General features: G+C 62.4%; 48 protein-coding genes and 3 pseudogenes. 28 read left to right on the forward strand and 23 right to left on the reverse strand.

Annotated features, from left to right (window positions below):
• Nucleotides 1–94: 94 nt before the first annotated feature.
• Entirely contained in the window at nt 95–841 is a 747-nt protein-coding gene (locus tag P0D80_RS17745; protein ID WP_408180203.1) for an SDR family NAD(P)-dependent oxidoreductase, read from the reverse strand.
• Nucleotides 842–1,228: 387 nt separating this feature from the next.
• On the opposite strand from P0D80_RS17745, the gene P0D80_RS17750 reads away from it, so the two are divergent.
• The 5 genes from P0D80_RS17750 (at nt 1,229) to P0D80_RS17770 (ending at nt 5,134) form a co-directional block, all read left to right on the forward strand.
• Nucleotides 1,229–2,173: a metallophosphoesterase family protein gene (locus P0D80_RS17750; RefSeq protein ID WP_408180202.1), complete on the forward strand. Its 945-nt coding sequence runs from the start codon at nt 1,229–1,231 to the stop codon at nt 2,171–2,173.
• A gap of 32 nt (nt 2,174–2,205) precedes the next feature.
• Nucleotides 2,206–2,550 carry a cupredoxin domain-containing protein gene (locus tag P0D80_RS17755; RefSeq protein ID WP_408180201.1) on the forward strand — a complete coding sequence of 115 codons (345 nt, stop codon included), beginning with the start codon at nt 2,206–2,208 and terminating at the stop codon, nt 2,548–2,550.
• A gap of 16 nt (nt 2,551–2,566) precedes the next feature.
• Nucleotides 2,567–2,728: a hypothetical protein gene (locus P0D80_RS17760; RefSeq protein ID WP_408285727.1), complete on the forward strand. Its 162-nt coding sequence runs from the start codon at nt 2,567–2,569 to the stop codon at nt 2,726–2,728.
• Nucleotides 2,729–3,300: 572 nt separating this feature from the next.
• Nucleotides 3,301–4,029, forward strand: a complete 729-nt coding sequence (locus P0D80_RS17765; RefSeq protein WP_408180200.1) for a hypothetical protein — start codon at nt 3,301–3,303, stop codon at nt 4,027–4,029.
• A 40-nt stretch (nt 4,030–4,069) separates the two neighbouring features.
• The gene (locus tag P0D80_RS17770; protein WP_408180199.1) at nt 4,070–5,134 is read left to right on the forward strand and encodes a GGDEF domain-containing protein; all 1,065 of its coding nucleotides are present in this window, start codon (nt 4,070–4,072) and stop codon (nt 5,132–5,134) included.
• Nucleotides 5,135–5,143: 9 nt separating this feature from the next.
• On the opposite strand, the gene P0D80_RS17775 is transcribed toward P0D80_RS17770, so the two are convergent.
• Nucleotides 5,144–5,365 carry a DUF1289 domain-containing protein gene (locus P0D80_RS17775; RefSeq protein WP_408180198.1) on the reverse strand — a complete coding sequence of 74 codons (222 nt, stop codon included), beginning with the start codon at nt 5,363–5,365 and terminating at the stop codon, nt 5,144–5,146.
• 229 nt (nt 5,366–5,594) lie between these two features.
• On the opposite strand from P0D80_RS17775, the gene P0D80_RS17780 reads away from it, so the two are divergent.
• A complete protein-coding gene (locus P0D80_RS17780) occupies nt 5,595–6,449 on the forward strand; it encodes a phytochelatin synthase family protein (protein ID WP_408285730.1) in 855 nt (284 codons plus the stop codon).
• Nucleotides 6,450–6,488: 39 nt separating this feature from the next.
• Here P0D80_RS17780 and P0D80_RS17785 read toward each other — a convergent pair whose 3' ends face one another.
• The gene (locus tag P0D80_RS17785; RefSeq protein WP_408285732.1) at nt 6,489–7,151 is read right to left on the reverse strand and encodes a glutathione S-transferase family protein; all 663 of its coding nucleotides are present in this window, start codon (nt 7,149–7,151) and stop codon (nt 6,489–6,491) included.
• Nucleotides 7,152–7,616: 465 nt separating this feature from the next.
• Between P0D80_RS17785 and P0D80_RS17790 the strand changes: the two genes are divergently transcribed.
• Nucleotides 7,617–9,263, forward strand: coding sequence for an FAD-binding oxidoreductase (locus P0D80_RS17790; protein ID WP_408285734.1), 1,647 nt, complete (start codon nt 7,617–7,619; stop codon nt 9,261–9,263).
• A gap of 71 nt (nt 9,264–9,334) precedes the next feature.
• Here P0D80_RS17790 and P0D80_RS17795 read toward each other — a convergent pair whose 3' ends face one another.
• Both P0D80_RS17795 and P0D80_RS17800 read right to left on the reverse strand, forming a co-directional pair.
• The gene (locus P0D80_RS17795) at nt 9,335–10,066 is read right to left on the reverse strand and encodes a DUF1254 domain-containing protein (RefSeq protein WP_408285736.1); all 732 of its coding nucleotides are present in this window, start codon (nt 10,064–10,066) and stop codon (nt 9,335–9,337) included.
• Between the two features lie 113 nt (nt 10,067–10,179).
• A pseudogene (locus P0D80_RS17800) lies at nt 10,180–10,506 on the reverse strand (DUF1254 domain-containing protein); the annotation flags it as partial.
• Here P0D80_RS17800 and P0D80_RS17805 point away from each other — a divergent pair.
• Complete coding sequence (locus P0D80_RS17805; protein ID WP_408180209.1) at nt 10,457–10,597, forward strand: hypothetical protein; 141 nt, start codon at nt 10,457–10,459, stop codon at nt 10,595–10,597. The pseudogene P0D80_RS17800 and the gene P0D80_RS17805 overlap by 50 nt on opposite strands.
• 52 nt (nt 10,598–10,649) lie before the next feature.
• Here the strand turns inward: P0D80_RS17805 and glgA are convergent, their stop codons facing one another.
• Nucleotides 10,650–12,239 (reverse strand): glycogen synthase GlgA, encoded by a 1,590-nt coding sequence (gene glgA / locus P0D80_RS17810; RefSeq protein WP_408285738.1) that lies wholly within the window; start codon nt 12,237–12,239, stop codon nt 10,650–10,652.
• Nucleotides 12,240–12,829: 590 nt separating this feature from the next.
• Between glgA and tssF the strand changes: the two genes are divergently transcribed.
• From tssF to P0D80_RS17830, 4 genes and pseudogenes are all read left to right on the forward strand, one after another.
• Complete coding sequence (tssF, locus tag P0D80_RS17815) at nt 12,830–14,719, forward strand: type VI secretion system baseplate subunit TssF (protein WP_408285740.1); 1,890 nt, start codon at nt 12,830–12,832, stop codon at nt 14,717–14,719.
• Between the two features lie 175 nt (nt 14,720–14,894).
• Nucleotides 14,895–16,712 (forward strand): annotated as a pseudogene (locus tag P0D80_RS17820) (type VI secretion system Vgr family protein); the annotation flags it as partial.
• Between the two features lie 170 nt (nt 16,713–16,882).
• Nucleotides 16,883–17,314, forward strand: coding sequence for a DcrB-related protein (locus P0D80_RS17825; RefSeq protein ID WP_408180191.1), 432 nt, complete (start codon nt 16,883–16,885; stop codon nt 17,312–17,314).
• Between the two features lie 87 nt (nt 17,315–17,401).
• Nucleotides 17,402–21,550, forward strand: coding sequence for a glycohydrolase toxin TNT-related protein (locus tag P0D80_RS17830; RefSeq protein ID WP_408285743.1), 4,149 nt, complete (start codon nt 17,402–17,404; stop codon nt 21,548–21,550).
• A gap of 296 nt (nt 21,551–21,846) precedes the next feature.
• Here P0D80_RS17830 and P0D80_RS17835 read toward each other — a convergent pair whose 3' ends face one another.
• Nucleotides 21,847–22,068: a SymE family type I addiction module toxin gene (locus P0D80_RS17835; RefSeq protein ID WP_408285745.1), complete on the reverse strand. Its 222-nt coding sequence runs from the start codon at nt 22,066–22,068 to the stop codon at nt 21,847–21,849.
• Here P0D80_RS17835 and P0D80_RS17840 point away from each other — a divergent pair.
• The 3 genes and pseudogenes from P0D80_RS17840 (at nt 22,052) to P0D80_RS17850 (ending at nt 23,483) form a co-directional block, all read left to right on the forward strand.
• Complete coding sequence (locus P0D80_RS17840; RefSeq protein WP_408285923.1) at nt 22,052–22,201, forward strand: tyrosine-type recombinase/integrase; 150 nt, start codon at nt 22,052–22,054, stop codon at nt 22,199–22,201. The two genes, P0D80_RS17835 and P0D80_RS17840, sit on opposite strands and share 17 nt — an antisense overlap.
• A gap of 252 nt (nt 22,202–22,453) precedes the next feature.
• Nucleotides 22,454–22,528: pseudogene (locus P0D80_RS17845) on the forward strand (RHS repeat-associated core domain-containing protein); the annotation flags it as partial.
• Between the two features lie 316 nt (nt 22,529–22,844).
• Nucleotides 22,845–23,483 carry an immunity 26/phosphotriesterase HocA family protein gene (locus tag P0D80_RS17850; protein ID WP_408285747.1) on the forward strand — a complete coding sequence of 213 codons (639 nt, stop codon included), beginning with the start codon at nt 22,845–22,847 and terminating at the stop codon, nt 23,481–23,483.
• Between the two features lie 59 nt (nt 23,484–23,542).
• Here the strand turns inward: P0D80_RS17850 and P0D80_RS17855 are convergent, their stop codons facing one another.
• From P0D80_RS17855 to P0D80_RS17865, 3 genes are all read right to left on the reverse strand, one after another.
• Nucleotides 23,543–23,761 (reverse strand): SymE family type I addiction module toxin, encoded by a 219-nt coding sequence (locus P0D80_RS17855; RefSeq protein WP_408180186.1) that lies wholly within the window; start codon nt 23,759–23,761, stop codon nt 23,543–23,545.
• Nucleotides 23,762–23,867: 106 nt separating this feature from the next.
• On the reverse strand, nt 23,868–25,340 hold the full coding sequence (locus P0D80_RS17860) for a sodium:solute symporter family protein (RefSeq protein WP_408285750.1): 1,473 nt from the start codon (nt 25,338–25,340) through the stop codon (nt 23,868–23,870).
• Nucleotides 25,337–25,552, reverse strand: coding sequence for a DUF3311 domain-containing protein (locus P0D80_RS17865; protein WP_132377278.1), 216 nt, complete (start codon nt 25,550–25,552; stop codon nt 25,337–25,339). The genes P0D80_RS17860 and P0D80_RS17865 overlap by 4 nt, the downstream gene beginning before the upstream one ends.
• 361 nt (nt 25,553–25,913) lie before the next feature.
• Here P0D80_RS17865 and P0D80_RS17870 point away from each other — a divergent pair, with 361 nt between their 5' ends.
• Both P0D80_RS17870 and P0D80_RS17875 read left to right on the forward strand, forming a co-directional pair.
• Nucleotides 25,914–26,591, forward strand: a complete 678-nt coding sequence (locus tag P0D80_RS17870) for a MarC family protein (RefSeq protein WP_408285751.1) — start codon at nt 25,914–25,916, stop codon at nt 26,589–26,591.
• Between the two features lie 122 nt (nt 26,592–26,713).
• Nucleotides 26,714–27,547, forward strand: coding sequence for a class II glutamine amidotransferase (locus P0D80_RS17875; RefSeq protein ID WP_408180184.1), 834 nt, complete (start codon nt 26,714–26,716; stop codon nt 27,545–27,547).
• Between the two features lie 27 nt (nt 27,548–27,574).
• Here the strand turns inward: P0D80_RS17875 and P0D80_RS17880 are convergent, their stop codons facing one another.
• The gene (locus P0D80_RS17880) at nt 27,575–29,320 is read right to left on the reverse strand and encodes a cobaltochelatase CobT-related protein (protein WP_408285924.1); all 1,746 of its coding nucleotides are present in this window, start codon (nt 29,318–29,320) and stop codon (nt 27,575–27,577) included.
• A gap of 5 nt (nt 29,321–29,325) precedes the next feature.
• Complete coding sequence (locus P0D80_RS17885) at nt 29,326–30,555, reverse strand: AAA family ATPase (protein ID WP_408285754.1); 1,230 nt, start codon at nt 30,553–30,555, stop codon at nt 29,326–29,328.
• A 296-nt stretch (nt 30,556–30,851) separates the two neighbouring features.
• Here P0D80_RS17885 and P0D80_RS17890 point away from each other — a divergent pair, with 296 nt between their 5' ends.
• Complete coding sequence (locus P0D80_RS17890) at nt 30,852–31,958, forward strand: porin (RefSeq protein ID WP_494471457.1); 1,107 nt, start codon at nt 30,852–30,854, stop codon at nt 31,956–31,958.
• Nucleotides 31,959–32,034: 76 nt separating this feature from the next.
• Here the strand turns inward: P0D80_RS17890 and P0D80_RS17895 are convergent, their stop codons facing one another.
• Nucleotides 32,035–34,404: an FdhF/YdeP family oxidoreductase gene (locus P0D80_RS17895; RefSeq protein WP_408285756.1), complete on the reverse strand. Its 2,370-nt coding sequence runs from the start codon at nt 34,402–34,404 to the stop codon at nt 32,035–32,037.
• A 73-nt stretch (nt 34,405–34,477) separates the two neighbouring features.
• Complete coding sequence (locus P0D80_RS17900) at nt 34,478–34,735, reverse strand: hypothetical protein (RefSeq protein ID WP_408285757.1); 258 nt, start codon at nt 34,733–34,735, stop codon at nt 34,478–34,480.
• Between the two features lie 195 nt (nt 34,736–34,930).
• Between P0D80_RS17900 and P0D80_RS17905 the strand changes: the two genes are divergently transcribed.
• Nucleotides 34,931–35,176, forward strand: coding sequence for a DUF6723 family protein (locus P0D80_RS17905; RefSeq protein ID WP_132377273.1), 246 nt, complete (start codon nt 34,931–34,933; stop codon nt 35,174–35,176).
• A 41-nt stretch (nt 35,177–35,217) separates the two neighbouring features.
• On the opposite strand, the gene P0D80_RS17910 is transcribed toward P0D80_RS17905, so the two are convergent.
• The gene (locus P0D80_RS17910) at nt 35,218–35,454 is read right to left on the reverse strand and encodes a hypothetical protein (protein WP_132377272.1); all 237 of its coding nucleotides are present in this window, start codon (nt 35,452–35,454) and stop codon (nt 35,218–35,220) included.
• 156 nt (nt 35,455–35,610) lie between these two features.
• Here P0D80_RS17910 and P0D80_RS17915 point away from each other — a divergent pair, with 156 nt between their 5' ends.
• From P0D80_RS17915 to tkt, 3 genes are all read left to right on the forward strand, one after another.
• Nucleotides 35,611–35,883, forward strand: a complete 273-nt coding sequence (locus tag P0D80_RS17915; protein WP_408285760.1) for a hypothetical protein — start codon at nt 35,611–35,613, stop codon at nt 35,881–35,883.
• A 395-nt stretch (nt 35,884–36,278) separates the two neighbouring features.
• Nucleotides 36,279–36,824, forward strand: coding sequence for a cupin domain-containing protein (locus P0D80_RS17920; RefSeq protein WP_408180178.1), 546 nt, complete (start codon nt 36,279–36,281; stop codon nt 36,822–36,824).
• 260 nt (nt 36,825–37,084) lie between these two features.
• Nucleotides 37,085–39,169 carry a transketolase gene (gene tkt / locus P0D80_RS17925; protein ID WP_408285762.1) on the forward strand — a complete coding sequence of 695 codons (2,085 nt, stop codon included), beginning with the start codon at nt 37,085–37,087 and terminating at the stop codon, nt 39,167–39,169.
• A 105-nt stretch (nt 39,170–39,274) separates the two neighbouring features.
• On the opposite strand, the gene P0D80_RS17930 is transcribed toward tkt, so the two are convergent.
• The 5 genes from P0D80_RS17930 to P0D80_RS17950 all read right to left on the reverse strand — a co-directional run bounded on the left by P0D80_RS17930 (nt 39,275) and on the right by P0D80_RS17950 (nt 45,975).
• Nucleotides 39,275–40,360, reverse strand: coding sequence for a hypothetical protein (locus P0D80_RS17930; protein ID WP_408285764.1), 1,086 nt, complete (start codon nt 40,358–40,360; stop codon nt 39,275–39,277).
• Between the two features lie 217 nt (nt 40,361–40,577).
• A complete protein-coding gene (gene zapE / locus P0D80_RS17935) occupies nt 40,578–41,681 on the reverse strand; it encodes a cell division protein ZapE (RefSeq protein WP_408285765.1) in 1,104 nt (367 codons plus the stop codon).
• Nucleotides 41,682–41,801: 120 nt separating this feature from the next.
• Entirely contained in the window at nt 41,802–44,132 is a 2,331-nt protein-coding gene (locus tag P0D80_RS17940) for a hybrid sensor histidine kinase/response regulator (protein ID WP_408180174.1), read from the reverse strand.
• A 4-nt stretch (nt 44,133–44,136) separates the two neighbouring features.
• On the reverse strand, nt 44,137–44,940 hold the full coding sequence (locus P0D80_RS17945) for an alpha/beta fold hydrolase (protein ID WP_132377265.1): 804 nt from the start codon (nt 44,938–44,940) through the stop codon (nt 44,137–44,139).
• A gap of 132 nt (nt 44,941–45,072) precedes the next feature.
• Entirely contained in the window at nt 45,073–45,975 is a 903-nt protein-coding gene (locus P0D80_RS17950) for a YihY/virulence factor BrkB family protein (RefSeq protein WP_132377264.1), read from the reverse strand.
• A gap of 277 nt (nt 45,976–46,252) precedes the next feature.
• On the opposite strand from P0D80_RS17950, the gene P0D80_RS17955 reads away from it, so the two are divergent.
• The 3 genes from P0D80_RS17955 (at nt 46,253) to P0D80_RS17965 (ending at nt 49,905) form a co-directional block, all read left to right on the forward strand.
• Nucleotides 46,253–47,404, forward strand: a complete 1,152-nt coding sequence (locus P0D80_RS17955; protein WP_408285770.1) for a ligase-associated DNA damage response exonuclease — start codon at nt 46,253–46,255, stop codon at nt 47,402–47,404.
• Nucleotides 47,401–49,077: an ATP-dependent DNA ligase gene (locus P0D80_RS17960; RefSeq protein ID WP_408285772.1), complete on the forward strand. Its 1,677-nt coding sequence runs from the start codon at nt 47,401–47,403 to the stop codon at nt 49,075–49,077. Before P0D80_RS17955 ends, P0D80_RS17960 begins: the two co-directional genes overlap by 4 nt.
• A gap of 369 nt (nt 49,078–49,446) precedes the next feature.
• A complete protein-coding gene (locus tag P0D80_RS17965; RefSeq protein ID WP_408180206.1) occupies nt 49,447–49,905 on the forward strand; it encodes a response regulator in 459 nt (152 codons plus the stop codon).
• Between the two features lie 215 nt (nt 49,906–50,120).
• Here the strand turns inward: P0D80_RS17965 and P0D80_RS17970 are convergent, their stop codons facing one another.
• Nucleotides 50,121–50,525: a PRC-barrel domain-containing protein gene (locus P0D80_RS17970; protein ID WP_408180171.1), complete on the reverse strand. Its 405-nt coding sequence runs from the start codon at nt 50,523–50,525 to the stop codon at nt 50,121–50,123.
• A 269-nt stretch (nt 50,526–50,794) separates the two neighbouring features.
• On the opposite strand from P0D80_RS17970, the gene glgX reads away from it, so the two are divergent.
• The 3 genes from glgX (at nt 50,795) to P0D80_RS17985 (ending at nt 55,499) form a co-directional block, all read left to right on the forward strand.
• Nucleotides 50,795–53,005: a glycogen debranching protein GlgX gene (gene glgX, locus P0D80_RS17975; RefSeq protein ID WP_408285774.1), complete on the forward strand. Its 2,211-nt coding sequence runs from the start codon at nt 50,795–50,797 to the stop codon at nt 53,003–53,005.
• 155 nt (nt 53,006–53,160) lie between these two features.
• Nucleotides 53,161–53,340: a DUF2934 domain-containing protein gene (locus P0D80_RS17980; protein WP_408285776.1), complete on the forward strand. Its 180-nt coding sequence runs from the start codon at nt 53,161–53,163 to the stop codon at nt 53,338–53,340.
• 122 nt (nt 53,341–53,462) lie between these two features.
• Nucleotides 53,463–55,499, forward strand: coding sequence for an AI-2E family transporter (locus P0D80_RS17985; protein WP_408285777.1), 2,037 nt, complete (start codon nt 53,463–53,465; stop codon nt 55,497–55,499).
• Nucleotides 55,500–55,654: 155 nt separating this feature from the next.
• On the opposite strand, the gene P0D80_RS17990 is transcribed toward P0D80_RS17985, so the two are convergent.
• Nucleotides 55,655–55,837: a hypothetical protein gene (locus P0D80_RS17990; protein ID WP_132377257.1), complete on the reverse strand. Its 183-nt coding sequence runs from the start codon at nt 55,835–55,837 to the stop codon at nt 55,655–55,657.
• 27 nt (nt 55,838–55,864) lie between these two features.
• Nucleotides 55,865–57,430, reverse strand: a complete 1,566-nt coding sequence (locus P0D80_RS17995) for an FAD-dependent oxidoreductase (protein WP_408285781.1) — start codon at nt 57,428–57,430, stop codon at nt 55,865–55,867.
• Between the last annotated feature and the right edge of the window lie 241 nt (nt 57,431–57,671).

The following is a 57,671-nucleotide window of genomic DNA, read 5'->3' on the forward strand; positions in this document are numbered from 1 at the left end:
TTGGGGGTCTCCCCCCCCCCCCCGGCCCCGCCCCGGGGGGGGGCCCGCTGTTTCAATGGCACTTCACGTGCCGCAGTGGAGCGAGGCGCCGCAATCAGCCGGCGGTCTTGCCGCCGTCGACGGTCACGATCTGCCCCGTGACGAACGACGCCGCATCCGATGCCAGGAACACGATGGCGCGCGCCACGTCGTCCGGCTTGCCGATGCGGCCGAGCGGCACCTTCGCGGCGAGCGCGGCCTTGTTCTCCGGCGTGCCGGTGAAGCGGTCGAGCATGCCGGTGTCGGTCGGCCCCGGCGCAACGGCGTTGACCCGCACGCCGGTGGACGCCACTTCGAGCGCCGCCGACTTGGTCATGCCTTCCACCGCATGCTTGCTGCCCGCGTACACGGAAGCGAAGGCCGCGCCTTCATGGCCGTAAGTCGACGAAACGTTCACCACGCTGCCGCTCTTTTGCGCCGACATCACGCGCAGTTCGTGCTTCATGCTGAGCAGCGTGCCCAGCACGTTGGTGTCGAACGTCGCGGTGTAGCTCTCGACGGTCTGGCTGGTGATGGCACCAGGCTGGCCTTCGGTGCCGGCGTTGTTCACGGCGGCGTCGATGCGGCCGAAGCGCGCGACGGTCTGGTCGACGAGGCTCGCGACTTCCTCGTCGCGGCGCACGTCGGCCGGGATGAAGTGTGCGTCCGCGCCGAGTTCGCGCAGTTCTTTTTCGAGCGCCTTGCCTTCGGCCTCGCGACGGCCGGAGACGACGAGACGGGCGCCCGTTTCGGCGAAAGCAAGGGCCGTGGCGCGGCCGATCCCGGTGAGTGCGCCGGTGATCAGAATGACGGGGTGGCTCATATTTAACTCCTGGAGGGTATGTCTTTGCGGTATGAGAGCGAAGCAGGCGGCGTCCGGTTAAACGGGTTGCGATCTGCTTAAAATCATTGCCTTGAGTGCAATTTAGTGGTTTCCCGGTCGGAGTAAAAAGACTTTATAAGCTGGCTGGCATGCCTGACGGGCATGGAGAAGGCATTTGCGCAATGCAGGCGCTCGACGCAGGCCGGCCGTTCGGCGGCAGCGACCTGAGTCCCTCTGCCGATCCGCCAACGTCCCAAGACGATTCATCTGCCGATTGATCGAAGCTGGAATAAAACCGGCGCCGGCTCAGTCATGCCTGACGAACCGACTCGCGAGGGCCGCCGGATGATCCACGGCTCGGCTGCGACTCTTTATCGTGAGGTCAACATGTCGTCACATCAATCATTCGACGCGTCGCGGCGCGGCGCACTGAAGTGTCTTGCATTCGGTGGCTTGGGCACCGTGTTCGTTCTCGCCGGCGGCATTCTCACGCCGGTGGAACTGGCACTCGCCGCCGACCCGAAATCATCCGCCGCTACGGGCGGTGTGCCGCTTTTCCTGCAAATCAGCGACTCGCATATCGGCTTTAACAAGGAAGCCAATCCGGACGTGGCGGGCACGCTGAAGCAGACCATCGAGTACGTCAATGCGATGCCGGTCAAGCCCGCGCTGACCATCCATACCGGCGATATCACGCATCTGTCCAAGCCCGCGGAGTTCGATCTCGCGGCCCAGTTGATGTCTGGCCTGAACATCACGGAACTGCACACGGTGCCCGGCGAGCACGACGTGACAGACGGTCCCGGAACCGAATACTTCAGCCGCTTCGGCAAGGCCTCGGACAACAAGGGCTATTACAGCTTCGACCATCAGGGCGTGCATTTCGTCGGCCTGGTCAACGTGATGCATTTCAAGCCGAACGGCCTGGGCGGCCTCGGCGACGAACAACTCGAGTGGCTCGAAAACGATTTGAAAGGGCGCTCGTCCAGCACGCCGATCGTCGTGTTCGCGCACATGCCGATGTGGACGATCTACGAGCCGTGGGGCTGGGGCACCGGCGACGCGGGCCAGGCGATGAGCTACCTGAAACGCTTCGGCTCGGTAACGGTACTGAACGGCCATATTCATCAGATCGTGTCGAAAGTGGAGGGCAACATCACCTTCCACACGGCGCGCTCGACGGCTTATCCGCAGCCGACCGCCGGCAACGGCACGGGCCCCGGACCGTTGACGGTGGCGAGCGACCAGCTGCCGAAAATGCTCGGCGTGACCAGCATCAAGATTGCGCGGCATCCGCTGAAAGCCACACTCAACGACACGACGCTGGTCTGATAGCCAGCACTTTTTATCGCAGGAGATCAGTTATGCAAACTAAAAATATTCGCCGCGTATGGTTGGCATTGGCCGCAAGTTCGGCGTTGCTCGCGGCATCGTCCGGGTTTTCCTTGGCGCGGGCGGAGACGCCGAACGCGGTCGTCATCAAGAACTTCATGTTCTCGCCGATGGAACTCACGGTCAAAGCCGGCTCGACCGTGACCTGGAAGAATCTGGACGGCGAACCGCACACCGTCGTGAACGACGCGGGCATGTTTCGCTCCGCGGCACTCGATCAGAACGACACGTACCAGTTCAAGTTCGACAAGCCGGGCGTGTACAAGGTGTTTTGCGGCATCCACCCGAATATGAAGGAGACCATTACCGTGCAGTGAGCGTCGTAGGAGACCAATGTATAGACTGCGGCCAGGGCGCTCACGCATTGCATGCAGCTTCGCTGCGGGTCTTGCCTGTGACGCCTTCGGCGCACGCAACACGGAGCTGATGCCGGGACGCTTGATCGGCAGCGCCCCCGGCGGCATGGCGGCGACGCTCGACGCCATGCGTTTATAGGCGTCGCTGCGTGCCGCCAAAATCGACGGGTAGAGCGCAAGCCGGAGCATGGCCGATCCGGCCAGTGAAACGGCGGTTCTGGACAGCCGCTCGGGGCGATAAAGTAACCCACACGTATGCTGCTATGCGCTGCGCGATTCGCCCGGCGCACAGCGCCCTTTCAGGGCAACGGCTACCGCCGCCAGGCCGGTGACCAGGAACGCCACTTGCGTTTAAAACGCAGCCCCGAAGCACAAAAAAACCTGCCGTGCTTGGGCGTGGTTGTTGCATGACTGACGGCCACCTGCAGCCACTTGCGCGATACCCGCTACTCACGCCCTGTACGGCTCGCCCCGTTGCCCTGCGAAGCTTTCCCGCATAGCGCGCGACTACACGCGGCGTGGAACGTTTTACCTGTTTCTTCCGCGCAAAACTGCCTCGCAAAGACGACGTTTAAAGCGCAGCATTGCCGTGTTGTGGTTGTTCGCGCGATGAGCGGGTTTCAGTCTTCGAACGGCTTTGCATGGACCTGCAAAATCGTGTGAATAAAGTCGGCCCACAGGGCAGACGTGAGGATTCCGGAGAGTATTGCGATGTACAACGATACGGACTCGCCAAAATCGGTGCTCGATGGCCAGGATGCCGGTGGCCAGATGAGCGGTCTGTCAATTTCCGCCACGCCGCCGAGGTTCGGACGCCTCGCCATGTGCGTGGCCGCGGCCAGCGCGCTCGCCATCGGCGTGATGGGTACGGTGGCGTATAGCGTCTGGTTCAATCACGATCAGCAGGCGTACGCCGAAGCCATGGCCGGCGCGCGGCGAGCGCTCGGCAACAGCGCGTCGGCGAGTGCTGCTGCGATCGCGAAAAGCGCGGGCGTGACGGCGTTGCCGGCAGCGGCCGTGCTGGCGAAGTCGCCGCAACCGTCGCCAGCAACGTCCGCGAGCGGCGTGACGGTCGCGGCATCGGCAGCCGGCGCGGATCCGGAAGCGGGCGGGCAGTTCGCGTCCTGGGCAGGCCAGGTCAAGGCATCGAAGGCGCGGCTTGACGTCGTTGCGGATGCGGCACCCGGCACGCCCGCATCGGCCGCTACGCCGCCTACTTCGGCCCGCCGTTCGGCAGGCTCAACCACTCCGCCGACTCAGCAACTCGCCGCGTCGCGTCCGGGTAAAGAGGGCCGGGCCACGCCACAGGAGCGCCGCGGCGCCTCCGAGACCGCGCGGCATAAGAACAGTCTGTTCGCCCGCATGGGGCTCTTCTTTCGTCGTGTGAGTTACCGGCAGCATGGCAACGCAAATCGGCAAGACCTCTACTCCCATCCGTGAGCGGCGCCGAGCCGGGCGCGCCGGATCAAAAGGCGCCTTCATGAGCCGCTTCAGGCGGGCTCCCGCCATGCTGGCGAGCGCGTCATTGCTGTGTCTGCTGGTCGGCCTTCTCTATCTCGCCTTGCAGATCAGGACGATCTTCTCCGATCAGTTGAAGCAGGAATACGCCGGGCTCGTGCTCGAAGCGGCGGAGCGCGCGGAAAGTGCTCGCGCGATGGTCGGCGTGTGGCAGCTACACTCCGGCGACAGTCAAGCGCAAACGCAGGGTTACCTCCATGCACGCATCGAACTCGCCGATCGTCTGAACTCGCTCGCGGCATTGGTGAATGCCAGTCCGTCCGCTGCGCCGCGGGTGCCGGCGTCGGCGTTGACGCCGGATGCCAGCCTGACTGGAACCGATGCGTTGCTTGCCACGATCCCGCCGTATTGGCGCGCCCAGCGCGATGCCGATGGCGCCGACGTGCGCCTGCGGATTGCCCATGTCGCGAACGTCTTGATCGCGCTGGCCGCGCTGCTGTTCGGCATGCTGCTCACCGCGCTCGGCATGTACGCGAAACGCAATCGTCAACTGGCGGGCGAGTCGCACGAGTTCGAGTACGCCGCGTTGCACGATCCGATGACCGGCTTGCCGAACCGGCGCAAGCTGTTCGCCACGCTCGACGAGGCGGCGGCGAATCTGCAAGCCGGTCCCACGGATCGCAACATCGCCGTGCTGTATGTGGATCTGGACGGCTTCAAGCAGGTCAACGACACGCTCGGCCACCGCGTCGGCGACGAATTCCTGATTGCGGTGTCGCACGCATTTCGCGAGTCGGTGCGTAACGTGGATGTTGTCGCGCGCATCGGCGGCGACGAATTTGCGGTGCTGGTTCGAGAGTATTCGACGGCGTATGAACTCGCCGAGATTGCTCAGCGGCTCATCGCGTGTGTGGTCGAGACCGACGAGCAGATGGGTGTCGGCGTGGTGCGCGCGAGCATCGGCATTGCCAGCTATCCGGATCTCGTCAGCGATTACCAGCGCCTCGTCGCCGCGGCGGACGACGCGATGTATCGCGTCAAGCGCGGCGGCAAGAACGGTTACGCGTTTGCGGTGCAGGCTGATTGAGCGGAGCGCTCAGGACGTTTGTGTCTCTTGTGCCGCTTGCATCGCTTGCGCTTGCGTTTCTATTCTCAGCATCACTTCCCGACCTGGCCGTTCATTGATGACCGCGAGACGCACGTCATCGCTCATGGTCTTCCAACCGCGAATTTCGTCGCGCGTACGCAGGCAGCCGAGGCAGAAGCCGGTTTTGCCGTCGAGTTTGCAAATGTCGATGCAGGGTGACTGGATTGTCATGTTCAGACCAGCGCTTCCGTTGGATTGACTTCGACGGTGATGTGCGAGAGTCGGTTAAAAAATGCTGCAGCATTGTAGGGGAGAAGTGCGCTTCGCGGATCGAAGCTCGCGCACTGTCGCGCACGCTGAACTTTGTTTCGTGTTACAAAATCGAGGCTTGCCAGTAAGCGCTGTTTCATGCGCCGGCACAGCGGCCGTCATTCCGGGTTCATCCACAGCGGAAAGATTCATGTCCAGATATTCGTTGATGCGCGCCGTCGGGCGCTTGAGCCAGCCTGAGTGGATCGTCGCCTTCGTGGCTGCGGCACTGGCCGCGTGTGCGCCGGTGCCGCCGGCCAGCAGTCAGGTGGCCGTTCCGCCTGCCGTAATTCAGCCCGCTGTTCAGCCCGCCAGCCGCGCCGACGCCCAAGCCACCGGCCGCCCAGCGGATGGCCCGCTGCCGGTACCGCCGAACCTCGTCGCGTTGGCGCAGCCGGCCGGCCAGAAACGGCTGACGAGCTCCGCGTCCAACCAGTCGTACTGGCCCCTCTCGCAGTATTTCGAAACCCAGCGCAACGAAGCTTATTGCTCCGTCGCGACCTCGGTCATGGCGCTCAACGCATTGGGCATTCGCCGGCCCCAGTCGACGCAGTACCCCGACTTCCCGTTTTTCTCGCAGGAGGATTTCTTTCACGGCATCGATCCGCAGGTGGCCAACGCCGCGCGGGTCTCGCACGAGGGCATGACGCTCGACCAGCTCAGCACGGCCCTGAATGCCTTTCCGGTCGATGTCAGGAAATACCACGCGGCGGACCTGTCGCTCGGCCAGTTTCGCGACCTCGTGCGCGCGACCACGGGCCACAGTGACCGCTTCGTGCTGTTGAATTTCAGGCGGGTGGAAATCGGCGAGACGGGCGGCGGACACTGGTCGCCGCTCGCCGCTTACGACTCGGCGAGCGACAGCGCGTTGCTGCTCGACGTGGCGCGCTACAAATATCCGGCCGTCTGGGTGCCGCTCGCGCAGTTGTACGCGGGGGCGCTGGCGGTGGATAGCGTGAGCGGGCTTTCACGCGGCATCGTGATCATCGGCAAGCGGCCGAATTGATGTCTGCTTGCCAAGGCGGCCACGACATTCAAACGCGGGTCAATCTTCCTCGTTACGCCATTCGGTCAGTCCTTCGCGCGCATTCAATTCGATGAACGAAGGTAGCGCACGTAGCTTTCGAATATAGCGGGCAAGATTCGGCCAGCCGAGCGCGGGGCGCGGCATATTGCGGGTCCAGCGCATCAACATGACGGCCATGAAGTCGGCCGTGCTGAGCTTGTCGCCGATCAGATAATCATGGCTTTCGCCGAGATGGGCATCGAGCTTGTCCCACGCTGCGTCGAGCCTACGGCATGCGAGCGCGCGAACCGCTTCGGCGCCGGAGGGGTCGCCGTCGGAGTCCGCATAGAACCAGTCGCGCATGGCGGGCAGAATCGTGTTGGCGAGATAGACCATCATTTCGAGCCACGCGGCGCGATCGACGGAATTCGGCTCGGGGGCGAGCGCGGCTTCGGGATGCCGCTCGGCCAGCAGCATCAGCAACGCGGCCGACTCGTGGCGCGGCGCGCCGTCGATCATCAGCGTCGGCACCCGTCCCGCAGGATTGAGCCGCAGATACGCCGGGTCGTGCTGCTGGCCCACGTCGATGTCGATCAACTGGGATTCGAACGAGATGCCCAGTTCTATCAGCATCCAGTGAACGGCCATGCTCGCCGCGCCGGGCGAATAGTAAAGCACGTAAGGTGTGGAATCGCTGTGCATAGTGGGTTGATGTCCGGAGTCGATCCGGCGGACAGTCTACCGCCGTTCCTGACGGATGCCCATGCGCAAACGCCGAAGGAACGCGCAGTCTCGTAGTAGCGCGCTCGCGTTTTCGCGACTAACATCCCTTCACTCATTTTTTGTCGACTGATAGAGGCGGCGACCCGCACGCGATTATTCGCGCGATGCGCTCGGGCGAGCCCTGTGCGGGCACTCAGGCACGCGGTCATGTTTGCGGAGGTGAAGCAACGTATGTGCGCACTGGACCGTCGGACCTTGCTCAAGGGCGTGCTGGCCACGCCATGGTTGAATGCGGCCCTGGCATCGCCGGCACACGCAAAGCCTTCGCGAGCAAGTTCCAAAGACGCGACGACCACACCGACACTGCACCGCGTGCGGCCCGGCGACCCAGCGTGGCCTTCGGCGAACGCCTGGCAGGACCTCGACCGGGCCGTAGGCGGCCGCTTGAGCCTGGTTGAATCGCCGCTGGTAACCTGCGCGGAATCTCCAACGAGCGCCGCGTGCCTCGACCTGTTCCGGCGTTTGAAAAATCCCTACTACATCGGCGATACGCCCGCGCTGACGCAGAGCGCCGGATGGCTCGACGCGTGGACATCCGCGCCGAGCGTGTATGTAGTGGCGGCGGCCAACGCGCAGGACGTCGCGAGGACCGTCGACTTCGCCAGGCGGCATCGTCTGCGGCTGGTGGTGAAGGGCGGCGGCCACAGCTATCAGGGCACATCCAACGCGGCCGACTCGCTGTTGATCTGGACCAGGTCCATGCGCGACATCACGTTGCACGATGCTTTCGTGCCGGCGGGTTGCGAAGGACGAGTCGAGCCGGAAGCCGCGGTGACGGTCGGCGCCGGTTCTCTGTGGGGCCATGTCTACGACGCCGTGAGTACCCGAGGCGGCCGCTACGTGCAAGGCGGCGGCTGTCTGACGGTGGGCATCGCCGGTCTCGTGCAGGGCGGCGGCTTCGGCAACTTTTCGAAGAAGTTCGGCACCGCCGCGGCCGGTCTTCTGGAAGCCGAAGTCGTGACCGCCGACGGCGTGGTGCGAATCGCCAACGCGTGCCGGCACCCGGACCTCTTCTGGGGCTTGAAGGGCGGCGGTGGCGGCAGTCTCGGCGTCGTCACGCGGCTGACGTTGCGCACGCACGCATTGCCCGACACCGTCGGCGTCGTGCGCGCGACGGTGAAGGCCTCGTCGGACGCGGCGTTCCGCGCATTGATCGGCGAGTTCATGGCCTTCTATGCCGATAACCTGATGAACGAACACTGGGGCGAAACGGTCGCCTTTCATGGCGACAATACGTTGGGCATTTCAATGCTGTACCAGGGACTGAGCCGCGATGAGGCGTCGCGCGTCTGGCAACCTTTTTTCGACTGGATCGCGAACCGTGAGCACGGCTGCGAGACGAGCCCGCCACAGATTCTTGCCGTGGCGGCGCGCCACTTCTGGGACGCCGCGTTCATCATGCAGCATCTGCCCGGCGTGCTCGTCGCGGACGACCGTCCGGGCGCGCCGGCGGACAATGTGTTCTGGGCGGATAACGTCGTCGAAGCGGGCCAGTATCTTTATGGCTACACCTCGACATGGCTGCCGGCTGCGTTGCTGAGTGCGGCGCAACGCGGCCGTCTCGCCGACACGCTATTCGCAGGCACGCGGCAGTGGACAGTCAACTTGCACTTCAACAAAGGGCTGGCGGGCGCACCGGCCGACGCCTTGAACGCCACGCGCGATACGGCGATGAACCCGGCGGTACTCGACGCCTTCGCGCTCGCGATCATCGCGGCCGAGGGACCGCCGGCCTTTCCCGGCATCGAAGGGCACGAGCCGGACGAGCAGAAAGGGCGGCGTTACGCTGAGCGCATCAAGCAGGCCACGCGGACGCTGCGCGAAATCGTCGCTGTGCCGGGGGCGTACTTTTCCGAAAGCGATTTCTTCGAAGACGACTGGCAACAGGCGTACTGGGGCAGCAACTATGCGCGGCTAGCTGCCGTGAAGAACCGGTACGATCCCGATGGCCTGTTCTTCGTTCATCACGGTGTGAATTCAGAAGCGTGGAGCGCGGATGGATGGACGAAGGTGAAGAACGGGCCTGGCTGAGCCAGATAGCGACATGGCGGACCCAGCAGTGTGAGCCACTCACGGCTCACGCCACGCACGCTTGATTCCAACTACTTCACCCGCTTGACCACCGGCGTCTTCCACTTGCCATCCAGCAGCACTGGTTTCGGCCAGTAGAACCGCATGGTGATCATGAACGGTCCTTCCGGCGCCGGCAGCCAGTTGGCCTCCCTGGCTTTGCCCGGCGAATTCGCCTGGATGTAGATCGTCAAACCGCCATCGCGATCCTTCTTCAGTTGCGGCAGCATCGGCGAATTGATCAGATACCGGTCGATCGGATTCTTCACGAGCAACTGACTCGGCAGCGCATACATGGTCACCGACCAGAACGCATTCACAGGCGGCAACTGTCCTTTCGGAAAGCGCAGCACATAGCGACGCTGGCTGCCGTCGAGCGGCTGTCCGGTCGAATCCTTGTCGAGCACCGGATACAGCGCTTCCTCACGCGAGTTCGCGCCGATTCCGACCTGGGTGCCGGTGGCGCGCGCCACGTAGTCGTTCTTCAGATACTCGCGCGAGCCGAACAGCGTATCGGTCTTGCCGCCGAGCGACGCGCGCTTGTCGTCGATTGCCTTCTGGCCATCCTGCATGCCGGCCTGAAATGCCGCTTTCTGCTCCGGCGAGAGCGCGTTCGCATCGAACCGTTTGCCGGGCACCACGCCGATCTGCGCGAGGCGGTTGCGCAATCCGGCCTCGCTCGGATTGACCGGCGCGAACTGCAACACGAACGCGAGTTGATTGAAGAATTCGAGCGGGCGGCCGGTGCGATCGGCTTGACCCACTGCACCGGCGGCGCGGTCGGTGCCGGCGTGCTGCCGGTGTATGCCGACAGCGTTTGCACCTTGTAGCCCGCCTGAATTTTCTTGACGTTATCGAGGTCGTCGGGGTTGAACAACTGCGTGCGTCCGACCACGTTCACGAGATCAGTCTCGGAGCGGATCACCTGAGTGATGCCGTTCGGTGTCTGGCCGTTCCAGCGCGGGCCCGCGATCAGGAATTTGCCGCCGTTGTTGCCCGTGGTGCGGCTGCCGATATAGGCGAAGTTGAACGTATAGAGATCCATCAACTGGAACACGAAGTAGCGCTTCGCGTCCATCGGCGGGACCGTGATGACCACCGGTTCCGCGCGCAGATCGAGGCCGGCGAACGAATAGGGCGTGTCGGAGTTGGGCGTGACGAAGGCGGTGTCGTCCGGCGTGAAGACACGCGAGATGTTCAGGATGGAATTGAACGGGCCTTTGTATTGCGGGTTGGTGGTGTCCACCGAAAACGCATACATGACGGCGTACGAATTGACCATCGGGGTGCCGTAAGGAATGCCGTATAGCATAGCGCGCCAAAGCACGCCCGAGTGCCTCATGCGCTTCACGCGCTACGCGCCATCTCCCCGACGCCCGCGTTGAACTCTTCCCTGCGCGTACCTGCCGAGGCGGCCGTACGCGCCCGAACCGGGGTCTTGCGAACCCGCGTATCGCGCAGCGCCGGACGTGCATCGACCAGATCCGCATACAACGCGAGATAGTTCTTGGTCGACGCATCCCAACCGAAATCGCGGCTCATCGCATTCCTCTGCAATACGTGCCACGACGACGGCTGCACGAACGCAGCCAATGCGCGGCCGAGCGCGTGCATCACCTCGTCCGGACTTTCGCCGTCGAACAGGAAGCCCGTTGCTCGCCGCTCACCACGAGGATCGTGCGGCACATAGTCGACGATCGTATCGGCCAGGCCACCGACACGCGAGGCCACCGGAATCGTGCCATAGCGCATCGCATAGAGTTGGGTGAGTCCGCAGGGTTCGAAGCGGCTGCCATGCAGCAGAATGTCCGCGCCCGCGTGCAGCATGTGCGCGCGCCGCTCGTCGTAGCCGATCTGCACGCCGACGCGTCCCGGCCATGCGGCCGCGACGTCGCGCAGCGCCTGTTCGAGACCGTGCTCGCCCTGGCCGAGAATCGCGAACTGCAGCCGCGGATGCCGTTCGAGCAGCGCCGGCAACGTATGCACGACGACATCGGCGAGCTTCTGTTCGGTCAGGCGGCTGCCGATGGCGACCAGCGGTGCGAACGGATCGCGCGTCAGACCGAAGGCCTGTTGCAGTTCGCGCTTGCAGGCCTGCTTGCCGGCGGTGTCGTCGACGGAATAGGGGCGCGCGATCTGGTTGTCGGTGGCCGGGTTCCAGGCGGCGGTATCGATGCCGTTGACGATGCCCGACAGCTTGCCGGCCTGCGCCTGCAACACGCCTTCCATGCCATGGCCGAAGTGCGGCGTCAGGATCTCGCGCGCATAGCGTTGGCTCACCGTCGTGACGCGATCCGAATGGACGATGCCCGCTTTCATCATGCTCAGCGAGCCGTAGAACTCGATGCTGCGTTCATCGGAGAGCGCGGGCGCCAGCAATTCGGGCGGCACACCGATCCAGCCGCCCATGGCAAGCGGATGATTGCCCTGGAACGCCAGGTTGTGAATCGTGAAGACGCTTTTGGCGGCGACGCCCGCGAGCCGCAGATAGAGCGGCGTCAATCCTGCATGCCAATCGTGCGCATGCACGATGTCGGGGCGCTTCACGTTGCGCACGCCGCGCGCCACTCGCGCGGCCGCCGCCGCGAGCGAGGCGAAGCGGGTGAGATTGTCGAGATAGTCGCGCCCTTGCGGATCGCGATAGAGGCCTTCGCGCGCGAACAGGTGATCCATCTGCAGAAGCAGCACCGGCACGCCGGTGTCGGGCATCTGGCCGCGCAGCAGCCGGGCGTCGCCGCCGGGCAGGCCGGTCATGCGCGCGACCGGCGCGACGTCGGCCGCGCGTTCGAGCGCCGCCGGATAAGCGGGCATCAGGATCGAGACATCGACGCCGGCGTCGCGCAGAGCGGCGGCGTATGCGCTGACCATGTCGCCGAGGCCGCCGGATTTGGCGAGCGGCAGGGCTTCGGAAGCGACAAGAAGAACGTTAAGCGGCAAAGTGGCCCCCAAGGACGGGTTTTGTGCACTTGCACAGTGCGGTGGGATTCGCGGACGCGTCAGTTCAGCAAGGGGTGTGCCTGAGGTCCGTGGTTTAGCAAGGACCGCGAGGAGGGTTTGTGTTGCAGTGCGGGTGAGCGATTGTTTGGCCTGGAAGGCCTATTTATTTGTCTTGACGTTTCTCTCCTGGAAAGCGTTTTTGCATCCGTGTGTAGATTTGACATTCGACAGTTAAACATCGGATGCGTCGCTTGGCGTCGCTTCATCGTTGCACATCTTGACAATTCATCAGATGAATATCGGTTAGCCTTGTTGTTCTGTCTCGGGGCACACGTGGGTCTGGAAAGGTGACCAGGATGGCCATATCGATGCGGCCACTGGGCGAGGGTTTTGAACGGAAAGGCGGAATGAACAGCGACAAAAGACGGGCAAAGATTCTGGGCGACATCGCCAATCGCAGCGGCGAGAGACTTAAGAGCCAAGCGGGCTCGTCGTCCATATCCAACCGTGCCGCCTGGCGTGACCACAGAATGTGTCACGGCGAAACGCTCGTGCGCACTTGCCCCCGGACTTGATGAAACGGAGCCAAAGTGGACCCACGACTGCTGGAGTACTACACGAGTGAACTGCTCTACATGCGTGAGCTGGCAGGCGAATTCGCGCAGGCCCATCCCAAGATTGCCCGGCGCCTGGGCATGCAGGCGGGTGAGATTGGCGACCCATACGTCGAGCGGCTGATCGAATCGTTCTGTTTCATGTCCGCACGCATGCAGTTGCGGCTCGATGCTGAATTTCCCCGCCTCACGGAACGGTTGCTCGAAGTCGTCTATCCGAACTACGCTGCACCCACGCCATCCATGGCGGTTGCCCGACTGTTTCCGGGCAGTGACGAAGGCAATCTTGCCGAAGGTTTGCACATCGCACGCGGTGCGTCGTTCATCAGTGGTGTGCTCGATGGCGAGAATACGCCTTGCCAGTTCCGCAGCAGCCAGGACGTGACGCTGTATCCGCTTGAGATCACCGGCGCGCGTCTGACCGGCATCCCGCCAGACATTCCCTCGCTCGATCGTTACGTGCGCCACGGCGCCGAGGTTCGGGGCGCTCTACGGCTGCGCCTGCGCACCACGAATTCCATACCGATCGCCAGCCTCCAGGGACTGAACCGCCTGCCGGTTTATCTGGCGGGCGACGAGCGGACTGCGTCACACCTGTTCGAACTGCTGCACGCAGCTGGACTCGCATCGATCATCGGCGAGCCAGGACAGTTCGGCACGCCCGGCAGTGTCTTTCACGCGGTGAGCGACAAGGCGGTGGTTCATGAGGGGCTTGATGCCGGACAAGGGCTGTTGCCACTCGTTGCGCCGAAGTTTCACGGACACAACCTGCTGCACGAGTTTGCGGCATGCCCGTCGCGTTTCTACTTTTTTACACTGACCGGCCTCAATGCAGGCCTGCGCCAGGTGCGCGGATGCGAAGCGGAAATTGTCGTGCTGCTGGAGCGCTCACCCGGTGCGTTGGCGGAGCAGGTGGATGCCTCGCAATTTGCGCTGTTCTGCACGCCGGTCGTCAACCTGTTCAGGAACAGGTCCGATCCGGCGGAAGTGCACGGCACAGGCGCTGAATTCCAACTGGTGCCTGACCAGCTCGCGCCGCAGGACTATGAAGTGTTCTCGGTCGAGGCATTGTATGGTCAGGTCCGCGAGACATCGGAGCCACTTGAGTTCCGTCCGCTGTATCAGGCGCTGACCAACGACGAGGGCAATCACAGGCGGTTTTTTACGCTGCGTCGCGAGCGCCAGCAGACGTCAGACTCGTTGCGCCGTTACGGGACGCGCACGCTGTACATCGGCACGGAGGCTTTCGTTTCACTAGTGGACCAGGACGAGCGGCCCTATGAACAGCGCATGCGTTACCTCTCGATTGACGCGTGGCTAACCAACCGTGACCTGCCCAACCTGATCCCGTGCAACGGCGTTAGCGATCTCACGCTGGTGCAATCCTCACCGGTTCAGCACGTGGGCCTGATCCGCGCGCCCAGTGTCCCCCGCGCACCGTATGCAGAGCGTGAGGCGGCCTGGTCGCTGATCCGCCAACTGAACTTCAACTACCTCACGCTGGGAGCACGACCTGACGAGGCGTCGGGCGGGGGCCTGCATGATCTGCTGCGACTGTTCCTCGCCGCGGACGACACGGCCTACCGGCAGCAGATCGGGAGTCTGGTGGCAGTCGGGAGCCGGCCGGTGACACGCAAGCTTCCACCGTCCAACGATCTCGTGTTCGGGCGCGGCATCGCGTGCACGCTGACCGTTGACGAGTCCGGTCTGGGCGGCGTCAGCCCCTATCTGTTCGGCCTGATCCTTGAACACTATCTGGCGCGACACGTATCGGGCCATTCGTTTACTCAGACCGAACTGCATTCGGTGCAGCGCGGCCGCGTCGCGGGGTGGCCGGTGCGCATGGGCACGCGTGGGGTGACCTGAACAATCGTGCAATTCAGGGATAGGCAGTGAGAAGCAGTGTCTTGATTTGGATCAAAATAATTAGGATGGCTACAAAAATGCGAGAATCGATGAAAAGGCGCGTGATGATGTACGGTAAGGGCGACGTGTCTGACGCAGCCTGTGGCGAGCCGGTCGCACGGCAAGGAAGCTGCATATGCTGAACTTTGTGACGCCACGTACGCTGACGGTCAGCGGGGCGGCGCTGCCGACGTTGCCCGATGGCGAGCCGGCATTGCAGCTACGCGCTATCGCGGGCGAAGAAGCCCTGTCGACAATCTATGAATACGAGCTGAGCCTCGTCACGCCGGTCGATCCGCTGCTGCCGGACAGCACGGCTGCCAACTTCGACCTGAAGGCGATGATTGGCAAGGAGCTGACTGTCACCATCCAGCTCGATGGCATGGGAACATTCGTGCCGGGCGTCGCCGGCGGTGGCGCTGCGAATCTCGGTGCCGGGATACGTGAGATTAGCGGCATTGTTACGGCGGCGAGTCTGGTGAGTCAGTTGAACCGCCAGTACCTCTACCGGTTGAAACTGCAGCCGTGGATCGTGCTTGCCGAGCGGCGCACCGATTACCGGATTTTCCAGAATAAGACGGTGGTCGAGATCATTGACGAGGTGCTCAAGGCGAATTATCTCTACGGCTATGTCAAGCGTCTGGGCGGCAAGTATTCGAAGCTGGTCTATCAGGTCCAGTACGGTGAGTCGGACTTCGCCTTTATTCAGCGCCTGATGGCTGAGCACGGCATCTACTGGTTTTACGAGCACTCCAGGGAGGTGCACCGGATGGTGCTCGTCGACAATCTCGGTGCGCACAAACCCGTGGAGAGCGTCGCGTATCAGACGCTGTGGTACTACCCACCGGGGCACAAGGTCGATCGCGAGCACATCGAACACTTCGATACGACCGAAAGCATCCAGTCGGGCATCTGGACCACCGACGATTTCGACTTCACGCAGCCGGGTGCGAAGCTGGCGGTGGAAAATGCGCTGCCGCGGGACACCTCGCATAACCAGCTGACGGTTTATGAGTGGCCGGGCGACTATGCCGACCCGATGCAGGGCGCACGGTTCGCACGGGTACGCATGGAAGAAATCCGCGCCCAAGGCGAGCGTGCTACGGGCAAGGGCCATCTGCGCAACGTGGTGTGCGGCACGACCTTTACGCTCGCGGGCTACCCCCAGGAGGCGGCGAACCGCGAATACCTCGTGATCCGCGCGAAGGTGATAGCGGAAGAAACCGGCGATCAAACCGGCGCGGGCCAATACAGCATCAACACGACGTTCGAGGTGCAGCCGGCGACCACGATGTTCCGCGCGCCGCGCACGGTGGACAAGCCGCGTACGACGGGTCCGCAGACGGCGATCGTGACAGGACCTCCCGGGCAGGAAATCTGGACTGACAAGTACGGCAGGGTGAAGCTCAAGTTTCACTGGGACCATTCGCCCGTGAACGACCAGAACTCATCGTGCTGGGTGCGCGTGTCGTATCCGTGGGCGGGGAGCAGCTTCGGCGGAGTGAACATACCGCGCGTGGGTCAGGAAGTGATCGTCGATTTCGAGAATGGCGATCCTGACCGGCCGATCGTGACGGGGCGGGTTTTTAATGCGGCTTCCATGCCGCCGTGGACGCTGCCGGGCAGTGCGACACAAAGCGGGATCATCAGCCGCTCGATGAAGGGTGGCAAATCGAATTACAGCGGTATTCGCTTTGACGATACGCAGGGTTCGGAAGAGTTCATGTTGCAGGCCGAGAAGGACATGAACAGCACCATCAAGAATAACGAGACGCATGTGGTCGGTGCGGACCGAACGAAGATCGTCAAGGGACAGGAAGTGACAACCGTGAAGGGCGACCGGACACAGACCGTCAACGGACAGCACACGGAGACCATCAAGCATGACATCTCTCAGACCTCGACGGAGGGGAATATCAGCGTGACGTCTGAGAAAGGCACGGTGACGATCTCCGCGAAAACGCAGATCAAACTGGTTGTCGAGGGGACGACCGTCGTCCTGACCCCGGAGCTGCTCAGTCTGATCTCAAAGACGATCGACAGCAAATCCACGGGCGAGACGAATATGAAAGGCAGCAAGCTAAATCTTAACTGCTAACTTCCAACCCGCCTCCCGAACAGACGATGACAGTGCAATACGCGATGGATGAAGGCAGCATCACCCTGCCTGCTGGCTACACCGACAGAACGGTCAATATCTTTGTGCAGGAGCCGCTGACGGATGGTCTTTCCAACCTTCAGGTGGCGCGTGACACCGCCCGGCACGATGAAACCCTTGATGAATATGTCGACCGCCAGATCGGCTTGCTGAAACGGAAGATCAAGGGCTTGTCTATCAAGTCGCGCGAGACAGTCGTGCTTGCCGGTTGCGAGGCAGACGGCATCGAGATTGAGACCCGTTACAACAGCAATGGCAAGTCTGTTTATCAGCGGCAATGCGCGATTCTCCTCGCCGATGGCAAGGCGCTTATCTTCACCGCGACCAACACGGTTCCCTTCACTTCAGCTCAGTTAGCGATCTGGCGGCGAATGATCGATACGTTCATACCGGCCTGATCGACTGTCGATGCCGTTCAGCAGGTCAATCCTGTGCCGCGCCGCGCAAGGCGCCCCGCTTTCGGAACCCGGGTCAAGAGGAAGAGCATGTTTGAAGCAGCACGTGTTGGAGACGAGATACAGCACACGTCAGCCCTGGCTGGCTTCCTGATCGGCGCGATCCTTGGGGCAGCGCTGATTTTTGCCGTGGCAATGCTGACGTTCGCGTGCCCATTTCTTGTCGGCTTTATTGCGGGCTTTCTGGCTAGCATGATTGCCGAACAGATTGTTGATATCGCCACCAGAATAGGAAGCATGTTCGCCAGTCCAACTGGCACGATTGCAGCGGGTTCGCCCAATGTGTTCGTCAACGGGCGCGCGGCCGTTCCCGCCCAGATAGGCGTCGCCATGTGCGGCCAGGATACGCCGCACGAACCGGTGGCCTGCGGTTCCAGCACCGTCTTTATCAATCAGCACGTTGCGGCGCGTAAAGGCGACGAGATTCAATGCGGCGCGACGATTGCAAAGGGATCGAAGAGCGTATTTTTTGGCAGCGACAAGGCTTGTGAAATAGCCGTTGCCAGCGAAATACCGCCGTGGGCAGTCAATCTGAAAAACGGCCTGTTCATGGTTGCGGGCGTTGCAGGCGGGCTGGCTGGCGCGCTGAAGAACGGCATGAAGGCAACGGCGCCATGCGCTTTGAAATTCATCGCCGGCCAGGTGGCGGGAATCTACGTTGGCTCAAAAGTCATGGAGGGGCTGTCCGGGTTGTTTGGTCACCCGGTTCACGTCCCGACCGGCCAGAAAGTTCTCACCAACGAACTGGATTTCAGCATGCCAGGTCTGCTGCCGCTCTTCGGTTCGCGCTCGTATTCCAGCGCGATTGACACGGGTGGCATGCTGGGCCGTGGCTGGCAGCATAACTGGGACATTCACCTGAAACGCAGTAGCCGTGGTCTCGAATACGTGGGATTTCAGGGGCGTGAAGTCGGCTTTGACGATCTCCCGACCGGTCAGTACCAGTACAACCCGTTTGAGCAACTCTATCTGTCTCATGCGCTGGATGGCCGCTATATCCTGAACGGCCTGGACGATACCTTTTACGGATTCAGCGCGGAACCGCTGAAAGGGCGCCACGTGCTGGAGCGCATCGAGGACAAGTTCGGACACTTTATCGAATTCCGTCGCGATGAACACGGCGCGCTGGTCGAAGTGCGCAGCGACGCGGATGTCATTCTTGAATTGCAGCATCACGACGGCCGTCTGACGGGTGTCGACCGGATCGACGGTGCGAGGCGCAATCTCGTGCGTTACGGCTATGACGGCAATGGGCAGTTGATCCGCGTGCGTGGCCGGACCGACGAACTGGAGCGTCAGTTCGCCTATACCGACGGATTGATGACCCGGCATGTGAACGCGCTCGGCTTCACCTGTGATTATCGCTATGCGCAGTACGACGACGGGTGGCGGGTGGTTGAACACAGCACCGGTTCCGGTGAGCAGTACGCCTTTACCTATGACATTGAGTCAGGGCAGGCGCGCGTTAGCAGCGAAGACCAGGGTACGCAGGTTTGGAAGTACGACGCGGATCATCTGGTGACGCAATGGACCGACTATCTAGGCGCGTGTTACCAGTTCGAGTATGACGGGCACCAGCAACTGGTGCGCGTCGAATCTCCCGATGAGCGTGTGCAGCGCCTGGGTTACGACGCACTGGGTCGCGTAACCGACACGGTGGACGCCACGGGACGGGTCTGGCAAAGCACGTATCACCTGAAAACGCTGCGACTGGCGAGCGACACGCTTCCTGATGGCAGCGTCTGGCAATGGAAGCATACGGAACAGGGCTTACCCGTTGAGCGGATCGATGCCTTGGGGCAGGTCGCGCGGTTCGAACACGACCGGCAAGGGCTGCTCACGAGTTACACCGACGAACGCGGCGGCACGAGCAGGTTCACCTACGATGAGCGCTACGGTTTGCTCCTGAGCCGCACGGACTGCTCCGGTTCGACCACGCGCTACGTGTGGAATGAGGAGGGCGAGCTGGTCCGCCAGACCGATGCACTCGGACAGGTGACTCAACTGCTACGGAACGCGGGCGGAGCGGTCGGAACCGTCGTTCATGCCGACGGCACCCGTGAGACTTTCGAGTACAACGCGCTCGGGCAGATCAGCCGGCACAGTAATGCTTTGGGGCACGTGTCCCGGTGGGACTACAGCCCGCGCGGGCAACCAGACCGTTTTACGGACCGGTTGGGGCGCAGCCTTGAATATTGCTACGATCCGCACGGGCAATTGGTCAGGCTGACCAACGCGAACGGGGCGAGTTACAGCTTCGCTTACGACGCCATGGGGCGCATGACCCATGAAGTCCGGCTGAACGGCGTGCGGCGCGAATTGCACTACAACCTGAATGGCGAAGCGATCGCACAGACGATGACGGGCCGACAGGGCGAATCGGAGTCGATCGGCCTCGAACGGGATGCGGCCGGGCGACTGGTGTCCAAACACAGCCGATGTTCGGTCACCTGCTACAGCCATGACCTGCTCGATCGCGTGACGGCTGTTCACAGGCAGCCGGGTGCCGCCGGCATGGCGCTGGGTAACCTCGCCAGCGAGCTGACCTTTGAGTACGATGCGCTAGGCCGGTTGGTGGCGGAAACCGCGGACGGCCAGCGTTCGGAGTCGCGCCATGACGCGCTCGGCAACGTGACCGAACGCCATCTTCCGCTGGGCCAGAGAATCTCGACGCTGCACTATGGCTCGGGGCATGTCCACCAGATCAGTCTGGACGGCGAAACGCTCAGCGATATCGAACGCGATGCGCTGCACCGCGAAGTGCAACGCACGCAGGGGCCTCGCGTATGCCGGACGGCTTACGATCCGCGCGGGCGGACGGTGTCGCGGCTGAGCGAGCGGTCCGGACGGCAGGGCATGATGGGCAGCGAGCCGCTCGGGTCGGCCTATGAGTACGATCTTGCCGGCAACCTGCATCAGGTGACCCGACATGGCGGCGGGCGGCACGGGCGCAGCGTCGTGAATTACGCGTACGACGTGATGGGTCGGATGACGGGTTGTCACGACGAGGAGGGGCTGCACGAAAGTTACATCTACGACGCCGCGGACAACCTGATTGACGCGACGCGCGACCGGACGGCCAGCCGGATTCTGGACGATCTGCTGGGCCGTTTCCGGGGGACCGGCTACAGTTACGACGGCTTTGGCCAGCTCACGCGCCGGGTGCAGGACGGCATGGTCCAGGACTTCGTCTACGACGACGAGGGGCGAATGGTTCGCGCTTCGGGTCAGGGTCGGCATGGCGGGCACAGTACGGTCTATCACTACGACGCAATCGGTCGACGAACGGCCAAGGTCACGCGCCGCATGGCAGCGGATGGCAGCCCGGCCACCGACGAGACGCGCTTTGTGTGGGAAGGCATGCGTATGGTGCAGGTGCTGCGCGATGAGACGGTGCGCACCTATGTCTACTCACCGGATTCGCCCTACCGGCCGATGGCGCGGGTGGATCAGCCTGTCGTCAGCGTTGACGGAAAGTGTCGTGCCGGTGGTCGGCGCATGGTCTGGCATCACCATGCGCATGACAATGGTCAGGTGTACGACGTCACCAGCGCGAGCGGCGATGTGGCGTGGGAGCCCCGCTTCTCTGGCTTTGGGGAATTCAGAGGGACTGAGTGGCGCGATGACAGGGTCTTCGATGAGCCGCTACGGTTCGCCGGCCAGTATGCTGACGAGGAGACCGGGCTGCATTACAACACGTTCCGGTACTATGATCCGGGAACGGGGCGGTTTGTCAGTCAGGATCCGATTGGGCTTGCGGGGGGATTGAATCTTTATCGGTATGCAACGAATCCAATCTCGTGGATTGATCCGTGGGGGTTGAGTAACGCAATCGTTTCTTACTGGCCGCCTAATGATGGAGCATTTGGTCCGGTTAGTAAGATTACGTTGGAACCTGGTACGCTTATAGATCGTTACGGTTATTCGGGAGGCAGCTACACATCTCCAGTTGGAACTCCATACCCTATGAGAGCCTTGCCGCCAGGGTCGGATTTGAAACCGTATAATATCTATGAGGTGATCAAGCCAATAGAGAATGTTGAATCAAGCAAGATTGCACCATGGTTTGGTGAGCTTGGTTTGGGGAAACAATATAAATTGCCAGAATCTGTGCAAAGTCTGCTTGATTCTGGTCATTTGCGCGAAGTGAAAAATGGGATAGGTAAAGGTTGTGGATAAAAACGAGCTTGTTAAATTGCTTTTATCGTCCAATTTTCCGAATGACAGTTATTCGGTTGATGAAGTTTTAGATGAATCGCTTTGTTTGATTTACGAAGGGTCTATTTGGAAAGTGTTTTATAGCGAGCGTGGTCATCGGACTGAGGAGCAATCATATGTGGATGAAGCCGAGGCATGTGAGGTTTTTTTTAAGAGGCTGAAGCACATGTTGGGGCACTAGCTGTCACATGAGCGTGACTGGCCAATTTGGCGAATCCAAGTTCGGTGGCAAGGGCTGCGTGTGCAGCCCTTGCCATTCATTTGGCGGTAATGGTCAGCCGTCCCTGTTCGACTGCAATTCGGACGCGCTGCCCTGCTTCAAATCCGGCGTGCTCGATCCATCGTCTGGCGAGCTTCACCCACGGATAAAGCGACGGGATGGTGGGACTTCTCCCGTTGCGCCGGTGGCGCCGCGACTGCTGGATTGCCGCGTCGTACTTGGCGCACATCGTGATGCGGATGATGGAGGGCGCCGGCATTCACAAGACAGGCTCGTGTCACATGGCCACGCACATGCTGAACAACGGAACCGATACGCGGTTCATTCAGGCAATGCTGGGGCATACGTTGCTGCCAAGCACACAGATCTACACGGTGGCGTCGGTGGAGTAGCTCCAACGGGTCCACGCGGTAACACACCCGTCGCGGGTCGATGGCGTGATGCATGAGCCGGAGATTGAGGACGACGCCGAAGTGGCCGGTACGGTTTCGCTGTTAGCGGCTATCGACGCTGAAGCGGCTGAGGACGCGTCAGAAAAAAGTGAGTGACGAAAAAGGCACTAGCAAGGGGCTGAGTGGCGCGATGACAGGGTCTTCGATGAGCCGCTACGGTTCGCCGGCCAGTATGCTGACGAGGAGACCGGGCTGCATTACAACACGTTCCGGTACTATGATCCGGGAACGGGGCGGTTTGTCAGTCAGGATCCGATTGGGCTTGCGGGGGGATTGAATCTTTATCGGTATGCGCCTAATCCGGTTAGCTGGATCGATCCGTGGGGATGGGTCGGTGAAACAACGCCAGGATATAATGTTTATAGTCTTTACGATATGGATATACATGGCAATCCAATTGGCGATCCATACTATATCGGAATTACCAATGATCTTGAGAGGCGAGCTGCCGGGCACTTAGAAACTGGTCGCCTATCAGGGCAGTCAGGAATGATTCCTCTTGATGAAGGTGTAACGTATGGGCAAGCACGTGGATACGAGCAAGCATACATTGAGCATTACGGGACAAAGACCGGAGTGATCGGTGAGTCGATATCTTCCACTAACAGGGGAAATAAAGTGGCATCTTTCGATCAGAATAATTCTACCCGGCCTGCTGCAAGGCAGCAGTATTTCGAAGAGCACTATAATTCAAAATCAAGATCGCTTAAGCCCGGCGCTGCAAAGGGAGGCTGTTGAAATGGTCAACTTAAAGATTCATGGTTGGGGGAAAAAAGAGCGAACCATGATTCGCTTTATCAATTCTGGGGATATTTTTTGTTTCAAGTTGAACAATGGGAAATATGGATTTGGACGAATTATCTCAAAGGTGAGTATTGGACACACGGCGGAGATTTTTAATTTTGTATCGTCCTCTCCTGATATATCCGCCGACATGCTTGAAGTGACTGCGCTAGTATTTCCTCCAGTTGTTCTGGATTCGTATAGTTTATTTGATAAGAGAATATCTGGAGATTGGCAGATTATAGGGCATCAAGATGGTTATTCATCTGTTGGCCATGCGGGTGTCTTCTTCTCTTATGGTGTCGGCGATTCATGCAAGCGCGTGGACATTAATGGTAATGTGCAAAGTATCGCGTCCGCAGATAAGAATAACTATCCTCCGTACACTCCCAAGAATGATAACCATATCCAAGCAATGATTCATAATGCTCAAACTTGAAAGAATGGTTAGTTATCGTCGCTGAATAGAACAAAGGGCCGCTGACGCGGCCCTTTGTTCTATTCAGCGGTAATAGTCAGCCGTCCCTGTTCGACAATGATCTTTACGCGCTGGCCAGCCTGAAATCCCGCCTGCTCGATCGATCGTCCTGCGAGCTTCATCCAGGGATAAAGCGGCGGGATGGTGGGCTTCGCCAGTTGCGCCGGTAGCGCATCATCTGGATCCTCACGTAGATGGCGTCGAGCCGGCAACTTAGAAAAAACAAACGCAAACGGCACGGGTCGTTATCCCGTGCCGTATTTGAATGACCAAAGAGCCCACTATCCAGCCAATCAGTCTGTGAAGACTCAATCACGAGCCAACACAACCTGCCCCAACTACAGCTCAATTCACCGACGCATGCGTCTGCTCGACCGGCCGCGCCTGCGTCACCGCGCTCACCGCCGCGAAGACGATGATATTCACCGCCAACGCCAGGAAGCCGATGTTGATGTCCTTCAACGCATCGGGCAGGAACGGCATCAATTGACCGATGCTCAAGTGCATGGTGGTCGTCACGGCCACCACGGCAACGCCGGCCAGAATCCCGCAAAACGCGCCTTGCTTGGTCGCGCGGTTATGCGGACGCAGACTGCAGATCACCGCCGGAAAAAGCTGGGTCACGAAGCTATAACCCATCAGCAGCAACGCAACGATCGTTTCGCCGCCTTGCAGCGTGAAACCGACCGCGACAAGCGCCACGACCGGCACGAGGAATCGCGCGAGCTTCGCCACCGTGGCATCCGATGCCTTGCGGCTCACCATGCCGCGATACACGTCGTTGGCGAGCAGCGTCGACGCGGACGTCAGGATCATCGAGCCCGGCACGAGCGCGGTCAGAATGCCGGCCGCGCCGATCACGCCGACAAACCACGGGTCGAAGGTCTGCAACGACAGGCGGAACAGCGACAGGTCGATGTCGCCGCCCTTCAGACCCGGCACCTTCAGCGTCGCCGCGAAGCCCACGAAGAACACGAACAGCAGAATCAGCTGATACAGCGGCAGCACCATCGCGTTGCGACGGAAAATGCGTTCGTCCTTCGCGGTGAAAATCGAACCGAAGGTATGCGGCCACATGAAGAAGCCCAGCGCCGTCAGCAGCACGGTCGACTGGAACCACGTCACGCTCGAGCCCTTGGCCGGGAAAGTCAGGAAGCCGGGGCGCGCGGCGTCGATCGCGCGGAACATGTCGCTGAAGCCGCCGTAGTAGTGCAGCGGCAGATAGATGCCGAGGAACAGCACGTTCGCGAGAATCAGCAGATCCTTCACCACCGAATTCCACGCCGAGCCGCGCACGCCGGAGACGATCACGTAGGCGGTCACGACGCAGGCGCCGATCCACACGGCCGCCGTCGACGAAATCGCGCCGTACGAGGCCGTTGCGACGATAATGCCGAGCCCCTTCAGTTGCAGCACGAGGTAGGGAATCAGCGCGGCCACGCCGACCAGCGCGACAAGCGTGCCGAGCGCCGGGCTTTCATACTTGCGCGCGAAGAAGTGCGGCTGCGAGACGAGGCGGTGATTCTTCGCGTAACGCCAGATTGGCGGCAGCATCCAGTACGAGAGGATGTACGCAAGCGTGCCGTACGCCAGGATGTAATAGACCGGCGCGCCCTTGCCATAAGCAAAGCCGCTGCCGCCGAGGAAGGTGAAGGTCGTGTAGATTTCACCGGCCATCAACAGGAACACGAAGGCGGTGCCGAAGCTGCGGCCGCCCACGGTCCATTGTTCGAGACTCATGTCGTGGCCGCGCTTGGCGCGCACGCCCAGGTAGAGCGCAAACAGCGTAATCGCAGCAATGATGATGAGTGCGCTCATGAACTAGCCTCCTCGCCATCGGCGGCGAGCTGACGGTTGGACGGATCCAGACGGTAGACGATCGCCATGATGATCGAACTGAGCACCACCCACATGACGATCCAGGCCAGCACGAACGGCATGCCGAGCATCAGCGGCTCGACACGATTCACAAACGGAACACCGAGCAGAATGCCGATGAACGGCAGCGCGGCAAGTACACGAAGCAACATGGGGGCAACTCCTCGAACCGGTAAGTACGTCTCGTTGAAAGTGCGGCTTCGCTGGGGACTGTATGCCGGATGCTTTGGTCCCGTAAAGCAGGTCAAAAAAGTGTAGGCTTTCTGAAAGTTGCGGACGCATCTTTATGGGGTCGGTTGCTGCGCTGCAAGACGGGCTGCATAGTGAGGCGCGCCGCGGCACGCGCGCTGGTGGCTGGCTTTTTTACGGTTTCCCTGGCGCGCCGCGATATCATCTCGCCACGCAGCGCGAGCATCATCTGGAGCGCCGGAGAGAGTCCGGTTTCATCAACATGGCGCGGCATGCCGGGTGCGCAGTGGAGCCACCCGAGCCGCCGCTCGACACGGAACGCATATGGTCGACAGTCTGATCTCGGACATTCTGTTTGGCTTTACCGGGCTGATCAGCATCATCAACCCAATCGGCATTGCTTTCGTTTTCCTGGACCGGACTGCTTCGTTGACCACGGAGGAGCGCACCGCGCTGGCCCGCAAAATCGCCATCAACGTGATGTGCGTGCTGCTGGTGGCGTTTTTCATCGGCACGCCGATCCTGCATTTCTTCGGCATCTCCATGCAGGCGCTGCGCATCGGCGGCGGGCTCGCCGTCGCGGTGGGCGGCTGGCAGATGCTCAATGCGCCCGACACGCAACCGGCCGAGCAGCCGGCGGTCAAGCGGGTGGACGCGGACAATGCGATGTCGAAGGCGTTTTTCCCATTCACCATTCCGCTGACCACCGGGCCGGGCTCGATCGCCACGGCTGTCGCGCTGACCGCGAACCGCACGCATAAGCTCTCCGAGTTTGTGATTTCGAGCATCGCGTCGGTGGTGATCTCGCTGGCGGTGGCCGTGACGGTTTATCTGATCTATAGCCGCGCGGTGGTGTTCGCGAAGTACCTCGGCGTGGAGGGCACCAAGGTCGCGATGCGTGTATCTTCTTTTCTGCTGCTGTGCATCGGTGTGCAGATCATGCTGACCGGCTTCTCCGAATTCCTGATTCCGATCGCGACGATGCAGCCGGTAGTGAAGTAGATGTGTACCCGGCGGCACGCCGCGCCGGGGCGCTGAAGCACCAACTCTGGTCGACCACAGCAAGTGCATGGGACCAGAGTAAGGCGCTAAAGCGCCAACTCTGGTCGACAGGAGAAAACCTCATGTGCCGCTGGCTCGCTTATACAGGTAACCCGATTCAGCTCGAAACGGTGCTGTTCAACGCCAAACACTCCCTGATCGACCAGAGCCTGCATTCGCGGCTCGGCCAGACCACGACCAACGGCGATGGCTTCGGCATCGGCTGGTACGGCCAGCCGACCGATATTCCGTTTCGCTACCGCTGCATTCAACCGGCGTGGAGCGACCGCAATTTGCGCGAAGCGGCGCGGGCGATCCGCGCGCCGCTGTTCGTCGCGCACATACGCGCGGCGACGGATACGCCTTCGCAGGAAACCAACTGTCATCCGTTCCGCTATGGCCGCTGGCTCTTCGCGCATAACGGCCTGATACGCAACTATCCGGCCGTGCGCCGCGATCTGATGGTGGCGATCGACCCCGATCTGTTTCCGTCCATTGAAGGCTCGACCGATTCCGAGGTGATGTTTTTCCTCGCGCTGACCTTCGGCCTGGAAGTGGCGCCGGTCACCGCGCTCGAGCGGATGGTGGCCTTCGTCGAGGACACCGGCCGCAAGCATGGCGTGGACGAACCGCTGAACATGACCGTGTGCGCCACCGACGGCGAGCAGATCGTCGCAGTGCGCTATTCGAGCGAAGGGCAGTCGCGCTCGCTCTTTCACAGCAGCTCGTTTCAGCAACTGCACGCGTTGTATCCCGACGATCCACGCATCGAGGCGGCCGGCGAGAATGCGTTTCTGGTGCTGTCCGAACCGCTCGCCGACCTGCCGGGCTGGTGGCAGGAGATTCCGGAGAGCACGGCGGTGGTGGCGCGCGGCGGTGAAATCGAACGGTATCCGTTCAAGCCGCAGTCGGCGTGAGCGCTGAGAGCCGCGTGAGCGCCGGCATCAACGCGTGAGCAGCATCGAGCTCAACACGGAGAACACCGTCGACGGCAGTTCGGCGAGGCGGCTGACCACCACATTGTGCGGATAGAAGTCCTCGACTGCGTCCGTCAGCACGCCGATCCCCACAAGCTCGATGCCGCGCTTGCCGATGGCCGCGACGCGTTCGCGCAGATCGCTGCGCAAAACCTGCGGATCGCCGTCGCCGGTCGACGGGTAGCCGTCGGAGAACATCATCAGGATGCGCCGTTCGGCCTGATGGTCGGCAAGCCGCGTCGCGGCCCACGCCAGCGCCTCGCCGTCCGGATTCTCGTGGCCGCAGTCGATCGCGGCGATCCCGCTCAGGTCCGTCGCGCCGAAGCGCTTATAGACCTTCAGATCGAGCCGTTCGACGAAGCGGTTATAGCGTCGTAAATCCGCGCCGGCGGCGCGTTGACGCTCGTAGAGCTGCTTCATGGGCGCGGATTCGACCGAGCAATAACCGAGCACTTCGCAATCGAACGACAACTGCGTCAGCGCATCGCACAAGGCGGCCGCGCACTGGCGCGCGAGTTCGATCTTGCGGCCGGCCATCGAGCCGCTGCGGTCGATCAGCAGCGTCACGGCGACGTCGCGTCCTTTGGCGGGCCGCTGCGTGCGAAACGGCGTGCGATAACCGGGCGAGGTCGCGAGCTTCGCCAGCGCGGTGCGATCGATCTCGCCGCGCTCCTGCTCGCGGCGCCAGCGCGTGCGCTCGTCGGCGCTCAGCGCGCGTTCGAGCTTTTCCTTCAGCGGCGCGGTGTCCGCGCGAGCCTGCGCCCGCAACTCGCGCCAGGCGGCGCTGTCGCCCTGGCCCGTGAGATCGCGGATGTCGTCGAATTCGGTGGCGAGCGGAATCGACAGCCGGGCTTGTGATGCAGCCGCAGCAACACGACCTGCTTCGCCTTCTGAACGCTCCGATGGCTGCTGCGCGTCCGCCAGCGATTGACCCATGCCGACCGCGTTGTCCGCCTGCGCGCCACCGCTTCGATCGGACGGCGGCGCGTTCGCGCTGTCCTGGTCGGGGAGCACGGTGTCGTCGTCTTCGAGCGGCACGGATGACGAAGCGGCCGTTTCCGTATCGATGTCCTCGACCGGATCCGCCGTGAACGCCATGCTGTTCACCTCACCCGCCGACAACGCGCGCACGCGCGCCACGAGCGCCTGCGCCGCCGCGATGCTCTGCGCGGTCGAGCGGCTCGCGCGCGCTTCGTGCAGCAGATCCTCCGCGGCATGCAAGGCGGCGAGCAGCGAATGGCTCGCTTCGGTCCGGGTGGGCGGTTCATCCCACAACGCGCGTTCGACCAGCCAGACCAGCCGGTCGCGCCAGTGCAGCTTCGGCCAGCGCTGCCGCACGCGCTCGGTCGCATGCAGGCGCAGCTTGCCGATGAACCAGCGCGCGCCCGGATATTCGTCGAGCAACTGTCCACACACGCGGCGGTCTTCGATCACCTGCGCGAGATTCGCGGCGACGCCCGAGGGCAGCGCATCGAGTTGCGCGAGCGACGCATGCTTGGCGCGCGCGACCAGCAGATCCAGATAGCCGATCAGCACATCGCGCTCGACTTCGCCATTCAACTCATATTCGGGAATCACAATGCGGCCGGGCTCCACGCGCGGACCGTCCGGACTGAACGCGACCGTCACGCCGTATTGCCCGGTCAGCACGCGGGCCACCTTGCTGAGCGTGGATTCGAAGGCGAAGCCGCGCGTGTCGCGCGTTGCGTGCATCGCGCTCACGCTTCAGGCGCCGGCGCGATGTGATGGCGAACGATGCCGCGAATCAACGCGGCGTCTTCCGGGCTCACCTTCGCGTAGATGGCCGGCCCGGCGGCGCGTTCGGGGTCGCCCGTGCGCAGCATCAGTTCGGCCCAGTCGAGCAGGCGCCGGGTCGAGAACGCGCTCGAGAGATCTTCGCGAGCGAACGCCGCGCGGCAGTCGGCGGCGATCGCGGCGAGCGTGGTGGCGAGCGCGCGCGTCATGTGCGGGGCGAGGGTGGCGATCAGCACGTCGGCTTCTTCGGCGGGCGTCAGATAGTCGAGCAGATACACGCGCCAGCGGTCCAGAAACGCCTCGTTCATCAGATTGGCGCCCTGATACAGATGCCGGAACTGACTCATCGCGCCGACCGCATTGGCTGTCGCGAACAACCGGAAGGCCGGATGCGGCGCGACGATCTCGTTGCCCTTTTCCTTCAGCACGAGGCGGCCGTGCGGTTCGAGCACGGCGGTGAGGGCGGCGAGAATCGACGGTTCGGCAAAATCGATTTCATCGACGATCAGCCAGAGCCCCTCGCGCATGGCCGTGGGCAGCACGCCGTCGACCCACAGCGTCTCGCCGCCCTTGACGGTCCAGAAGCCGACGAAGTCGCCAACCGTGGTCTGCCCGTTCATGTTCGAGCGCAGCACGCCGTGACGCGACCGCGCCGCGACCTGTTCGATCAGGCTGGTCTTGCCGGCGCCGGTGTGGCCGATCAGCATCACGCGCCGGTTCTCGACAATGTCCTCGACGATGTCGTTAAAGCGCTCGGAGAACAGATAGGCCGGATTGAGGCGTGGCACGAGCGGATTGTCGAAGCCGCAAGGCACCTCCACATGACCGATGCGCACGGTCGCGCCGGTGCCTTCCAACTGCCGATGTTTCGCCGCCGAAGCTCGCGCCGCGACGCGCTGCAATTCCGGCATGAAGGCGACGCGGCCGGCCGCGGACTGCTCGCTTGCGGCGTCGTCCGTATCGATGGCGAAGCCTTCGCGGCGCCATTTCTTCAGCTTCGCACGCAGATTTTCCGCGTCCACCACGAGATCGATATCGACCGCGCCAGGGCCGCTGCCATTGTCGACACCATGTTCGAGCCGATAATTTTCCGGCCGGTCGGCCACGCTCACGCGCCACCATTCGGCGCCGTGTTCCGTTGCGCGTTGGTAAAGGCCAAGGTTTTCGTCTTCGGTCAGTTCGGGCGAGTTCATGGCGAAAGTTGAATAGTCAATAACGAATCGTGCATTGCAATTTGGCTGGGGCCGAATGAGCGACTATCTTATCTTGAGCGGCTTTCGACTTTCCATTCCATTGGCAACCGGGCCTTGTCGAGCCCAGGCCGGGCAAATATTTATTGCGTCAAGCGAATAGGTCGTGGAGCGCGTATCGCCTATAGTTCGACGGACCCAGCGCTGTAGTTTACAAACGTCTTTCTCGCGGATCGTGTTTGAAGCATCCGCAGTCCTCTTTGCCCTACATCGCGACACAAAAAATTGACGGCAAAACAATGAGACTACATACAAAATTAATGGCGGCGCTCGCCGTGGCAAGTCCGCTGGCATATGGTCAAACCAGCGTGAGCTTGTATGGCCGCCTCGACGCCGGTCTGGAATACCTGAACCACATCAACAATGGCGCGGGCGGCAGTTCGAGCCGCTGGAGCGCTGAAGGCGGCGACTGGGGCACCAGCATGCTCGGCCTCAAAGGCAACGAAGATCTGGGCGGCGGACTCAATGCGATCTTCAACCTCGAAACCGGTTTGCAGGTCATGAACGGCACGACGAGCGGCGGGCGGCTCTGGTCGCGGCGCGCGTTCGTCGGATTGAAGAGCGAGCAGTGGGGCACCTTGCAGGCTGGCCGTAATCTGTTTATCGACAGCGACGGCGTTTGGGAATTCGATCCGTTCGTGCAGCAGGCGTTTTCGTCGGCCTCGCTCGTGCGCGGGCGCAACTGGCAGCAAACCAGCAACAACGTCGAGTATCACAGCCCGGTGTTCTGGGGTTTCGATGTGCAGGCGCAATATGCGTTCGGCAATCAGGCGGGCGCTTTCAACAGCGGCGCGGCCGGCGAGTTCGGCCGCTCGGACGGCATCATGCTGAGCTACCACTCGCCGCTCTTCGACGTGCGCGGCATCTACGACGAACTGCGCGACAACAACGGCCGATTCAGCAACATCTTCCAGGCATCGCGCGAATATTTCGCCGGCGTCAACGTGCATTTCGACGCGGTGAAGATCCAGGGCGCCTACACGCATTACTCGGCGCCCGATTCGCCGGTCGGCGTCGCCGACTCGGCCGATCACTACTGGCTCGGCGCCACCTACAACTTCCTGCCGCGCTGGGCCATGACGGCGGGCGGGTTCTACGTGAAGGTCGGCGACGGCTCGGGCGATGCCGCCCACGACCCGTCCGGCCACGCAATGATGTATGTGCTCGGCACCACCTACAACCTGTCGAAACGCACCTTCCTGTACGGCACCGTGGGCTACGTGCGCAATGGCAGCAACTCGAATTTCTCGCTCGAAGCATCGCCGCGCGATGCGAGCAACAATACGAGTCCGCTCGTGGGTGAATCGCAAACCGGTGCTTATGTGGGCATGCTGCATCAGTTCTGATGCAGCATAGGCGGCTGGCAGTTTGGCATCGCAGAAAGGGCGCTCTGATTCAGGCCGGCGCGCCCTTTCTGCATTCTCACGCTGCCAAATCCTCGCTCGCCGCCGACTTGCGCAGCCGCACCGGAATCGACTTCGACGCCGGCACCTGACTCGATTCCGCGTGATGCGAGAGCGGAATCAGGCGATTGCATTCCGGGTAGTAGCCCATGATGCAACCCAGCGGAATGTCGAACGCGTGGACATGCATGCCGTCCACTTCGCGCGTCACGTCGTCGTTCGAGACGGTGGAGATGCACACCGCGTCGCCTTCCGAAAAGCGGAGCCGCGTCATGTCGTCCTGATGCATGAGCAGTACGCTGCGGCTGCCACGCACGCCGCGAAAGCGGTCGTCGAGACCGTACACGGTGGTGTTGAACTGACTGTCGCCGCGCGCCGTCATCAGGCGCAGTACGTCTGGACCTCGCGACGGCATGTCCGCGTCTTCGTCGAGCGTCTCGGGCACGATGAAATTCGCCTTGCCGCTTGCCGTATTCCATTTGCGCTCGCAAGCGGCGAGTGGCCGGTGAAACCCGCCTGGTTGCCTGAAGCGCTGGTTAAAGTCCTTGAACTGATCCGGATAGGTGCGCTCGATTGCATCGCGCGCCAGCGAGTAGTCGTCCACCCACGCATCCCAGTCGATCTTCGGATTGCGCGGCAGCAGAGCTTTTGCAAGGCCCGCGACGATCGCGGGTTCCGACAGCAGCATGTCGCCGGCCGGCTCGGCGAGTCCGTGCGAGCCATGCACGCAGGCCGTGCTGTCCTCCACGCTGACCCATTGCTCGCCGCTCGCCTGGCGGTCGATCTCGATGCGCCCGAGGCACGGCAGCAGGTACGCGACCTCGCCGTGCAGCAGATGACTCCGGTTGAGTTTGGTGGCGATCTGCACCGTGAGCCGCAGCCGCTGCCACGCAGGGTCCATCACATGATGATCGGGAATCGCGACCTGAAAATTACCGCCTAGGCCGATGAAGGCTTTGACCTTGCCGTCGAGCACGCCACGGCATGCTTCGACCGTAGTCATGCCTTTGTCGCGCGGCGGCTCGAAGCCGTAGAGTTCCTTCAGCTTGTCGAGCGGCGCGAGTTCAGGCTTTTCCGTGATGCCGACCGTGCGCTGTCCCTGCACGTTCGAGTGACCGCGAATCGGGCAGATGCCCGCGCCCGGTCGGCCCATATTGCCGCGCAAAAGCAGCAGGTTCGACAGCATCTGCACGTTGTGCACGCCGCTGCGATGCTGCGTGATGCCCATGCCGTACAGCACCATCGCGGCATTCGCTTTCGCGTAGACACGTGCCGCGCTTTCGAGCGCGCCGCGGCTGAGTTGCGAGTGGTGCTCGATCTCTTCCCATGAAGTGGCGCGCATCGCGTCGGCGAAGGTTTCGAAGCCATGCGTATGGTCGGCGATGAAAACCGCGTCGAGCACCCGCGGCTCACCGTTGCGTTGCGCGTCGTCGTCCCATTCGATCAGCAGCTTGCAGAGTCCGGCAATCGCCGCCGCATCGCCGCCAATCTTCACCTGATGATATTGCGTGCTGATCCGCGTATCGGCCGGGGTGAGCATGTCGAGCGGCGACTGCGGGTTCGCAAATGTGACGAGCCCGCGTTCCTTGAGCGGATTGAACGTGATGATTTCCACGCCGCGTTTGCGCGCATCCTGCAACTGATGCAGCATGCGCGGCGCGTTGGTGCCGGTGTTATGGCCGAAGAACAGCATGCAGTCGGTATGCGTGAAGTCTTCGAGTTGCACGGTCCCGACCGGCACGCCGATCGACTTCGGCAAGCCGACCGAGGTGCTCTCGTGACACATGTTCGAACTGTCCGGCAGGTTGTTGGTGCCATACAGGCGCGCCATCAGCGCATACATGTAGGACGTTTCCAGCGACGCCCGGCCCGATGCATAGAACACCGCTTCATTCGGATCGAGCGCTTGCAGTTCGCTCGCGATTTCGGCGAACGCATGTTCCCAGGTGATCTGCACGTAGCGGTCGGTCGCCGGATCCCAGCGCATCGGCGCGGTCAGCCGCCCGCGCGACTCGAGTTCCAGACCGCTCCATGAGCGCAATTCGCTCAGCGTATGGCCGGCGAAAAAGTCCGTATCGATATGTTTGCTGGTGATTTCCCACGCGGTCGCCTTTGCGCCGTTTTCACAGAACTCGAAGAGGTGCGGGTCCGCGGGTTTGGCCCATGAACAGCTCACGCAGGCGAAGCCGTCGGGCTTGTTCTGCTGCGAGAGAATGCGGCTGCCGTTCAACGTCACGTGTTCCTGCACGAGGATCGACGCGACCGCTTTAACCGAGCCCCAGCCGCCCGCGGCGTTGCGGTACTCCTTGATGGGCGCGCTATCGGGTGTGCCGGGTGTGCCTTTCGTTGCGCTCTGCGGCGCGGTTTCGACAATGTGATCGGTGCTCATGTTGACTCCTGGCGGGTTGCCGGTCCCTGAGCGCCGGCTTACCCGAAGAGTCCGCAATTACCGGACCACTGGTTTAATTTGCGCTTACAAGCATTCCGCTCTGCCCTCGCTTTGCAACGCCATTTGGACAAGGCCATGCCTCGCTGACCGGCGGCGGCCTGGCGGGCGGATCGCCTTCGGGCGCACGATCCGGATCATTCGGCGGCACGTCGTCGGGCGGCGGCGACGGATCGGGATCGCTGGTCGGGCGCGGGGCGTCGGGGTCGACCTCCGGTGGCATCGGCGTATGCAGATGCAGATTCGGCATGCAACGCGTGCTCGTCATAGTCATCGTGGTCTCCGTGATGTGAATGCCTGTCGAGCGCAACCGGCATGCCACCGGCCCCATTCGCCGAGAATCTGGGCCCGTGGCGTGTGGAACAGCTATTGCTCGACCACAGCATGCGCGTGGCGCCACAGCGGCGGAACGCGCCGCGATATCACACCGGACATGACGCACAGAAGTGCAGGGACAAGGGAAAGACAAATGGCGCGACATAAGGCCGACGTTGCTGACGATGACTTCGAGATTTACGCCAGCTATCACGGAACAGGCGACGGCCGTTACGTAGGTGGACTGAAGGTTGTCAGAAAAGCGGACAGAAGAATTCTGTTTCCATTCGATGGCGCGCCCGAAATCGGGCCCTACGCGACCGCCGACGAGGCGCGCCGCGCCGCGATCGACTATGGCCGTGAGATCGTGGCAGCGGATCGCGCGAGCCCAGAGAACTGACGGATGGCGGCGCACTCGCGCCGCCGGAAGCAGGGATTGCCTTATGGCATGCCGCCGAGCGACGGAGAAATCGTGCTGCCACGACCTGGGTCGTCGGGATGTTCGTCAGGCAGCGTCGGCCGCGCCGAGAGCGGTGGATGCGTGCGATAGCAACTGTCGATCGAGGTATCGGCGAGGCAGCGCTGGAATGAGTCCGCGTCGTTCTTTTGCGCGAAGGTGTACAGGGTGCGTTCGACTTGTACTTCAGTATCGGATACGCGAATCGTCGTCATTGTCATGAGGTTCTCCTTTTTACAAATGTCGGTCCAGACCTCCACCGCACCTGCCGCAACGGCTGTGCCCAGCTTGCCGTTGGCGTGCTGAGGGGCGTGTTGACGGAGAGGGACCGGATGTTGCTGCATCGAAGACATATCCGAAATCAGAAGGAGGGCGGCATGCAGACCGAACCGCAGGACACCAACCCGCGGGACCAGCTCGACGCGCTAGTTACAGACGAAGTGAAACAGCGCAACAAGCCGAGTGGCACGCACTACGTCGAACCCAGCCCGCTCGGTATCGAGCCCGTCGAACAGACCGGCGTGGACAAGGCGACCAATCCGCCGCGCTCGAACGAGCGCCCGGCCCAAACCACCGAAGTCCCGCTCGGCACCGGCTCCCATGGCGAGCCGCCCGGAGGCGGCGGACGTGAATCGCGGCGCAAGCAATGATGCGGCGTATGCTGTTTCCGGAGTACAAGCCGGAAATCCGAGGGAGAGATGCATGCAACAGGAAAACGAACCGCTGAACCCCGGCGACGAAGACTCGGCGGATGCGCCCGGCGTCGGCGGCGGCTGACCAGCGGTGACGGGCATGCGCGGCACTCGACCTTCGCGGCCGGTGCCACGCAGACTGAGATAAACAAGCTAAGCGAGCAATACTTCATATGTTTGCGAAATTCGTCCATCGTCACGGCAGCGCGCACAGAATTGCCCAAAAAGAAGCGCGCGCGAAAGCAGGCGCGCTTTATGCGGCGCTGAAAAGATCGCCTGAGCCGGCTGGCGCGTTGTCGTCAACGCCAGTTGCAGGGGAGCACAGCGATCTTCAGGACGCAAAGGAGCAAACCATGTTCAACGATTCAAAGCATGGATTCGACGCCGCCAAGACCGAGTACGAAGCCTTCATGCTCAAGCCGCACGACTGGGTGCCGAACAACCGCACATTGCCGGTCGTGATTTACAGGCGCGCCCTCATGCCGGATAGCGGCGACCTCGCGGCCGCGTTCGAAATTCTCTTCGAACGCAATGCGTGGCCGCCGCAGTGGCGCGACGGCATTTTCGACTACCACCATTTCCACGCCACCGCGCACGAAATACTGGGCGTGACGGACGGCTCCGCGCAAGTGATCATCGGCGGACCGGGCGGCAAGGTGGTGACGCTATCCGCCGGCGACGCGATCCTGCTGCCGTCCGGGACTGGCCATTGCCTGCAATCGTTCGCCCGGCATTTTCGGGTCGTGGCCGGCTATCCGGAAGGCCAGCAGTGGGACATCCGCCGCGAGGCGCTCACGCCGGACGAACTCGCGGCCATGGAGGCGTTGCCTTTTCCGCCGCTGGATCCGATTGACGGCAAACATGGTCCACTAGTCGAGCACTGGCTGCGCGCGGCTTGATGCTGGCGCACGCCGTTTCTTCGCCCTTGTCCGCGCCGATCGGAACGGGCTCGCGTCGCAAGCCCTCCGAAAGATCCGCTTCCCGCAGCCAACCCATCCGATGCCGCGTGTAACGCTCCGTGCAGATTTGCGCGCATCGGCGCATCATCGTTGAGCCTCGCAGCGGTTCCTCATGCGTTCTTCCACGTAACACGGTTCGCCGGGTGCGCCGACACAGTGCGTCCCGGCTTTCTCTTCAACCGCCGAACAAGGAGTGTCCCATGCAAAACGATCCCGCCCTCGATCAGCTGTGCATCAACACGATCCGCACGCTGTCGATGGACGCTGTGCAAAAGGCCAATTCCGGTCACCCCGGCACGCCGATGGCACTGGCACCCGTTGCCTATCATCTGTGGCAAAACCATCTTCGTTACGACCCGGACGAGCCGTTGTGGCCGAACCGCGATCGCTTCGTGCTCTCGGTGGGACATGCGTCGATGCTGCTGTATTCGCTGCTGCATCTGGCCAACGTGAAGGCGGTGGACGAGGAGGGCAAACCGACCGGCGCGCCCGCCGTCTCGCTCAACGACATAGAGCATTTCCGCCAGATTGACAGCAATACGCCGGGGCACCCCGAGTACCGCATGACCACCGGCGTCGAGACCACCACCGGGCCGCTCGGCCAGGGGCTCGGCAACAGCGTCGGCATGGCGATGGCGGGGCGCTGGTGCGAGAGCCACTTCAACAAGCCGGATGCGCCGCTCTTCGACCATCGCGTCTACGCGTTGTGCGGCGACGGCGACATGATGGAAGGCATCTCGCACGAGGCGGCTTCGCTCGCCGGGCATCTGAAGCTGTCCAATCTGATCTGGATCTACGACAGCAACCGCGTGACGATCGAGGGCCATACCGACCTCGCATACAGCGACGACGTGGAAAGCCGGTTCCACGGTTACAACTGGCATACGCTGCGTGTGAACGACGCCAACGACGCCGCCGCGCTCGAAGCCGCTTTAGTCGAAGCGAAAAGCATCACCGACAGGCCGACTCTGATCGTGGTGCACAGCATCATCGGCTGGGGCTCGCCGCATAAGCAGGACACTTCGTCGGCGCATGGCGAAGCGCTCGGCGTCGAAGAAGTGGCGCTCACCAAGAAGGCGTACGGCTGGCCGGAGGACAAGTTCTTCTACGTGCCGGACGGCGTGCACGAGCGCTTCGCGGCGGGCATCGGCGCGCGCGGCAAGGCGGCACGCGAGCAATGGCAGGCGCAGTACGACGCGTACACGAAAAAATACCCGGAACTCGCGCGTGAATTCGCTCAGATGGAAGCGCACGAACTGCCGGCGGGCTGGGACAGCGACATCCCCACGTTCGACGCGGATCCGAAGGGCGTCGCGTCACGCGATTCGTCGGGCAAGGTGCTCAACGCGATTGCCGCGCGCGTGCCGTGGATGATCGGCGGCGCGGCGGATCTCTCGCCGTCCACCAAAACCAACCTGAAATTCGAAGGCGCGGGCAGCTTCGAGCACGATAGCTATGGCGGCTGCAATCTGCACTTCGGCATCCGCGAACACGCGATGGGTGCGGCGGTGAATGGCCTCGCGCTGTCGAATCTGCGGCCGTTCGGCTCCACGTTCCTGATCTTCAGCGACTACATGAAGCCGCCGATCCGCCTCTCGGCGATCATGGAAGTGCCGTCCATCTTCGTGTTCACGCACGATTCGATCGGCGTGGGCGAAGACGGCCCGACCCATCAGCCGATCGAGCAACTGGCCTCGCTGCGCGGCGTGCCGGGGCTCACCGTGCTGCGTCCGGGCGATGCCAACGAAGTCGCCGAGGTTTGGCGGGTGGCGCTGTCGGATCCGCGGCGGCCGTCATGCATCGTCGTGTCGCGTCAGGCGCTGCCCACGTTGGACCGCAGCCGCTATGCCGCCGCCAGCGGCACGCGGAAGGGCGCTTATGTACTCGCCGATGCGCCCGATGGACAGAAGCCGCAAGTGATCCTGATGGCGACGGGCAGCGAACTCTCGATCTGCGTCGACGCGTACGAGAAGCTCAAGGGCGAGGGGATCGCGGCGCGCGTGGTGTCGATGCCGTCGTGGGACATCTTCGAGCGCCAGGACGAGGCGTATCAGGACTCGGTGCTGCCACCGGACGTCGATGCGCGTGTCGCTGTCGAACAGGCTGCCTCGCTCGGCTGGGACCGCTATGTGGGCCGTCTCGGTGCGCAGGTGGTGATGCATACGTTCGGCGCGTCCGCGCCGCTCGCTGATCTGAAGAAGAAGTTCGGCTTCACGCCGGAGCGGGTGTACGAAGCGGCGAAGCAGCAGATCGCGCGGGTGCAGTCCAAGCGCAGTCAGGAGTAAAGGCACGGATAGGTCCGCCGCGGTAAAGAGCCGGTGGCTTGATAAGAGCCGCCGGCTTTTTTATCCGCCGCCGCGAACTCGCGGGCCGCCGCCGCTATCGCGCGATCAATTCGCCGGAATCGTCACCACCGGCGCCTTGCTGCTCGTATCGGCTTCGGCTAGCGCCATCAGATTCTGCACGACTGTAAAGGCATATTTCGAATCGAAGTCGTTGCGATCGACCCAATACGTCGACGGTCCATACGCGATCATCACGTAGGCATTCTCAGGCGGTGTTTTGCCGGAGTGCACGATGATGGTCGGCCTGGTCTCGCCGCCGATCAGGCCGACGGTCGGCTTGGTCGAGCCATCGCTGATACGCTCGACCGGCACCTGCACCTGGGCACCGAGGTCGGAAAGGATGCCAAGCACCGAGCGCGTCACCATCGGTATCTTGTCGCCCTTTTGCGATGCCGACGACGGCCCGTAGACAATCTCATAGGTCCGCGTATTCGACGACAGATGCAGCAGTTTGCGCACGCGGGCAAGATCGGCCGCCGTGGCCGGCGACTCGCCGCTGGTGGTCGCACCCATGACCAGATACACGCCCATCGCTCCGCTTTTGCCGTCCGCCTGGCGCGACTCGACGTTTAGTTCGCCGGCCAGTTGCAGACGCCGCAGCGCTTGCAGCAACTCGAAGAAACCCGGCGCACCCGCGCTGTTTTCGCCGCCGAGCGCATTGCCGTTCTGCAAGCCGCCCACCGATTGCGCGGTGATGCGCAACAGCAGATCGATCGGAATGCCGCCTTCGGCAAGCGGCAAAACCAGCGACGGCGCAAGCGGGCGGATGTACGCCGAGGCGAAGGCTTCACCCGTGGTTGGCGTGAAGGTGAAAGTCGGGTGATTCGAATATGAGGCGCTCCCCGTTGCGAGCGCGTAGTTCGGCTGGCTGCCCGAGCCGACGTTGGCCGTGGCGCCCGCGGTGGCATCGAACGTATAGGCGGCGATGATGCTGCTGACCGTCAGGAACGCGGGCGCGTCGCCGTAACGCAACCCGACCACGGCGGCGAGAATCTCGCGTTTCTTCGCATCGCCGAGGGCGCGCGCATAGTCGACCTGATCGGCTTTGAGGCGGGATGGTCCGATGTGGACGCAGGCGGAAGTGACGCAGGCCGCGCACAATGCCGCGGCGACAGAAGCGGTTCTGATCATAAGGACGGGAAGAGCGGAACGCTATCCCCTGAAGAATGGGCCCGCAACGGCGGTAGCAGGTCCTATTCCCGAATGGCGGCACGGAGGCGCCATCCGCCGTTTCATCCTATGAATAGCGGGGTTTTCTCTCGACGATGGCGATTGAAAGAGGATGCGCAGGATTTGCGATTGTTTTGCAAGATTTGCAGAATACGCACCTCCATAGCTGCCCGGCAGCTTAAGAGGAACCGTCCATTGCATCTGCCGGCGTGTCCGCCGAAACCTCGTCCATCCCGTCGAGCGTGTTGCGATAAGCGCGCGATTGCATTTCGGCGAGCCGGCTCAGCGTGCGCGACAGATCGTGCGCGCCTACCAGGCCGCTGAGCGCCGCTTCGATCGGTTCGTCCGAGGCGATGAACAGCGCACGCTTGCGGTCGTAGAGAATATCGACCAGCCAGATCAGCCGTTGTAGCGTGTGGGATTGGCTCAGCCATTCGGTGCGCAGATTGTCGAGAATCAGACCGTGCCATTGCTCGGCGAGATCCAGATAGTCGAGATGCGAGCGGCTCGCCACGCACAGATTCTCGAAGTCCGCCCACAGTAATGCCGCGCCCGCCGCGCGTGCGGCAAGCGGGCGGCCGGCCGCGCTCACCGTAACCGGATCCAGCGTTTCGCTGCCTTCATAACGCACGAAAATCTGGCGCATGGTTTCACGATTGGCGGCATCGAGCGGCGCGAAGAAATGCGGCACTTGTGCTTCTTCACCGCCGAAACGGTAGTCGCGCGCGCCGTCGAAATGAATCACGGTGAAGCAGCGTTTGATCTGGTCGATGGTCGGCAGAAAGCGCTCGTGAAACTCCGGGTCGGATAGCAGGCCATCCGGCGCGTAGTTCGAGGTGAGCACGATGTGTGTGCCGAGACCGATTGCGGTATCGAGAAAGCGGCCCATCAGGAACGCGTCGGCGATGTCGTGTACGTGGAATTCGTCGAAGCACAGCAACTCGACTCCATCGAGCCATTGCCGCGAGACCGAGCCAAGCCGGTCGTCGCCGCGCGGCTCGCTCACGAGCCGCCGGTTCATCTCACGCAGAAATTCGTGAAAGTGTAGACGCCGCTTGCGGCAGGTCGCCAACTCGAACACCGTGTCGACCACCAGGCTCTTGCCGCGCCCGGGCAGTCCGTGGCAATACACGCCTCGGTGCGCCATTGGCGAGTTGGACCGCGCGCGCCGGCCATTCGCGCCGAGCAGTGCAACGAGCGCGGCGATCGCTTCGCGCTGGCTCGCATCGGGCGCGATGCCACGCGCGGCCAAGGTGCGTGTGACTTGAGCGCCGTCAAGCATGAGCAAGCTTGCCGGTGCGTGGCGAAACGGTTTCGCAAGAGATGGCGGCGAATGCGGCAGCGGTGTCGATGGGCATAAAGGGGCGGCGGGCGGAAATCGCGTCAGTTTAACAAGGCGCGCTCATACCCGCTGCCGGCTCAACACCCGTTGCAACTCGCCCGGATCGACCGGCTTCGTGAAGTGATGGTCGAAGCCGGCGGCCACGGCCGTCTGCTTGTCCTGCTGCTGGCCCCAGCCGGTCACGGCGATCAGCACAATGCCGGCGTCCTGGTAATCGTGGCGAATGCGCCGCGCCACTTCATAGCCGTTCAGAAGCGGCAAGCCGATGTCGAGAATCACCGCCTGCGGCGCGAACGCGCCGATCAGTTCAAGACCGGCGATGCCGTCGCCGGCCGTGCGCACTTCGTGGCCTTCGAGTTCGAGCACCATCGCGAGACTGTCGGCGGCGTCCGCATTATCGTCGACGATCACGACGCGCAAACCCGCCGCGTGCGGCGTCTCAGTCGGCGCACTGTCGGACGGCAACGAAGCGGATTTGGTCAGCGGCAGGCGGATCACGAACTCGCTGCCTTTGCCGGGGCCGTCGCTGAAGGCCGCGACTGTGCCGCCATGCAGTTCCGCGAGGCCGCGCACCAGCGCGAGGCCGATGCCGAGGCCGCCTTGCGAGCGGTCCAACGCGGGCGCGAGTTGCGAGAACATTTCGAACACGCTGTCCAGATGCTCGCCCGGAATGCCGATGCCGGAATCGCGCACGACGATTACCGCTTCATCGCCCTCGCGTTCCGCAGCGAGCGAAATGCTGCCGCCAGGCGGCGTGTACTTGGCGGCGTTGTTCAGCAGATTCAGGATCATCTGCGACAGGCGCGTGGGATCGGCAACCAGATAAAGCGGCTCGCGTGGCAGCGTCACGCTCAGATGATGCGACGACGCCTGCACGGTCGGCCGCGCCGCTTCCATGGCCGATTGCATTGCGCGCGCCAGTTCGAGACGTTGCTTGCGCAACTCGAGCTTGCCCTGGGTGATGCGCGAGACCTCCAGCAGATCGTCGACCAGATGTGTCATATGTTGCAGTTGCCGGTCGAACACGTCGCGCGACCAGTTCAATTGTGGATCGGCGAATTCCTTTAGACGCAGAATCTCGAGCACGTTGCGCATCGGCGCCAGCGGATTGCGCAGTTCGTGCGCGAGCGTGGCGAGAAATTCGTCCTTGCGGCGATCGGCCTTCGAGAGTTCGAGATTCAGCCGCGTAAGTTGCTGCTCGGCGCGCCGTCGCTCGGTAATGTCGCGGTTGATGCTGACCGCCCCGTAAATATCGCCGCGTGCGTTCGCGAGCGGCTTGACCACGGTTTCGCACACGCCGCGCGAACCGTCGCGCCGCACGAACGGCAACTCGCCGCGCCACGTGCCTTCGGCGGCGAGCGCCGCGAGCGCTTCCCGGCGGATGCTCAGCGCTTCTTCCGGCGGCAGGAAGAGCGCGACCGGCTTGCCGAGAATCTCGCGCATGCGATAACCCAGCATGCGTTCGCCGCCCACGTTGAAGTCGGTGATATTGCCGCGCAGGTCGGTGATCACGATCGCATCGCTCAGGTGCTCGAAGATCGCGGCCTGGCGTAACAGGACCGTCTGCGCTTCCTTGCGTTCGGTAATGTCGATGCCGAGGCCGTAGATCATCAGCGGCTCGCCGTGGCGGTCATACGTGGCGCGCCCGCGGCCTTCCATCCAGCACCAGTCGCCGCTCGCATGCAGAAAGCGGAATTCGGCGACGTAGTCGTCACCGGCTTCCACCGCATGGTCCACTGCCTCGTTCAGCGCAACCAGATCGCCCGGATGAATCAGTTCGAAAAAGCCGCCGGGCGTATTGGCGAAGCGGCCTTCGGCATAACCCGCGAGCGCTTCCAGTTCGCGGCTCCACCAGAACTTGCCCGAATTCGGTTCGTGCGACCACGCGCCCATGCGCGCGCCGCGCATGGCGAGACTCAACACGTCGCGGCTTTCCTGCAACTCCCGCTGCGCGAGCTGATGCGCGGCCACGGACGCCTCGGCATTGCGCCGCGCGAGCAGCAGCTCCTGCTCGTACTTATGACGGTCGGCGACGATCAGCACCGCCACTTCGAGGTAAGTCACGTCGCCATGACGGCGGCGCACCGCGTTGAGCAGCATCGGCACCATGTGGCCGTCGCGATGCATCATGTTCAGCTTGACCTCGGCCACCGAACCCTGCATTTGCAGCAGTGGCGCCCAATGCGTCTGATAGAACACCTTGCCGCCCGCGCTCAGCAGATCCTGGATTTGCTTCGCCCCGGCAAGCTCCGCGGTCTCATAGCCGAGCCAGCCGCAGAAGGTCGCGTTCACGCGCAGGATGCGTCCGTTGGCATCGGTGACGAGCAGGCCGCAGGCGGCGTGCTCGAATAATGCGTCGGCTGAGGGCAGCGGGCGGTCCGTGCTTTGCATCGTGCTACAGGCTCATCGGCCCGAGAAAGGCGTTCATCGCGTCCGCGCTTGCGCTCGGTGAGCTGAGGTGCGGACAATGGCCGACGTTCTCGATGAGATGCAGCGTGCTGCCAGGCATCATGCGGTGCAGATATTCGCCGACCGCGCACGGCGCGATGATGTCGTCGCTACATTGCAGAATCAGCGTGGGCGTGGTCGCGCGCGACAGTATCGCGCGATGGTCGGAGAGAAACGTGACGCGCGCGAATTGCCGCGCGATCTCGGGGTCGGTGCGGCAGAAACTGTTGGTCAGTTCGACGCCGAGCTCCGGCTGCTCCGGCGCGCCCATAATGGCCGGCGCCATCGTGCTCGACCAGCCGAGGTAGTTGCTTTCGAGGGTGCGCAGCAGGTCTTCGATATCGTCGCGCGAGAAGCCGCCGACGTAGTCGCCGTCGTTCACATAACAGGGCGAGGGGCCCACCATGATGAGCGCGGAGAAGAGTTGCGGCGCCTTGAGACTCGCGATCAGGCCGATCATCGCGCTGACGGAGTGGCCGACGAACACCACCGGACCCTCGGCGACTTCGCGGATGATCTCGATCAGGTCGCTGGCGTAGCCGTACAGCGAGTCGTACTTGTCGATGTCGTAGGCGCTCAGATCCGACGAGCCGCTGCCGACGTGATCGAACAGCACGGTCCGGTATTCGTCATGAAACGACGGTGCGAGGTAGCGCCACATGGTTTGATCGCAACCGAAGCCGTGCGCCAGCACCATGGTCCGCTTGCCGTTGCCGGAAATCTGTATGTTGTTGCGCAGGGTGATGCTCATTGTCGGGTCCTGAAGCCTGCCGGGTGGAGGCGGTTACGCCAGGCGTGCGCCTCGGCCGGTATTCAGGAGAATGTTACCCCAGTCTTGCCATTCGCCATGTTGCCCGAGGAGTAGGGCGCATCGCGGCGAGGCTCAATCGGTCTTGATTTCCGGTTGCGGCGCCTGAAGCGGCTCGCTTCCGAATCGTTCGTATTGCGAAATCACCTGGGCTCCCAGCAGCAGCAAGGTCGCCAGCCACTCCAGGCTGAACAGGATCACGATGGCCATGGTCAGCGATCCGTACACCAGGCTCACCTGCGAGAGAGTCGCGAAATACCAGACCAGCACGTGCCGCGTAATCTCCCATAGCACCGCGGCGACCACGCCGCCGAACAGCGCATGTTTGAGCGAAGGGCGCCCGACCGGCATCACCATATAGATCGAGGTCAGCACGAACACCTCGCCCGCGAGGCCGAGCAGATACAGCACGACGCGCGAGAGTCCCTGCAACGAAACATGCAGGCCGAATAGTTCGATGCCTTCGGCGCCGATCGCCTCGAGACCGCTCGACACGAAGGTGACGATCAGCAGGCCGACGCCGAGACACAGAATGTAGCAATACGGCAGCATCGCCGAGAGCAGGAAGTGACGCCGCCTTACCACCACGCGGTGGACGAAAATCAGCGACATCGCGTTTTCGAGCACGGTGAAGGCCAGCGAACTGAAGAAGATCATCGTCAGCAACAAGACCCAGCCGATCACCGCGCGATGTGCGAGAAAATTGGCCAGTTCGCGCACCAGCGCATTTGACTGGCCCGGCACCAGCCATTGCAATAGATGCGCGAGCGCCGCGAGCAAAGTATGTTGGGGCACGAAGCGCGACAGGGCGATCACGATCAGGATCATGAGCGGCACGATCGAAAGCAACGCGTAATACGCGACCGCGCCCGCGAGCAGCAAGCCCTGGTTGGCGCGAAATGCCTTCAAGGTTTGCAGCGCGAATGTACCGGGATGTTTCGCCACATATAACGCGTGGTCGTCGATGATGGATTGCATGTGACCTCACAGCGCGCGTGGCTGGCCTGCCGGAATGCCGGTTTTGCCGACGCGCTTGCCTTGTTGCTCATGCATACTTAAGCAAGAATGCAGCCACGCTGGCGTTGCCGTTTCTTGCTGTCACGCCGATTCGCCAATGCGCGCCAGGAATGCAGTTTGCTTGGCGGCTGTATCGACGTTGCGTCGACATGCTTCAACACGTATGAAAACGGCGATTGTCATATAGACATCTATCATTCGCAGACACGACGTGCCATCTTTCCCATCGGAATCACCATTGACTATAGCCTCTGACGAAGCAGATCTCGCGGACCTGGTGGTGGCGCGGCCCGAGGGGTTGTATTGCCCGCCCGGCGACTTCTATATCGACCCGTGGCGCCCCGTGGAACGTGCGGTGATTACGCATGCGCATTCCGATCACGCGCGCTTCGGACATCGGCACTATCTCGCGTCGCAAGCGGGGGCGACCGTGCTGCTGTCGCGTTTGCCCGGCGTATCACTGCAAACCCTGGCGTACGGCGAGCGGCTCGATCTCAACGGCACGACGGTGTCGCTGCATCCCGCTGGGCATGTACTCGGCTCGGCGCAACTGCGGATCGAACACCGCGGGCGCGTATGGGTGGCATCGGGCGACTACAAGCTCGACCCCGACCCGACCTGCGATGCCTTCGAACCGGTGCGCTGCAATACCTTCATAACCGAGTCGACTTTCGGCCTGCCGATCTATCGGTGGGACCCGCCGCAAACCGTGTTCGACGGTGTCGATTCGTGGTGGCGGCATAACGCGGCCGAAGGACGCGCATCGGTGCTGTTCTGCTATTCGTTCGGCAAGGCGCAGCGCGTGCTGGCGAGCGTCGATGCCGGCATTGGGCCGATCTTCTGTCACGGCGCCGTGGAGCCGCTCAATCGCGCGTTTCGGGAGGCCGGCGTGCGCTTGCCGCCGGTGCGTCTCGTGAGCGAGATCCCGCTCAAGGACAAGGTGGCGTTCCGGCAGGCGTTGATCGTGGCGCCGCCGTCCGCGCAGGGCAGCGCATGGCTCAAGCGCTTCGGCGACTATAGCGACGCGTTCGCGTCGGGCTGGATGCGTCTGCGTGGCGCGCGCCGCAGGCGTGGCGTCGACCGTGGCTTCGTGCTGTCGGATCACGCCGATTGGCCCAGCCTGCAAACGGCCATTCAGGCGACGGGCGCTGAACGTGTGATCGTCACGCATGGCTCGGTCGAGCCGATGGTGCGCTGGTTGCGTGAGCAAGGCCTCGAGGCCGGCGCGTTTGAAACACAATATGGCGACGATACCGTCGAGGCCGACGCCGCGGGCGCGGATGAAACAGCCACGACGGGCAGCGTGCCGCACGAGTTCGATGAGGCCGCCGAGCAAGACGCCGCCACTGACGACACGGCCAACGCCGCCGACCCGTCGAGCCGCGCATGAAACGCTTCGCCGCCCTCTACACCGCGCTCGACGCGACCACGTCCACGCACGACAAACTCGAAGCGCTCACGAGCTACTTCGCCGTGGCCGAGCCGGAAGATGCGGCGTGGGCCTCGTATTTTCTCGCCGGCGGCAAACCGCGCCAGTCGGTGCCGACGCGTCTACTGACGGAAATTGCCCGCGAGCGCGCCGGTTTGCCCGCCTGGTTATTCGAGGAGTCCTATCACGCGGTGGGCGACCTCGCCGAAACCATCGCCCATATCCTGCCGCCAGCGCAACGCAGTTCCGAATTGGGCCTCACGCAATGGATCGAGCAACGCGTGCTGACTTTGCGTGGCGTCGCGCCGGAAGAGTTGCGCACACGCTTGATCGGCTACTGGGACGAGCTCGACTGGGGCGGCCGTTTTCTGCTGACCAAACTGATCGGCGGCGGGTTTCGGGTCGGCGTCGCGCGGCAACTGGTGGTGAGGGCGCTGGCGGAAGTAGCGGGCGTCGATCATAAACGGATCGCGCAACGCATGGTCGGTTGGACCGACTCGCAACAGAAGCCCGATGCCGCGCGCTATCTGCGTTTGATCGCACCCGAAGCGACAGGTGACGAGACGCAGTCCGGCGATCACCAGCAGGAGAGCGATCTCGGCCTGCCGTATCCGTTCTTTCTCGCGCATCCATTGCAGGCCGATCCGGCGACGCTAGGCGACCCGTCGCAGTGGCAGATCGAATGGAAGTGGGACGGCATTCGCGCGCAACTGGTCAAACGTGGTGGACGTGTCTGGTTGTGGTCACGCGGTGAGGATCTGATCACGGATCGATTCCCCGAAGTGGCGGCTTTAGGCGAAGCGTTACCGGACGGTTGCGTGATCGACGGAGAGATTCTCGCTTGGGAGCCGGGCGCGATGGCGCCATTGCCGTTCGCGCGCCTGCAACCACGGATTGCCCGTAAAACGCTGACTAAAAAAATCCTCGCCGATTCGCCCGCCACACTGCTTGCCTACGATCTGCTCGAAGCGCACGGCAAGGATCTGCGCATGACGCCGCTCGCCGAGCGGCGGTCGCAACTGGATGCGCTGGCCATTTCCATCGACAGCACGCTCGCGCGCGATCTGCTGCGTGTGTCGCCGCTAGTGCGCGCCGCGGACTGGCAGGCGCTCGCGGCGTTACGCGACGAGAGCCGATCACGCGGTGTGGAAGGGCTGATGGTCAAGCAACGCGAATCGATGTATGGCGTGGGCCGCACCAAGGCATCTGGCACATGGTGGAAATGGAAGATCGATCCGTATGCAGTCGATGCCGTGCTGCTTTATGCGCAACGCGGCCACGGCCGCCGCGCCAGTCTCTACACCGATTTCACCTTCGCGGTGTGGGACGAAGCGAACGGCGTGCGCACGCTGGTGCCGTTCGCGAAGGCTTATTCCGGACTAACCGACGAAGAGATGCGTCAGGTGGATGCCATCGTTCGCAAGACCACGATCGAAAAGTTCGGCCCTGTGCGCAGTGTGACGCCCACCCTGGTATTCGAAATCGGCTTCGAGGGCATTCAGGCAAGTCCGCGTCATAAATCCGGCGTGGCGGTGCGCTTTCCGCGCATGCTGCGCTGGCGCACGGACAAACATATCGACGACGCCGATACGCTGGCCATGCTCAAGGGCTTCATCGATGATCGTGCGGGATAACCCGCTGAGTACAAATCCCTAAAAGGGTGCCGGGTTTTTCTCGACAGGATTCCTGCGTTATCGATGATAGCCTCAAGGCGTGCCATCCAGCGCACGCGGCAAGGGCGGCCTGCGCGACACGAGTGCGTCTCGCCGACGCGTGAACGTCCGTTCTCAATGCCTCAACGCACTTAAATCAACCAGCGGCGTTTTATTGCGTGAGCTATGGTGAGGTAAGGCGTACGCTGCGGCGCTGCAAGCGCGGTGCGACGCGAACAGAAACCATCGTCTGGAGAACGATGAGCTTTGTCTGCGCGTCAGGAGCGAATCTTGCGCGCGTGTTCCGAAGTGCCCGCGAGTGGCGCACGGAAAAAAGCCAAGGAGAAGATGGTGACGTTCGACGACCGGATGGACGATAACGAAGACGTCGTAGTGTGGCGGCCTATCCAGTATGCGATGGCGTCGCACCGGCGCGTCCTCGTGGTGGACGATTACCGGGAAGCGGCAGAGGCATTGCAGATGTTGCTGACTGCTGACGGCTTCGAGTGCCGCGCGCTTGAGGATCCCTTTGCTGTCTGCGCGATGGCCCATGAATGGCAGCCCTTTGCGGTGGTGCTGGACATCAAGATGCCGGGCCTGGATGGCTTGGAACTGGCTCGCCGCCTGCGCGCCCATCCTTCCACTTCGCATATGTTGCTGGTGGCGTGCACCGCATTCGCCTCGCGCGACGACCGGGCACGTGCCAAGGCCGCCGGTTTCGATGCGCATTGCGCGAAGCCGTTGACGCCCGAGCGTCTGTTGCGTGTGCTCGAATCGGCTGCGGCGCTGCATGCGGCCGGGCCGACGTAAAGGCTGCGTGCGCTTTGAAAGAAATTCTCCATGCGGCAATTATGGAATTCGCGGCAGATTGAAGCAGATGCAGAGTGTCAAGGGGCACTCAGATTACTTAGGTTAATTGAATATATCGCCGTGACGGGCTGTTGACCTGTTACAGATAACAGCGCAACTAACCGGTCTGCAAGGGCAGTCCCTTGCAACCGGTCGACCGGATCAGAGACCCGCGCTTAGTCCGGCGCGTACTTGAACTCAGGCAGCGCCTCGAGCGACTTTTTGGTGGCTTCAGGCAGCACCACACGCCGGTTATTGATCTGTAAGTCGTTGAACGGCACGGCGACCAGATGTTTGCCCATGCCGAGAAATCCGCCTACCGACAGGATCGCGTATGTGCTGCGATCTCCGCTCGGCGAGACGATCAGATCGTCCAGCGTGCCGATAGTGTCCTTGTTCTTGTTATAGACATCGGCGCCACTCAACTTCGACGCGCGGTAGCCGCTTGCGAGTTGCACCACGTCCGTCCGTTTTTCCGTAATTGCCTGAGGCGCGCCCTGAGCGTACGCATTGCCGTACGACGCGAGCGTGGCGAGGAGCAGGGCGGTGGCGGCCAGTGAATTGATCTGTATTCGTTGCATGATGATTGTTCTCCCTGATGACATGTCCGGCGCTTCTTGTGCCGCGCCGCTTCATTGAGTCAGCTTTCACCTTGCTTGCTGCAAAAGTTGTGCCGCGCAGCGCCAATACCTACGTCAATCCTCTCAGGTCCGGAACTTGCTAAATCAGCGGGCTTGCTGTTTGATGTTCCGATGATGCATTCCATGCGGACGGAAATCCCTGCATCGACGGATCCTCTGCCTACACTAAAACACGCGCGTCAGCGCCTCTTGCTTCCACAGGACCCACTATGTCATCCCAGGCCAACTACTCGACGCGCATCTCGGAAGGCACGCCTTTTCCGCTTGGCGCGACATGGAACGGAAGCGGTGTCAACTTCGCGCTGTTCTCGGCGCACGCCACCAAGGTCGAACTGTGTCTGTTCGATGAAACCGGCGCAAACGAAATCGAACGCATCGAACTGCCGGAATACACCGATGAGGTGTGGCACGTGTACGTGCCGAACCTCAAGCCGGGCGCGGTTTACGGCTATCGCGTGCACGGCCCCTATGAACCGGAGAAGGGCCATCGTTTCAATCCGAACAAGCTGCTGCTCGATCCGTATGCGAAGGCGCATATCGGCGAACTCAAATGGGCGCCGGAAATCTTCGGCTATACGCTGGATTCCGAAGAGGGCGACTTGTCGTTCGACGAGCGCGACAGCGCGCCCTTCGTGCCCAAGTGCAAGGTGGTCGACGCCAATTTTTCGTGGAGTCATCCCGAACGCAACGCGCTGCCGTGGGAGCGCGTGATTTTTTATGAAACCCATGTGCGCGGATTTACCAAACAACATCCGGAAGTACCGGAAAATCTGCGCGGTACTTTTGCCGGGCTCGGGCAGCAGGTCGTGCTCGACTACATGAGAAACCTGGGCGTGACGTCGGTTGAACTGATGCCGATCCAGACCTTCGTCAACGACAGCTATCTGCTCGACAAGGGCCTCACCAACTACTGGGGCTACAACACGATCGGCTTCTTCGCCGCCGATCCGCGCTTCTTCGCGTCGTCGATTGATTCAGTGGGCGAGTTCAAGGAGATGGTGGACCGTTTTCACAACAACAATCTCGAAGTCATTCTCGACGTGGTCTACAACCACACTGCCGAAGGCAACGAACGTGGCCCGACGATCTCGTTCAAAGGCATCGACAACGCGTCGTACTATCGGCTGATGCCTGACGAGCCGCGCTATTACATCAACGATACCGGCACCGGCAACACGCTGAACCTGTCGCATCCCCGCGTGCTGCAAATGGTGACCGACAGCCTGCGTTACTGGGTGACGGAAATGAAGGTGGACGGTTTCCGTTTCGACCTCGCCACGATTCTCGGGCGCGAATTGCATGGTTTCGACGAAGGCGGCGGTTTCCTCGACAGTTGCCGGCAGGACCCGGTGCTCTCGAGCGTGCGGCTGGTGGCCGAGCCGTGGGACTGCGGCCCCGGTGGCTATCAGGTCGGCGGCTTTCCGCCCGGCTGGGCCGAGTGGAACGACCGCTTTCGCGACACGGTGCGCGAATACTGGAAGGGTGACGAAGGCAAGGTCGCCGATCTCGCCACGCGTCTCACCGGTTCGGGCGACAAGTTCAATCATCGCGGCCGCCGCCCGTGGGCGAGCGTGAACTTCATCGCCGCGCACGACGGCTTCACGCTCAACGATCTGGTCTCGTACAACGACAAGCACAACGACGCCAACGGCGAGGACAACAACGACGGCCATTCGGACAACAAGTCCTGGAACATGGGCGTGGAAGGTCCGACCGACGACGCGGAGATTCGTCAGCAGCGCGAGCGCCAGAAACGCAATCTGCTCGCCACGCTGCTGCTCTCGCAAGGCACGCCGATGATTCTCGCGGGCGACGAATTCGGCCGCACGCAGAAGGGCAATAACAACGCCTATTGCCAGGACAACGAGATCAGTTGGGTCGATTGGGAGGCCATCGATGACGACGGCCGCGCGCTCATCGAATTCGTCAAGAATCTGACCACGTTGCGCCACCGCCTGCCGGTATTGCGGCGTGGCCGCTTTATCATCGGTGAATACAACGAGGCGCTGGACGTGACTGACGCACGCTGGCTCTCGCCGGACGGCACGGATCTCTCGCAGGAGCAGTGGGACGATCCGTCGATGCGCTGCTTCGGCCTCGTGATCGACGGCCGCGCGCAGGCGAGCGGCATTCGCCGTCCGGCCTCGGATGCGACCCTGCTGCTGGTGCTGAATGCGCATCACGATGTCGTCAACTTCACGTTGCCCGATATTCCCGAGGGCGATCAGTGGACCTGCCTGCTCGATACCAACATGCCGGTGCGCTCCGAGTTGCCGCTCTTCAGTGCCGGCGACGCGTATCAGGTGACGGCACGCTCGTTGTTGCTGTTCGCGCTCGACGCACCGAACCGCGCGACGCAGCGTGTTTTCGACCGCCTCGAAGAGCAGCTCACTACCGACGAAAGCGAACCCTCCGCCTAAGCCTGACACACCAAGGCGTAAAACGCTGTCGAGCTTGCGCTGCCGGGTATAGCGCTTGCTCGATTGCAAGGGACTGCGCGCCATGCCGCTCTTTTTGCGGCGGACGCGCAGCGCAGCCGACATCGGCCCACGCCAGGTTTAACCGAGGTGATCAAATGGAACAGGAACAAACCTCTGTAGAGAAACAGATCCGCATGCGCGCTTATTACCTGTGGGAGCAGGCAGACGATCCGAAAGGCACGCCTGACGAGTACTGGGACCAGGCACGCGCCGAGGTAGAAAAGGAAGCACCGCCGGTAGAAAGTGGCCCGATCGCTGACGAGCCTTTGAAGTAAGTGCGCTATCGCAATGGGACTTCGACGATGGTCCGATAGTCCTATTGACCGGCATATTGGCCCAAAAGATTGGCACGCCTCACAAGAACGGCAACCGAACGTAACCGGACAGATTCGCGCAAATGAAGGACATACCCCAACCGCGCGGCGTGAGGCCGGCCGCCCGCATTCAAGCGCCCGCCACGGCCTTCGGCCTGGACAGCCTGATCGCGCTTGCGGTGGGCGTCACGGTGGTCGCTTGCCTTTACTTTGCGAGCGCCGTGCTAATTCCGATTACGCTCGCCATCCTGCTCAGCTTTCTCGTCGCGCCGCTCGCCGATGCGCTGACGCGTTTGCGGCTCGGTCACGTGGCGTCCGTGTTCGCCGCGGTGGTGATCTCGGTGTCGGTGATCGGGATGCTCGGCGCGGTGATCGCCACGCAACTGACCGATCTCGCGGCCGGCATGCCACGCTATCAGGCGACCATCGAGCAAAAGATGGAAACGGCGCACAGCCTGACCATCGGCAAACTGAACCGGTTTGCCAGCGCGGCAGGCCAGGCGCTGCAACGCGCGACCGTCGAGCCGCCGCAACCCGCACCGCAGGCTGGCCCGACGTCTCGCGGCAGCGCGCATACGACGGCCAGTGAACCCGCCGCCGTGCCCGTCGAAGTGCGCGAGCCGGTGCCGACGCCGTTCGAACTCGCGAGACGCGTGCTGTCGCCGGCTATCAGCCCGCTCGAAACGGCGTTCATCGTTTTCGTCGTGATGGTGGTGATCCTGCTGCAACGCGACGATCTGCGCGACCGCGCAATCCGTCTGTTCGGCTCGCGCGATCTGCACCGCACGACCACGGTGATGGATGAAGCCGCGCGCCGTCTGAGCCGTTACTTCGTGTCGCAACTCGGCCTGAATGCGGGCGTCGGCGTGGTGATCGGCACGGGGCTTTTTATGATTGGTGTGCCAAGTCCGATTCTATGGGGCATTCTCGCGGCGTTGCTGCGGCTCGTGCCTTACGTCGGCATCTGGATCTCGGCGACCTTGGCCACCGCGCTCGCCGCCGCCGTGAGTCCGGGGTGGGCGATGGCGATCTGGTCGCTGGCGCTATTCGCCACTGTGGAGTTGCTGGTGGGGCAGATCGTCGAGCCGCTGCTGTATGGACGCAGCACGGGGCTCTCGCCGTTTTCGGTGGTGGTGGCGGCGATTTTCTGGAGCTGGATCTGGGGGCCGATAGGACTGATTCTGTCGACACCGTTGACGCTTTGCCTGCTCGTGCTCGGCCGGCATGTGCGGCGCCTGGAGTTTCTCGATGTGCTGCTGGGCGACCAGCCGGCGCTCACGCCCATCGAAAACTTCTACCAGCGTGCGTTGGCGGGCGACCCGGACGAGGCGATCGAGCAAGCCGAAGTGCTGCTGCGTGAGCGCTCATTGTCCGCGTACTACGATGAAGTTGCGATCAAGGGCTTGCAGCTCGCAGCCAACGACGTCGAGCGCGGCAGCGTCACGGCAACGCAGCTTGCACGCATCGAGGCGACGACGAACGACCTCGTGGACGGCCTCGACGGCTACGACGACCGCGAGCCGGTCACGTCCGCGGCGGAAGAAAACTGGAGTGCGGTGGGACCGTTGGCACCTTCTTCGGCATCCGAGACTTCCGACGATGCACAAGCTCAACCCGCGAATACGCGGCTCGTTTCTCCAGGCAATTCGAAAGAAGAACGTGCAATAGACCCGTCGCCGCTCGCAGCCAGCAACCGTGTGTTATGCATTCCCGGACGCGGTCCGCTCGACGCATTAGCGACAACGATTCTGTTGCAGTTGCTCGGCAAGCACGGCTTCACGTCACGCGCGTTGCCGCATGAGGCCGCATCGCGCGCGTCGATCGATCAACTCGACGCGGACGATGTCGGCATCGTCTGCATTCTCTACCTTCAGATCGACGGCATTCCGTCGCATCTGCGCTATCTGGTCAGGCGTATTCGCGCGCGATTGCCGAAGGTGTCGATCGTGGTCGGGTTGTGGGCGGCGGAGGATACGGAGAAGTGGAGCGCGGATCTGCAAAGCGCGATGGGTGCGGAGTGTTATGCCACCTCATTGCAGGAAATCGTCGCTGCTTGCCGGCGTGTCGAGACGGCCAGAACCCAGACCGAGGAAGAACTGCCGCTCGTGGTCAATAGCTAGCGTGCCACGAATCCCTGCACGTCACCCGCCTTGACACGTCATCAAAGCGAAGGTGATGAGGATCGGGAGTGTCGGTCAGAGGGGTTGCAATTGCAGAAGTGGAGAAAACCGCCCGTCGGCAGCGCGTCGGGCGGTTCACGTTCGGTCAGCAAGGCCTAATGCCTGGCCGGTTTCTTTGCGGCCGACTTGTCTTTCGAAGCGGCGTCCTTGTCGGGGACGATCTTCGTGGTGCCGCCGGTGGAAGGCGGATCGCTCGCGGGAAAGCTATCCTCGACCTGCTTGTCGATCTGCTTTTCGCTCTTGTTCGAGTGCGGGTGCTTTTCCTTGTGCTCTGTCATCGCGTTTCTCCTTCAGGTTACGGGTGTTCATTTCGTAGCGCACGATGCGCCGCCGACGATTGCAATTGCATCCGCGCGCGACACGCCGCCTCTCATCGCATCGATCAGGCGCGCGGTCTGCGCTTCGCGTTCGCAGGCGAGCACAGCGACCACGATGTCGTTCTTCACGTACAGCGAGACGAATTGCTGCTTATCGAGTTCGCCGTCGGTCACGATCTCGTCCCACTCGCTCGCATGGCCAAGATATTCGAAGTTCTTGCCGAAGTGATAGGTCCAGAAATAAGGCACACCGGCGTAGCGATGACGCGCGCCGCACATGTTTTGCGCGGCAATGCGCGCATGCTGCTGCGCGACGCGCCAATGTTCGATGCGCAACGGTTCCTGATCTTCATGCAACGGAAACACGGCGATATCGCCCGCTGCATAGAGACCAGGCGCAGCTTGCATGCCCGCGTTGACGAGCACGCCGCCGTCTTTTTGCAGCGGCAGTCCTTCGATGAAACCGGTGGCCGGTGCGACGCCCGTGCCTAACAGCACGATGTCGGCGGCGATATGCTCGCCGTTTTCGAGCATCACCTGATGCACGTTGCCTTCTTCGCCTTCGAGGGACGTGACCTTTGCTTCGAAATGGAACACCACGCCATTGCGCTCGTGAAGCGTGCGGAACATGGCGCCCGCGCGCTCACCGAACTGCCTCGCGAACGGCACTTTCTCTGGCGAAATCACGGTCACTTGCGTGCCGCGTTTGCGCAGCGAGGAAGCCGTTTCGAGTCCGATGAAGCTGCTGCCGAGAATGACGATCTGGGTTTGACCGGCATCGTCGCCGATGGCGTCGACGAGCGGGGCGGCATCGGCGAGACTGCGCAGCACGTGCACGCCGCCGAGTTCCACACCGGGAATCGGTGGAAGCTTCGGCACACTGCCCGTAGCAAGCAAGGCGGTGTCGTAAGTCAGTTCGCCGCCGCTTTCGAAATGAATCGTGCGGGCGGGCACATCGAGCCGCGCGACCCTGCCGACCATCCGCTCGACATCGTGCCGCTCGAGCCAGTCCGGCGCGAGTAGCGGCGGCACATCGGCGGGCGCCATTTCACCAGACGGGACAAATTTACTCAGCGAAGTGCGGTCGTACGGCGCATGCGGCTCATCGCCCACGAGCGTGATACGGCCGCCAAAGTCACATTCGCGCAGCGTGGCGCAAGCGGCTGCGCCTGCCGCGCCCGCACCGATCACCACGTAATGCGGTTCCTTCGCGCTGGCATTGCGCGTCGGTCGGGGGAGTTTTTCCGGCGTGACCATCACGTCGTCGCCTGTCACGACCACGGGATAGCGGTCGAGCGCGACCAGCGCGGGCGGTTCGAGCACGTTGCCGGTGGCGACGTCGAACGTCCCTTTGTGCCACGGGCAGATGATCCGGCCGTGGCATAGGGCGCCTTCTTCAAGTGGCGCGCCGGCGTGCGGGCAATCGGCGGAATAGGCGTGCACGGTATCGCCGTCGCGCACCAGCAGAATCTTTTCGTCGTTCACCACGACACGTTCAGCGCGGTCGGTTCGCAATTGCGAGAGCTGAGCGACGCATCGGGCAGTCGTGGGCATGGCCGGTTCCTCGCGGATGGTGGCATGAGCAATGATGAGCAATGGCAGCGCAGGCGGCGCGCGACGCGCATCAGCACGCCGCGGTGCAGCACGCCTTTCAGGCCGCCGAACGCCAATGGTTCAGCAATCCATGTGCCCGAATGCGCGCGCCTGCACGAGCGCTGCTTCGTCGCCCATCACGCTTTGGAGAACGGCCGAAGTGCGGTAAATTCCGGAAAAGGAAATAGCGCACGAACATGCT

Origin of the sequence: Paraburkholderia sp. RL17-373-BIF-A, from assembly GCF_046030175.1 — a bacterium.
Taxonomy (GTDB): domain Bacteria; phylum Pseudomonadota; class Gammaproteobacteria; order Burkholderiales; family Burkholderiaceae; genus Paraburkholderia.

Bases quoted from the DNA above. Each gene is read 5' to 3' on its own strand.
- P0D80_RS17775 (WP_408180198.1), bottom strand. From the start codon at position 5,365: ATGACAATCCAGTCACCCTGCATCGACATTTGCAAACTCGACGGCAAA.
- P0D80_RS17830 (WP_408285743.1), top strand. From the start codon at position 17,402: ATGTTTGAAGCAGCACGTGTTGGAGACGAGATACAGCACACGTCAGCC.
- P0D80_RS17980 (WP_408285776.1), top strand. From the start codon at position 53,161: ATGGAACAGGAACAAACCTCTGTAGAGAAACAGATCCGCATGCGCGCT.
- P0D80_RS17785 (WP_408285732.1), bottom strand. From the start codon at position 7,151: ATGCACAGCGATTCCACACCTTACGTGCTTTACTATTCGCCCGGCGCG.
- P0D80_RS17840 (WP_408285923.1), top strand. From the start codon at position 22,052: ATGGAGGGCGCCGGCATTCACAAGACAGGCTCGTGTCACATGGCCACG.
- P0D80_RS17985 (WP_408285777.1), top strand. From the start codon at position 53,463: ATGAAGGACATACCCCAACCGCGCGGCGTGAGGCCGGCCGCCCGCATT.
- P0D80_RS17945 (WP_132377265.1), bottom strand. From the start codon at position 44,940: ATGAGCATCACCCTGCGCAACAACATACAGATTTCCGGCAACGGCAAG.
- P0D80_RS17950 (WP_132377264.1), bottom strand. From the start codon at position 45,975: ATGCAATCCATCATCGACGACCACGCGTTATATGTGGCGAAACATCCC.
- P0D80_RS17755 (WP_408180201.1), top strand. From the start codon at position 2,206: ATGCAAACTAAAAATATTCGCCGCGTATGGTTGGCATTGGCCGCAAGT.
- P0D80_RS17885 (WP_408285754.1), bottom strand. From the start codon at position 30,555: ATGAACTCGCCCGAACTGACCGAAGACGAAAACCTTGGCCTTTACCAA.
- P0D80_RS17780 (WP_408285730.1), top strand. From the start codon at position 5,595: ATGTCCAGATATTCGTTGATGCGCGCCGTCGGGCGCTTGAGCCAGCCT.
- P0D80_RS17865 (WP_132377278.1), bottom strand. From the start codon at position 25,552: ATGTTGCTTCGTGTACTTGCCGCGCTGCCGTTCATCGGCATTCTGCTC.
- tkt (WP_408285762.1), top strand. From the start codon at position 37,085: ATGCAAAACGATCCCGCCCTCGATCAGCTGTGCATCAACACGATCCGC.
- P0D80_RS17910 (WP_132377272.1), bottom strand. From the start codon at position 35,454: ATGACAATGACGACGATTCGCGTATCCGATACTGAAGTACAAGTCGAA.
- zapE (WP_408285765.1), bottom strand. From the start codon at position 41,681: ATGCTTGACGGCGCTCAAGTCACACGCACCTTGGCCGCGCGTGGCATC.
- P0D80_RS17895 (WP_408285756.1), bottom strand. From the start codon at position 34,404: ATGAGCACCGATCACATTGTCGAAACCGCGCCGCAGAGCGCAACGAAA.
- P0D80_RS17875 (WP_408180184.1), top strand. From the start codon at position 26,714: ATGTGCCGCTGGCTCGCTTATACAGGTAACCCGATTCAGCTCGAAACG.
- P0D80_RS17760 (WP_408285727.1), top strand. From the start codon at position 2,567: ATGTATAGACTGCGGCCAGGGCGCTCACGCATTGCATGCAGCTTCGCT.
- P0D80_RS17990 (WP_132377257.1), bottom strand. From the start codon at position 55,837: ATGACAGAGCACAAGGAAAAGCACCCGCACTCGAACAAGAGCGAAAAG.
- P0D80_RS17750 (WP_408180202.1), top strand. From the start codon at position 1,229: ATGTCGTCACATCAATCATTCGACGCGTCGCGGCGCGGCGCACTGAAG.
- P0D80_RS17860 (WP_408285750.1), bottom strand. From the start codon at position 25,340: ATGAGCGCACTCATCATCATTGCTGCGATTACGCTGTTTGCGCTCTAC.
- P0D80_RS17870 (WP_408285751.1), top strand. From the start codon at position 25,914: ATGGTCGACAGTCTGATCTCGGACATTCTGTTTGGCTTTACCGGGCTG.
- P0D80_RS17960 (WP_408285772.1), top strand. From the start codon at position 47,401: ATGAAACGCTTCGCCGCCCTCTACACCGCGCTCGACGCGACCACGTCC.
- P0D80_RS17770 (WP_408180199.1), top strand. From the start codon at position 4,070: ATGAGCCGCTTCAGGCGGGCTCCCGCCATGCTGGCGAGCGCGTCATTG.
- P0D80_RS17745 (WP_408180203.1), bottom strand. From the start codon at position 841: ATGAGCCACCCCGTCATTCTGATCACCGGCGCACTCACCGGGATCGGC.
- P0D80_RS17970 (WP_408180171.1), bottom strand. From the start codon at position 50,525: ATGCAACGAATACAGATCAATTCACTGGCCGCCACCGCCCTGCTCCTC.
- P0D80_RS17995 (WP_408285781.1), bottom strand. From the start codon at position 57,430: ATGCCCACGACTGCCCGATGCGTCGCTCAGCTCTCGCAATTGCGAACC.
- P0D80_RS17765 (WP_408180200.1), top strand. From the start codon at position 3,301: ATGTACAACGATACGGACTCGCCAAAATCGGTGCTCGATGGCCAGGAT.
- P0D80_RS17930 (WP_408285764.1), bottom strand. From the start codon at position 40,360: ATGATCAGAACCGCTTCTGTCGCCGCGGCATTGTGCGCGGCCTGCGTC.
- P0D80_RS17880 (WP_408285924.1), bottom strand. From the start codon at position 29,320: ATGCACGCAACGCGCGACACGCGCGGCTTCGCCTTCGAATCCACGCTC.
- P0D80_RS17900 (WP_408285757.1), bottom strand. From the start codon at position 34,735: ATGACTATGACGAGCACGCGTTGCATGCCGAATCTGCATCTGCATACG.
- P0D80_RS17915 (WP_408285760.1), top strand. From the start codon at position 35,611: ATGCAGACCGAACCGCAGGACACCAACCCGCGGGACCAGCTCGACGCG.
- P0D80_RS17920 (WP_408180178.1), top strand. From the start codon at position 36,279: ATGTTCAACGATTCAAAGCATGGATTCGACGCCGCCAAGACCGAGTAC.
- P0D80_RS17905 (WP_132377273.1), top strand. From the start codon at position 34,931: ATGGCGCGACATAAGGCCGACGTTGCTGACGATGACTTCGAGATTTAC.
- P0D80_RS17890 (WP_494471457.1), top strand. From the start codon at position 30,852: ATGAGACTACATACAAAATTAATGGCGGCGCTCGCCGTGGCAAGTCCG.
- glgX (WP_408285774.1), top strand. From the start codon at position 50,795: ATGTCATCCCAGGCCAACTACTCGACGCGCATCTCGGAAGGCACGCCT.
- P0D80_RS17940 (WP_408180174.1), bottom strand. From the start codon at position 44,132: ATGCAAAGCACGGACCGCCCGCTGCCCTCAGCCGACGCATTATTCGAG.
- P0D80_RS17835 (WP_408285745.1), bottom strand. From the start codon at position 22,068: ATGCCGGCGCCCTCCATCATCCGCATCACGATGTGCGCCAAGTACGAC.
- P0D80_RS17825 (WP_408180191.1), top strand. From the start codon at position 16,883: ATGACAGTGCAATACGCGATGGATGAAGGCAGCATCACCCTGCCTGCT.